59 protein-coding genes and 8 tRNA genes (1 of these 67 cut by a window edge) are annotated in these 56101 nt (G+C 48.3%); 50 read left to right on the top strand and 17 right to left on the bottom strand.

Going from position 1 to position 56101, the window contains the following annotated elements; translation table 11 throughout:
• Nucleotides 1-230, bottom strand: partial view of a universal stress protein gene (locus ACFO5U_RS00795; RefSeq protein WP_377275808.1) — the 5' portion only. The gene continues 190 nt to the left of window position 1, outside the view; the window shows 230 of its 420 coding nt (coding positions 1-230); it begins with the start codon at nt 228-230; its stop codon lies beyond the left edge, outside the window.
• Between the two features lie 167 nt (nt 231-397).
• On the opposite strand from ACFO5U_RS00795, the gene ACFO5U_RS00790 reads away from it, so the two are divergent.
• The 3 genes from ACFO5U_RS00790 to ACFO5U_RS00780 are packed head-to-tail and all read left to right on the top strand — an operon-like array spanning nt 398 to nt 3956.
• Complete coding sequence (locus ACFO5U_RS00790; RefSeq protein WP_377275807.1) at nt 398-769, top strand: ArsR/SmtB family transcription factor; 372 nt, start codon at nt 398-400, stop codon at nt 767-769.
• Entirely contained in the window at nt 720-2816 is a 2097-nt protein-coding gene (locus ACFO5U_RS00785; protein ID WP_377275806.1) for a heavy metal translocating P-type ATPase, read from the top strand. The genes ACFO5U_RS00790 and ACFO5U_RS00785 overlap by 50 nt, the downstream gene beginning before the upstream one ends.
• A gap of 21 nt (nt 2817-2837) precedes the next feature.
• Nucleotides 2838-3956 (top strand): GNAT family N-acetyltransferase, encoded by a 1119-nt coding sequence (locus ACFO5U_RS00780; RefSeq protein WP_377275804.1) that lies wholly within the window; start codon nt 2838-2840, stop codon nt 3954-3956.
• 62 nt (nt 3957-4018) lie between these two features.
• On the opposite strand, the gene ACFO5U_RS00775 is transcribed toward ACFO5U_RS00780, so the two are convergent.
• Nucleotides 4019-4174 carry a lmo0937 family membrane protein gene (locus ACFO5U_RS00775; RefSeq protein ID WP_377275802.1) on the bottom strand — a complete coding sequence of 52 codons (156 nt, stop codon included), beginning with the start codon at nt 4172-4174 and terminating at the stop codon, nt 4019-4021.
• Nucleotides 4175-4405: 231 nt separating this feature from the next.
• On the opposite strand from ACFO5U_RS00775, the gene mntR reads away from it, so the two are divergent.
• The 6 genes from mntR to ACFO5U_RS00745 all read left to right on the top strand — a co-directional run bounded on the left by mntR (nt 4406) and on the right by ACFO5U_RS00745 (nt 9158).
• On the top strand, nt 4406-4837 hold the full coding sequence (mntR, locus tag ACFO5U_RS00770; protein ID WP_377275801.1) for a transcriptional regulator MntR: 432 nt from the start codon (nt 4406-4408) through the stop codon (nt 4835-4837).
• 14 nt (nt 4838-4851) lie between these two features.
• A complete protein-coding gene (locus ACFO5U_RS00765) occupies nt 4852-5712 on the top strand; it encodes a CvfB family protein (protein ID WP_377275800.1) in 861 nt (286 codons plus the stop codon).
• Between the two features lie 53 nt (nt 5713-5765).
• Complete coding sequence (locus tag ACFO5U_RS00760; RefSeq protein WP_377275798.1) at nt 5766-6653, top strand: DUF1002 domain-containing protein; 888 nt, start codon at nt 5766-5768, stop codon at nt 6651-6653.
• 189 nt (nt 6654-6842) lie between these two features.
• A complete protein-coding gene (locus ACFO5U_RS00755) occupies nt 6843-7811 on the top strand; it encodes a ring-cleaving dioxygenase (protein ID WP_377275796.1) in 969 nt (322 codons plus the stop codon).
• A 21-nt stretch (nt 7812-7832) separates the two neighbouring features.
• Nucleotides 7833-8114, top strand: a complete 282-nt coding sequence (locus tag ACFO5U_RS00750) for a GNAT family N-acetyltransferase (protein ID WP_377275794.1) — start codon at nt 7833-7835, stop codon at nt 8112-8114.
• A gap of 495 nt (nt 8115-8609) precedes the next feature.
• Nucleotides 8610-9158, top strand: a complete 549-nt coding sequence (locus ACFO5U_RS00745; RefSeq protein WP_377275792.1) for a DUF4064 domain-containing protein — start codon at nt 8610-8612, stop codon at nt 9156-9158.
• An 89-nt stretch (nt 9159-9247) separates the two neighbouring features.
• Here the strand turns inward: ACFO5U_RS00745 and ACFO5U_RS00740 are convergent, their stop codons facing one another.
• On the bottom strand, nt 9248-9739 hold the full coding sequence (locus ACFO5U_RS00740) for a GNAT family N-acetyltransferase (RefSeq protein ID WP_377275790.1): 492 nt from the start codon (nt 9737-9739) through the stop codon (nt 9248-9250).
• Nucleotides 9740-9833: 94 nt separating this feature from the next.
• Between ACFO5U_RS00740 and ACFO5U_RS00735 the strand changes: the two genes are divergently transcribed.
• Both ACFO5U_RS00735 and ACFO5U_RS00730 read left to right on the top strand, forming a co-directional pair.
• Nucleotides 9834-10298 (top strand): GNAT family N-acetyltransferase, encoded by a 465-nt coding sequence (locus ACFO5U_RS00735; protein WP_377275789.1) that lies wholly within the window; start codon nt 9834-9836, stop codon nt 10296-10298.
• Nucleotides 10299-10361: 63 nt separating this feature from the next.
• On the top strand, nt 10362-10766 hold the full coding sequence (locus tag ACFO5U_RS00730) for a hypothetical protein (RefSeq protein ID WP_377275787.1): 405 nt from the start codon (nt 10362-10364) through the stop codon (nt 10764-10766).
• Nucleotides 10767-10833: 67 nt separating this feature from the next.
• On the opposite strand, the gene ACFO5U_RS00725 is transcribed toward ACFO5U_RS00730, so the two are convergent.
• A complete protein-coding gene (locus ACFO5U_RS00725; RefSeq protein WP_377275785.1) occupies nt 10834-11955 on the bottom strand; it encodes an MFS transporter in 1122 nt (373 codons plus the stop codon).
• A gap of 191 nt (nt 11956-12146) precedes the next feature.
• On the opposite strand from ACFO5U_RS00725, the gene ACFO5U_RS00720 reads away from it, so the two are divergent.
• The 4 genes from ACFO5U_RS00720 to ACFO5U_RS00705 all read left to right on the top strand — a co-directional run bounded on the left by ACFO5U_RS00720 (nt 12147) and on the right by ACFO5U_RS00705 (nt 15370).
• The gene (locus ACFO5U_RS00720) at nt 12147-13040 is read left to right on the top strand and encodes a diacylglycerol/lipid kinase family protein (RefSeq protein ID WP_377275784.1); all 894 of its coding nucleotides are present in this window, start codon (nt 12147-12149) and stop codon (nt 13038-13040) included.
• A gap of 275 nt (nt 13041-13315) precedes the next feature.
• Nucleotides 13316-14101, top strand: a complete 786-nt coding sequence (locus tag ACFO5U_RS00715; RefSeq protein WP_377275782.1) for an AraC family transcriptional regulator — start codon at nt 13316-13318, stop codon at nt 14099-14101.
• Between the two features lie 141 nt (nt 14102-14242).
• Nucleotides 14243-15076, top strand: a complete 834-nt coding sequence (gene yidC / locus ACFO5U_RS00710) for a membrane protein insertase YidC (RefSeq protein ID WP_377275780.1) — start codon at nt 14243-14245, stop codon at nt 15074-15076.
• 48 nt (nt 15077-15124) lie between these two features.
• Nucleotides 15125-15370 (top strand): hypothetical protein, encoded by a 246-nt coding sequence (locus tag ACFO5U_RS00705; protein ID WP_377275778.1) that lies wholly within the window; start codon nt 15125-15127, stop codon nt 15368-15370.
• Nucleotides 15371-15589: 219 nt separating this feature from the next.
• Here the strand turns inward: ACFO5U_RS00705 and ACFO5U_RS00700 are convergent, their stop codons facing one another.
• Nucleotides 15590-16741 (bottom strand): 3-phenylpropionate MFS transporter, encoded by a 1152-nt coding sequence (locus ACFO5U_RS00700; RefSeq protein ID WP_377275777.1) that lies wholly within the window; start codon nt 16739-16741, stop codon nt 15590-15592.
• Between the two features lie 190 nt (nt 16742-16931).
• Between ACFO5U_RS00700 and ACFO5U_RS00695 the strand changes: the two genes are divergently transcribed.
• Nucleotides 16932-17729 (top strand): M15 family metallopeptidase, encoded by a 798-nt coding sequence (locus tag ACFO5U_RS00695; RefSeq protein WP_377275775.1) that lies wholly within the window; start codon nt 16932-16934, stop codon nt 17727-17729.
• 764 nt (nt 17730-18493) lie between these two features.
• Here the strand turns inward: ACFO5U_RS00695 and cls are convergent.
• The 5 genes from cls to ACFO5U_RS00670 all read right to left on the bottom strand — a co-directional run bounded on the left by cls (nt 18494) and on the right by ACFO5U_RS00670 (nt 24100).
• A complete protein-coding gene (cls, locus tag ACFO5U_RS00690; RefSeq protein ID WP_377275773.1) occupies nt 18494-19948 on the bottom strand; it encodes a cardiolipin synthase in 1455 nt (484 codons plus the stop codon).
• Between the two features lie 212 nt (nt 19949-20160).
• Nucleotides 20161-20991 (bottom strand): squalene/phytoene synthase family protein, encoded by an 831-nt coding sequence (locus ACFO5U_RS00685; protein WP_377275771.1) that lies wholly within the window; start codon nt 20989-20991, stop codon nt 20161-20163.
• 167 nt (nt 20992-21158) lie between these two features.
• Entirely contained in the window at nt 21159-21878 is a 720-nt protein-coding gene (locus ACFO5U_RS00680) for an HAD-IIB family hydrolase (protein ID WP_377275770.1), read from the bottom strand.
• On the bottom strand, nt 21820-23085 hold the full coding sequence (locus ACFO5U_RS00675) for a glycosyltransferase (protein ID WP_377275768.1): 1266 nt from the start codon (nt 23083-23085) through the stop codon (nt 21820-21822). The genes ACFO5U_RS00680 and ACFO5U_RS00675 overlap by 59 nt, the downstream gene beginning before the upstream one ends.
• 169 nt (nt 23086-23254) lie before the next feature.
• Nucleotides 23255-24100, bottom strand: a complete 846-nt coding sequence (locus tag ACFO5U_RS00670) for an MBL fold metallo-hydrolase (RefSeq protein ID WP_377275766.1) — start codon at nt 24098-24100, stop codon at nt 23255-23257.
• 166 nt (nt 24101-24266) lie between these two features.
• Between ACFO5U_RS00670 and ACFO5U_RS00665 the strand changes: the two genes are divergently transcribed.
• The gene (locus tag ACFO5U_RS00665; protein ID WP_377275765.1) at nt 24267-25388 is read left to right on the top strand and encodes an NAD(P)/FAD-dependent oxidoreductase; all 1122 of its coding nucleotides are present in this window, start codon (nt 24267-24269) and stop codon (nt 25386-25388) included.
• A 58-nt stretch (nt 25389-25446) separates the two neighbouring features.
• Here ACFO5U_RS00665 and ACFO5U_RS00660 read toward each other — a convergent pair whose 3' ends face one another.
• On the bottom strand, nt 25447-26676 hold the full coding sequence (locus ACFO5U_RS00660) for a helix-turn-helix domain-containing protein (protein ID WP_377275763.1): 1230 nt from the start codon (nt 26674-26676) through the stop codon (nt 25447-25449).
• Between the two features lie 301 nt (nt 26677-26977).
• On the opposite strand from ACFO5U_RS00660, the gene ACFO5U_RS00655 reads away from it, so the two are divergent.
• The 3 genes from ACFO5U_RS00655 to ACFO5U_RS00645 all read left to right on the top strand — a co-directional run bounded on the left by ACFO5U_RS00655 (nt 26978) and on the right by ACFO5U_RS00645 (nt 29652).
• The gene (locus ACFO5U_RS00655) at nt 26978-28267 is read left to right on the top strand and encodes an MFS transporter (RefSeq protein WP_377275761.1); all 1290 of its coding nucleotides are present in this window, start codon (nt 26978-26980) and stop codon (nt 28265-28267) included.
• 124 nt (nt 28268-28391) lie between these two features.
• The gene (locus ACFO5U_RS00650; protein WP_377275759.1) at nt 28392-29246 is read left to right on the top strand and encodes an SDR family oxidoreductase; all 855 of its coding nucleotides are present in this window, start codon (nt 28392-28394) and stop codon (nt 29244-29246) included.
• Nucleotides 29247-29334: 88 nt separating this feature from the next.
• Nucleotides 29335-29652 carry a DUF5658 family protein gene (locus ACFO5U_RS00645; protein ID WP_377275758.1) on the top strand — a complete coding sequence of 106 codons (318 nt, stop codon included), beginning with the start codon at nt 29335-29337 and terminating at the stop codon, nt 29650-29652.
• 42 nt (nt 29653-29694) lie between these two features.
• Here the strand turns inward: ACFO5U_RS00645 and ACFO5U_RS00640 are convergent, their stop codons facing one another.
• The 4 genes from ACFO5U_RS00640 to ACFO5U_RS00625 all read right to left on the bottom strand — a co-directional run bounded on the left by ACFO5U_RS00640 (nt 29695) and on the right by ACFO5U_RS00625 (nt 34065).
• Entirely contained in the window at nt 29695-30915 is a 1221-nt protein-coding gene (locus ACFO5U_RS00640; protein ID WP_465264058.1) for an MFS transporter, read from the bottom strand.
• 100 nt (nt 30916-31015) lie between these two features.
• Nucleotides 31016-33403, bottom strand: coding sequence for a heavy metal translocating P-type ATPase (locus tag ACFO5U_RS00635; RefSeq protein WP_377275754.1), 2388 nt, complete (start codon nt 33401-33403; stop codon nt 31016-31018).
• Nucleotides 33404-33469: 66 nt separating this feature from the next.
• The gene (gene copZ, locus ACFO5U_RS00630) at nt 33470-33691 is read right to left on the bottom strand and encodes a copper chaperone CopZ (protein ID WP_377275752.1); all 222 of its coding nucleotides are present in this window, start codon (nt 33689-33691) and stop codon (nt 33470-33472) included.
• A 50-nt stretch (nt 33692-33741) separates the two neighbouring features.
• Nucleotides 33742-34065 carry a metal-sensing transcriptional repressor gene (locus tag ACFO5U_RS00625; RefSeq protein WP_377275751.1) on the bottom strand — a complete coding sequence of 108 codons (324 nt, stop codon included), beginning with the start codon at nt 34063-34065 and terminating at the stop codon, nt 33742-33744.
• A gap of 284 nt (nt 34066-34349) precedes the next feature.
• Here ACFO5U_RS00625 and ACFO5U_RS00620 point away from each other — a divergent pair, with 284 nt between their 5' ends.
• On the top strand, nt 34350-34493 hold the full coding sequence (locus ACFO5U_RS00620) for an Lmo0850 family protein (protein WP_377275749.1): 144 nt from the start codon (nt 34350-34352) through the stop codon (nt 34491-34493).
• A gap of 42 nt (nt 34494-34535) precedes the next feature.
• On the opposite strand, the gene ACFO5U_RS00615 is transcribed toward ACFO5U_RS00620, so the two are convergent.
• Nucleotides 34536-35720, bottom strand: coding sequence for an FtsW/RodA/SpoVE family cell cycle protein (locus ACFO5U_RS00615; protein ID WP_377275747.1), 1185 nt, complete (start codon nt 35718-35720; stop codon nt 34536-34538).
• A gap of 196 nt (nt 35721-35916) precedes the next feature.
• On the opposite strand from ACFO5U_RS00615, the gene ACFO5U_RS00610 reads away from it, so the two are divergent.
• From ACFO5U_RS00610 to ACFO5U_RS00580, 7 genes are all read left to right on the top strand, one after another.
• Nucleotides 35917-36687 (top strand): hypothetical protein, encoded by a 771-nt coding sequence (locus ACFO5U_RS00610; protein ID WP_377275746.1) that lies wholly within the window; start codon nt 35917-35919, stop codon nt 36685-36687.
• 182 nt (nt 36688-36869) lie between these two features.
• Nucleotides 36870-37940 (top strand): D-alanine--D-alanine ligase, encoded by a 1071-nt coding sequence (locus ACFO5U_RS00605; protein WP_377275744.1) that lies wholly within the window; start codon nt 36870-36872, stop codon nt 37938-37940.
• A 13-nt stretch (nt 37941-37953) separates the two neighbouring features.
• Entirely contained in the window at nt 37954-39312 is a 1359-nt protein-coding gene (locus ACFO5U_RS00600) for a UDP-N-acetylmuramoyl-tripeptide--D-alanyl-D-alanine ligase (protein WP_377275742.1), read from the top strand.
• A complete protein-coding gene (locus tag ACFO5U_RS00595; RefSeq protein ID WP_377275740.1) occupies nt 39309-40004 on the top strand; it encodes an alpha/beta hydrolase in 696 nt (231 codons plus the stop codon). Before ACFO5U_RS00600 ends, ACFO5U_RS00595 begins: the two co-directional genes overlap by 4 nt.
• 339 nt (nt 40005-40343) lie before the next feature.
• Nucleotides 40344-41858 carry a degradosome RNA helicase CshA gene (locus ACFO5U_RS00590; protein WP_377275738.1) on the top strand — a complete coding sequence of 505 codons (1515 nt, stop codon included), beginning with the start codon at nt 40344-40346 and terminating at the stop codon, nt 41856-41858.
• 147 nt (nt 41859-42005) lie between these two features.
• A complete protein-coding gene (locus ACFO5U_RS00585) occupies nt 42006-42485 on the top strand; it encodes a PH domain-containing protein (protein ID WP_377276417.1) in 480 nt (159 codons plus the stop codon).
• Nucleotides 42478-44058: a PH domain-containing protein gene (locus ACFO5U_RS00580; protein ID WP_377275736.1), complete on the top strand. Its 1581-nt coding sequence runs from the start codon at nt 42478-42480 to the stop codon at nt 44056-44058. Before ACFO5U_RS00585 ends, ACFO5U_RS00580 begins: the two co-directional genes overlap by 8 nt.
• 17 nt (nt 44059-44075) lie before the next feature.
• On the opposite strand, the gene ACFO5U_RS00575 is transcribed toward ACFO5U_RS00580, so the two are convergent.
• On the bottom strand, nt 44076-44690 hold the full coding sequence (locus ACFO5U_RS00575) for a rhomboid family intramembrane serine protease (RefSeq protein WP_377275734.1): 615 nt from the start codon (nt 44688-44690) through the stop codon (nt 44076-44078).
• 68 nt (nt 44691-44758) lie between these two features.
• On the opposite strand from ACFO5U_RS00575, the gene acpS reads away from it, so the two are divergent.
• The 22 genes from acpS to ACFO5U_RS00465 all read left to right on the top strand — a co-directional run bounded on the left by acpS (nt 44759) and on the right by ACFO5U_RS00465 (nt 55993).
• A complete protein-coding gene (gene acpS, locus ACFO5U_RS00570; RefSeq protein ID WP_377275733.1) occupies nt 44759-45112 on the top strand; it encodes a holo-ACP synthase in 354 nt (117 codons plus the stop codon).
• Nucleotides 45113-45130: 18 nt separating this feature from the next.
• Nucleotides 45131-46279 (top strand): alanine racemase, encoded by a 1149-nt coding sequence (alr, locus tag ACFO5U_RS00565; protein ID WP_377275731.1) that lies wholly within the window; start codon nt 45131-45133, stop codon nt 46277-46279.
• A gap of 43 nt (nt 46280-46322) precedes the next feature.
• Nucleotides 46323-46607 (top strand): transcriptional regulator, encoded by a 285-nt coding sequence (locus ACFO5U_RS00560; protein WP_377275730.1) that lies wholly within the window; start codon nt 46323-46325, stop codon nt 46605-46607.
• Nucleotides 46608-46611: 4 nt separating this feature from the next.
• A complete protein-coding gene (locus ACFO5U_RS00555) occupies nt 46612-46962 on the top strand; it encodes a type II toxin-antitoxin system PemK/MazF family toxin (protein ID WP_377275728.1) in 351 nt (116 codons plus the stop codon).
• A gap of 180 nt (nt 46963-47142) precedes the next feature.
• Complete coding sequence (locus ACFO5U_RS00550) at nt 47143-47973, top strand: RsbT co-antagonist protein RsbRA (RefSeq protein WP_377275726.1); 831 nt, start codon at nt 47143-47145, stop codon at nt 47971-47973.
• Nucleotides 47970-48332, top strand: coding sequence for an STAS domain-containing protein (locus ACFO5U_RS00545; protein ID WP_058381774.1), 363 nt, complete (start codon nt 47970-47972; stop codon nt 48330-48332). Before ACFO5U_RS00550 ends, ACFO5U_RS00545 begins: the two co-directional genes overlap by 4 nt.
• Nucleotides 48333-48334: 2 nt before the next feature.
• On the top strand, nt 48335-48736 hold the full coding sequence (locus tag ACFO5U_RS00540) for an anti-sigma regulatory factor (RefSeq protein WP_058381773.1): 402 nt from the start codon (nt 48335-48337) through the stop codon (nt 48734-48736).
• Between the two features lie 12 nt (nt 48737-48748).
• Nucleotides 48749-49750 (top strand): PP2C family protein-serine/threonine phosphatase, encoded by a 1002-nt coding sequence (locus tag ACFO5U_RS00535; RefSeq protein ID WP_377275724.1) that lies wholly within the window; start codon nt 48749-48751, stop codon nt 49748-49750.
• A gap of 95 nt (nt 49751-49845) precedes the next feature.
• Nucleotides 49846-50178: an anti-sigma factor antagonist gene (locus ACFO5U_RS00530; protein ID WP_377275722.1), complete on the top strand. Its 333-nt coding sequence runs from the start codon at nt 49846-49848 to the stop codon at nt 50176-50178.
• Nucleotides 50179-50180: 2 nt separating this feature from the next.
• Nucleotides 50181-50651: an anti-sigma B factor RsbW gene (rsbW, locus tag ACFO5U_RS00525; RefSeq protein WP_068460431.1), complete on the top strand. Its 471-nt coding sequence runs from the start codon at nt 50181-50183 to the stop codon at nt 50649-50651.
• Nucleotides 50629-51411: an RNA polymerase sigma factor SigB gene (gene sigB, locus ACFO5U_RS00520; RefSeq protein ID WP_377275720.1), complete on the top strand. Its 783-nt coding sequence runs from the start codon at nt 50629-50631 to the stop codon at nt 51409-51411. Before rsbW ends, sigB begins: the two co-directional genes overlap by 23 nt.
• Entirely contained in the window at nt 51411-52010 is a 600-nt protein-coding gene (locus tag ACFO5U_RS00515; RefSeq protein ID WP_377275718.1) for a PP2C family serine/threonine-protein phosphatase, read from the top strand. Before sigB ends, ACFO5U_RS00515 begins: the two co-directional genes overlap by 1 nt.
• A gap of 101 nt (nt 52011-52111) precedes the next feature.
• A complete protein-coding gene (locus tag ACFO5U_RS00510) occupies nt 52112-54292 on the top strand; it encodes a Tex family protein (RefSeq protein ID WP_377275716.1) in 2181 nt (726 codons plus the stop codon).
• Nucleotide 54293: 1 nt separating this feature from the next.
• Nucleotides 54294-54755, top strand: a complete 462-nt coding sequence (locus ACFO5U_RS00505; protein ID WP_377275714.1) for a SprT family protein — start codon at nt 54294-54296, stop codon at nt 54753-54755.
• 397 nt (nt 54756-55152) lie between these two features.
• A tRNA-Asn gene (locus ACFO5U_RS00500) sits at nt 55153-55227 on the top strand.
• Nucleotides 55228-55234: 7 nt separating this feature from the next.
• A tRNA-Glu gene (locus ACFO5U_RS00495) sits at nt 55235-55309 on the top strand.
• Between the two features lie 69 nt (nt 55310-55378).
• A tRNA-Met gene (locus tag ACFO5U_RS00490) sits at nt 55379-55455 on the top strand.
• Between the two features lie 3 nt (nt 55456-55458).
• Nucleotides 55459-55534: transfer RNA gene (locus ACFO5U_RS00485), tRNA-Asp, on the top strand.
• Nucleotides 55535-55543: 9 nt separating this feature from the next.
• Nucleotides 55544-55618: transfer RNA gene (locus ACFO5U_RS00480), tRNA-Gln, on the top strand.
• A gap of 98 nt (nt 55619-55716) precedes the next feature.
• Nucleotides 55717-55802: transfer RNA gene (locus tag ACFO5U_RS00475), tRNA-Leu, on the top strand.
• A 21-nt stretch (nt 55803-55823) separates the two neighbouring features.
• Nucleotides 55824-55900 (top strand) — tRNA-Arg (locus tag ACFO5U_RS00470).
• A 19-nt stretch (nt 55901-55919) separates the two neighbouring features.
• Nucleotides 55920-55993 (top strand) — tRNA-Gly (locus tag ACFO5U_RS00465).
• Nucleotides 55994-56101: the final 108 nt, after the last annotated feature.

Raw genomic sequence — 56101 nt, 5'->3', positions numbered from 1 at the left:
CCTGCATGGTGGAAAATAGTTTCGAACGGCGTCATATACTCGAGGGCCGCTTCGGCTATTTGCTCGCTTGTGAGCCCCCGATTGCTTTCCTTTTCGGATTTTCCGTAATCGACGGCGCAGACAATGGTCACTTGTGCTTCAGACGTTCCTTTAACCAGTTGAATCGCATGTTGTGCGGCACGTTTTGAATGATCAGAGCCATCCATGGCGACCAATACATTGTGGTACATAATTCGTCTCTCCTGTTCTATGGTGTCGGTGTTTTTCTTAGTATAGCATTTACTGAATTGTGAGCGAATGGCTGCACTTTTCATTCAAATGAACATTTGACTGTTGAGCGAGATAGTCTTATACTGAAGTCAATCAAATGAATGTTTGAATGAAGGGTGTGATCATAGTGAAAGATGTTTGTGAAATTACCAAAGTCCATCCCGAATCTGTCGAACGGGTGCAGCAAAATATGGTCGAGCTCGCTGGCGTGGCAGCCTTATTCAAAGCGCTAGCTGATGAAACGCGTTTGAAAATTGCCTACGCACTGACAATCGAATCCGAAATGTGCGTCTGCGATATCGCAGCGGTCATCGGTTCTTCTACGGCGACGGCTTCCCATCATTTGCGCTATTTGCGAGAGCGGTCATTAGCCAAATCCGAGCGCAAAGGCAAGCAAATCTATTATTCACTATCGGACGACCATGTCCGGCAATTGGTGACGATCGCCAATGAACACGCGAAAGAAGGTGATTCTCTTGAGCAAAACTTATCGTCTTGAAAATCTCTCGTGTACGAGCTGCGCGGCAAAGTTTGAGCAGAACATCCGCAATTTGCCGGAAGCAAAACACGTGGAATTGAATTTTGGTGCGTCTAAATTGCGCATCGACGGCAATGTGTCGATCGAAGAGCTCGAACAAGCCGGCGCGTTCGACCACATCCGTGTATATCCGGAAAAAGAGCGCGTGCCGCATGTGCCGTTTTACAAACGGCGACAGACGGTTGAAACAGCGATTTCGTTCGTCTTTCTCATAGCCGGGATCATCATCTCTTTCCAGCTTGGAGAGACGCATCCGTTGTCGATCGGATTGTTCGGCACATCGATGCTGATCGGCGGCTACCATATGTTTGCAACCGGCTTGAAAAACCTTAGCCGTCTTGAGTTCGATATGAAAACCTTGATGACCATTGCCATCATCGGCGCGGTCATTATCGGCGAATGGCGGGAAGGTGCGGTCGTCGTGTTCTTATTCGCCATCAGCGAAGCGCTGGAATCGTTCTCGATGAACAAAGCGCGGCAATCGATCCGTTCACTGATGGATCTTGCCCCGTCGCGCGCGCTCATCCAACGAGACGGCGAACTGATCGAACTGGAAACCGACGACATCCGCATCGGCGACGTGTTAATCGTCAAGCCTGGACAGAAAATCGCGATGGACGGCAATGTGCTGCGCGGGGAATCTTCCGTCAACCAGGCGGCCATTACCGGTGAATCGCTTCCGACGGCGAAACAGCCTGGCGATGAAGTATTTGCCGGCACGATGAACGAAGAAGGCGCACTCGAAGTGACTGTCACCAAACGTGTGGAGGATACGACCATTGCGAAAATCATTCATCTTGTCGAAGAAGCGCAAGCAGAAAAAGCGCCGTCCCAGCAATTCGTTGACCGCTTTGCGAAATATTACACACCGGCGATTATCGCCACCGCCTTTTTGGTCGCACTCATTCCGGGGTTTGTCACCGGCAACTGGGAGCTATGGGTGTATCAAGGGCTTGCAGTGCTCGTCGTTGGCTGTCCATGCGCACTTGTCGTGTCGACGCCAGTCGCGATCGTGACGGCGATCGGCAATGCGGCAAGGCAAGGAGTGCTCATTAAAGGCGGCATCCATTTGGAAGAAACAGGCCGCATCCAGGCAGTCGCGTTCGATAAAACCGGGACCTTGACGAAAGGTTATCCGGAACTGACAGATGTTCTTCCCGAAGAAGGTTATACGCGAAGCGAAGTCGTCAAACTCGCTGCATCAGTCGAAGCCATGTCCCAGCATCCGCTCGCACGTGCCATTGTGAAGCAAGCAGATGAGCTTTATCCGTCCGAACGTTTCCAGTCTTTGACGGGTAAAGGAGTCCATGCAGATATCGGCGGCACACGCGTGAGGGTCGGTAGTTTGAAATGGGCTGAAGAACACGGATTCCATATACCGGAAGCTGCACTGCGCTTGCAGGAAAACGGGAAATCCGCCATGGCGGTCTTTTCGGGCAAGCATTTATTCGGTGTGCTCGGCGTCGCCGATGCGATACGGGAGGAAAGCCCCGCCATCATCGAAGCATTAAAAGACATCGGTATCCATCAGACCATCATGCTGACAGGGGACCATCCGGCGACAGCGAAAGCGATTGCCGCAGAAATCGGTGTCACGGACATCCGCGCCGGCTTGATGCCAGCAGACAAACTGTCCGCTGTGAAAGAGTTGCAAGCAAAGTATGGGCGCGTTGCGATGGTTGGCGACGGCATCAATGATGCACCGGCGCTAGCAGCGTCCGACATCGGCATTGCGATGGGCGGAGCGGGCACAGATGCAGCTCTGGAAACAGCTGATATCGCCTTGATGGCCGACGATTTGGAAAAACTTCCTTATACTATTCGACTAAGCCGAAAAACTTTGCGTATAATAAAGGAAAATATTATCTTTGCACTGGCACTGAAAATCCTCGCCTTGCTATTGATCATTCCGGGCTGGCTCACTTTATGGATCGCAATCTTTGCGGATATGGGAGCGACGCTATTGGTCATCTTGAATGCATTGCGTTTGGTGAAAGTCCAGAAGTAAGGGGCGTTTGGAGGTTGTGATTTGAAGTTAACCGAGTGGACCATGGAAGAACAAGAGAAATTAATCGAGTTTATGACGACCAATTCATGGCCTTATCATGGACATGAACATCCGGTGCGGGCGTTGATCGAAAAGACGATTGTAGAAGGCGGCTATAAATCAGATCAAGTCAAGACTTTTTGGATTGAAAATGACGAAGGTGAACAAGTAGGGCTCGTGAAGATTTTTGATTTGCAGGATGACATTCCGTTATTCGATTTGCGCATCGCCGATTCCTACCGGGGCCAAGGCTACGGGCCAAAAGCGCTGCGCATCATCGCAGATTTTGTTTTTTCGTTGAAAGAAAAGAAAATCAGGCTTGAAGGCCACACACGCCACGATAATTTTGCGATGCGTAAAGCTTTTGAACGAACTGGCTTCGTCAAAGAAGCACATTTGCGCCAAGCATGGTTTTCCCCGAAACAAAACCGTTATTACGATGCAGTAACTTACGGCATGACGCGGGAAGACTGGGAAGCGGGCGTAACGACGCCGGTCGTATGGGACGATGATGTCAAGGCGCCTGCTGAACCGCCGTTCAACCCGCTGTTGCTGGAGTTTCCGGATTCATTCGAATCGGAGCGCTTATTAATCCGCTCCCCGAAAAAGGAGGATGCTTTGCTTAGCTTTGAAGCAGTGCGCCATTCGCTGGAAGCGCTGCGCCCATGGATGCCTTTTGCACAACGAGAGCCGAACCTTGCTGAGATGACGGCGAATTTGATTGAGGCAGAAGCGGATTTCAAGCTGCGCAAAGATTTGCGTCTTCATTTCTTCGATAAGAAAAGCGGACAATTTATCGGCTCAAGCGGCCTTCACCGCATCGATTGGGAAGTGCGTAAATTTGAAATCGGCTATTGGGTGGATAGCCGCTTCGAAGGCAAAGGTTATGTGACTGAAGCGGTCGAGCGCATCACGCGCTTTGCGTTTGAAGAGCTGGAGGCTAATCGCGTCGAAATCCGCTGCGATCCGGACAATGTCAGGAGCCGAGCGGTAGCCGAACGGCTCGGTTTCGACTTAGAGGGAATTTTGCGCAAAGACAGCGTGTCGAGGCATGACGGAAAAGTGCGCGACACATGCGTCTATGCAAAAATCAGGGCATAAAAAAAACCCCCGTGGGAACAGAAATTTCTGCTCCCCGGGGGTTTTGTTGAGGTGTTTAGTAGCTAAACACCCTTCCTGCCAGTCACCAAGTTCACGATCAATACGATTGCAGCGATAACCAAAAGAATGTGAATAAGTCCGCCTGCTACGTCCATTAAGAATCCGATTACCCAAATCGCAAGAATTACTACTAAAATAATCCAAAGAATACGCGCCATTTATTTCCACCTGCCTTTCATTTTTATATAACTTTTTTCGTGTTATAGCTATACAATACCCGTGCGGAAATAACTTAAACATCTCAAACGCAAATAGAAGGGATTCTTCTGTTTTAAACGTGAAATCGCTCCTTGGTGCAAACCTTTATGATGATGGGGCCTTTGCACTCAGTTGTTTGGGCGCCGCCGATATAGTAAACTGAACATAGTGACGTGAGGGAGGAACGGAATTTGCCTACTCCAAGTATGGAAGATCATATTGAAATTATTTATTCATTAATCGAGCAAAAAGGCTATGCGCGCGTCTCGGATATTGCGGAGGCGCTTTCTGTGCTGCCATCGTCCGTGACGAAGATGGTGCAAAAACTGGATAAGGATGGCTATTTGATCTATGAACGCTATCGTGGCTTGATCTTGACGCCAAAAGGGCAGAAGCTCGGAAAGCGGCTCTTGCAGCGCCACGATCTGCTGGAACAGTTTTTGCGGCTGATCGGTGTTGAGGAAAGCAAAATATATGAAGACGTTGAAGGCATTGAGCACCATTTGAGCTGGAATTCGATTGATCGCATAGCGGATCTTGTCCAGTTATTGGAAGAAGATCCGGAAGTCGCAAAAAAACTACAGCTCTTAAGCAAAGAACAAAAAAACAACGAGACGACATAAAGGAGGTTTGCAATATGGCTTTGCATCCAGGATTAAAAGCAACATTGCGCATTAAGGACCGGTCAACATCACAGTGGATTTTGACAGACGGCTCCGGTGACGAAGTAATGATGAACGCATCGGAAATCGCAGAAGGGCAAGAAATCGGCGAAGAAATTGAAGTCTTTCTATACCGCAATCGACAAGGCGGCATTTCTGCGACACCGATGATCCCGCATATTTTGCCGAGTGAATACGGCTGGGCAAAAGTATTGAAGATCTCACCGCGTGAGGGAGCTGTTGTCGATATCGGCACGACGCGTGAAGTGTTCGTGTTGCCGGCCGACTTGCCGCAAGTGCAGGAGCTATGGCCGAAGCAAGGCGACCATATTTTCATGACTTTGCGGACAGATCGCTACGGTGATTTATACGGGCGTTTAGCAACGGAAGAAACAGTATTGGAGTTGTGCACGCCAGCTCCGGCAGAAGTATATAACAAAGATTTGAAAGCACGGGCATACCGCTTGTTACCTGTCGGCACATTTATGCTCACAGTGCCGGAGGGCTACCGCGTATTTGTTCATGAAACAGAACGCGAAGCAGAGCCACGCTTGGGAGAAGAAAAGTCTGTGCGCATCATCGACGTGAAAGACGATGGCACGCTGAACGGTTCTTTGTTGCCGCGCAAGCAAGAACGCCTAGCAGACGATTCAGAAGAAATCCTCCGCTATTTGGAAAACGCAGGCGGTCAAATGCCATTTACGGACAAGTCGACGCCGGATGAAATCATGGAAATGTTCGGCATGAGCAAAGCAGCATTCAAGCGTGCTCTTGGCCGGCTTTACAAAGCACGGCGTATTGTTCAAGAAGACGGCTGGACGAAATTGATCGGCTAAGGAACCTTTCTGCTCCCAATAGCGTACTAATTTGGAGAAAGGGGCTAAACAACATGAAAAAAGCAATGACACTTGCCGCATTGGCGATGGCTTTCATACTGGCTTTTGCCGGTACGGTATCCGCTAATGTCGGGATAAATGAAAAATTCGGTGTACCGATCGTCGTATATGGCGGCAATTTATCGGCAGAGGAAAAAGCGCAAGTCGCTGAAAGCCTCGACGTGGCTAGTGAAGCCGAAGTGGAAGAAATCGAAGTGACGGGGCAAGATTTGGTCAAATACATTACCGATGGCGACTCCCGGGCGCGCATGTTTTCTTCAGCTAAGATCACCCGCACGGAAGCCGGTGAAGGGCTGGTCATCGAAATTGCCACGCCTGACAACATTACACAAGTGACGACTGATATGTATGCCAATGCCATGCTGACGGCTGGTATCGAAAATGCGACAGTGGAAGTAGCTGCACCGCGTGCTGTGACCGGCCACTCGGCATTGGTTGGTATCTATAAAGCATACGAAGTGAACGGGGAGGAACTCGACCCGGAACGGACAGATGTGGCGAATGATGAGTTGTCTGTCGCAACGGAATTATCCGAAAACGGCGTTGATGACCAGAAAGTCAGTGAGTTACTGACGGAAATCAAAAAGCAGATTGCTGAGCAAAATCCGGCATCACGCGAAGATGTTGAGCAGATTGTCGAAGAGCAATTAGATCGTCTGCAAATTGAATTGAGCCCGGAAGATCGCCAATTGCTGGTCGATTTAATGGACCGCATCCGCCAGCTTGATATCGATTTTTCGAAATGGTCGACTGAACTGGAAGACTTGAGCAAGACGATCGAAGACAGAATCGGCACAATCGTCAACGACGAAGGCTTCTGGGAAAGCGTCAAACAGTTTTTCCGCGATATCGCCAATACCGTCCGTGGCTGGTTCAATTAACACAAATCAAATCACATTAAACAAAAGACTGCCCCGATAGCCATGAATACGGCATCAGGAGCAGTCTTTTGTTTTGGCCGCTCGGGCGTGGGCGGTGGCTAAAAACAGCTGTCTTGCAGAAATAGCAGGAGAAATGCTAAACTAAGAACAACAATCTCGAATTCGAGATAAAAAGAAAGGGTGTTCTTCATGCAAGTAGCAGGCATTCATCACGTTTCTGCGATTACCGCCAATGCAGACAAAAACCATGATTTCTTTACACGCATTCTGGGCATGCGCCTCGTCAAGAAAAGCGTCAATCAAGACAATCCATCGTCTTACCATTTATTTTACGCCGATGCAGTCGGCACTCCTGGAACGGATATGACCTATTTCGATATTCCGATGGCTGGGCGCACATACCCTGGTGTGACGTCCATCAGCAATACCGGCTTCCGCATCCCATCAATTGAGGCGCTGGACTATTGGCTCGAGCGCTTCCGTGAATTCAATGTGCCTCATGGTGAAATAACCGAACGCTTTGGCCGTGAAACAGTGGAATTTCAGGATTTTGAAGGATCCCGCCTTATGCTGGTCGTCGATGACGGAACAGGCATCGGCTACGGTGTGCCATGGACGAAAGCAAGCGTGCCGGAAGAGTTTGCTATTCGCGGTCTTGGGCCGGTCCGCCTGACGGTACGAAAAGCACCACGTACAGCGCAAGTGTTGACGGAGATTCTGGGCTTTAGCCAAATCGGAACATACGCGCCGGAAGTGGAAGGCCAGCCGGAAATTTCGGTGTTCTCAACAGGAGAAGGCGGGCCAGGCGGCGAAATACACTTAGAGGAACGCGCAGACCTGCCGCCGGAACGACCAGGACGAGGCAGTGTGCACCATGTAGCTTTTCGGGTGAAGACTTTCGAAGAATATGATAAGTGGAACGAATATTTACGTTCCAATGGCTTCCAGACTTCAGGCGAAGTCGATCGCTATTATTTCAAAGCGATTTATTTCCGTGAGCCGAACGGCATCTTATTCGAGTTGTCGACAGACGGGCCTGGATTTGCGACGGACGAAGCGAGTGATGCGCTCGGCGAGAAAGTGGCTTTGCCGCCATTTCTTGAGCCAAGACGTTCCGAGATTGAAGCGTCGCTTCGGCCATTGGAAATCAATCAGTGAAACAAAGGAGGAATTAGCCCAATGGAATTGAAATTTACAGAACTCGGCCATGACGAATTCGCTTTTCGCGAGGCAAATGGAGATCAAGTGAAAGCGGAAATTACGTGGACACAAATGGCTGATTTGATGGTCATGGAGTATACATTTGTCGAAGAATCCCTTCGCCATCAAGGACTTGCGAAAAAGCTGGTGGATCATGCGGCCGCTTATGCGCGCGAACATCAATACAAAATGCAGCCGGTCTGCTCTTATGTAGCTGATGCATTTGACCGCTACGACGAATACAATGACGTCAAAGCCTGAAAATAGATGCTTTATACTGAAGTGAGCTTTAGCTGCTTCATCAAGCCCCAAGTTAAACTAACAAAAAAAGCAATCCGTTTCCGCCTTTGGGAATGGATTGCTTTTCTATTCATTGATGAATGCGTGGCTCATAGGTTTGCTCCTTCTTACAGGCTAGTCATGAAAAACACGACGGCCGTTAAGATCGATGCACCGCCTACTCCGTACATGAAATCCGCTTGGTTAAAAATTAGTTTATTTTCCATTTTTTAGAACCCCTTTTAAATTATGTATTTGACTTGCTGATACTATTAAAATACCCAGGCATCAAAAGATTAAACAATTTTTAATAAGTTTTAATAATTTTTTTACGGGAATTAGTATAAAGCGAAACTAAATCGATGGAAAAGCGTAAGATGAAAGATGCACTCATTATGAAAATCAGGAGTGTTTCGATGCACTTTCATATCTTCCGGATATGACATGGGGCATTGCAACCGGAATAGGAGGATTTATATGAACCAAACACCAGATTATCGAGGCGCCATCAGCCGGACAGGGGAAAAGGTGCTGGGCATTATCGGTACGATCTTTAATGTGATCGGCATTATCCTGGCGATTGTCCTCATCACCAGCTTGAGCGGGTTCGAAGGAAGCGAAATGCATAACCAGATGCAGGAGGAGATGCGCAATGATCCGAATTTGACGAATCCACAAGATGCTGAAATGGCTGTCGATGCATTGAATGCGTTTGTGGCAGGGTTTGATGTGGTCGGTTGGGTATTAATCGTTTTGCTGGCTATCAGCACCGTTTTCGCCATTTTGGCTATGGCTAAACTGAAGTCAGTCGACTCCGCCAGCACAGCCGGTATTTTCTTTATTCTGGCCGGTGTCTTTGCGGGGATTCTATCGTTGACCTCAATTCTCTTCTACATCGCAGCGATCATGTGCTTCGTGCGCAAACCGCCGATGGGTCAAGACGACTTGATGGGACGAAACGAACCAATGACCAGACGAGATGAAACAGTAACGCGTGAAGAAGATACACCATACCGTCCGCTATAATCCCAAAAACCCCCGCAAGCCAATTTGGCTTGCGGGGGTTTTGGTTTGTATAAAATAGCCTTAGTCCGGCTGTTAACACGCTAAGCAACTCACCCGGCAGCGTTCGCTAAATGGTATACGTATTTAGCGGTTTGAAGAGGATGGCCTTCGAACAGCTCTTCAAATTCTTCTAGCAGCTCAAAACCATTGGCCTCATAAAAATTGCGGCCTTTACGGTTTTCGCTTTCGACGTAAACGAATAGTTGAAGACCGCCTTTCAAGCGTGACAATCCATCAACCAGCAGTTTTTTGCCGTAGCCTGAGCGCTGGTGCTCCGGTTTCATATACATGGCAATCAATTCGGCATCGCCGTCTTCGTCCACTTTCGTGAAATTGGCGAAGCCGATCGCTTGGCCATCTTGCTCGGCTAGCAGCAGAAGCGTCCGCTCCATGCGCATTTCGAGCATAGGCGTCGAATAAGATTGCTCCAAAAACTTTTGTTGTATGGGAGATGGAATGATCCCTTCGTACGTATCATTCCAGCTGATGTGAGCGATTTCCCGTACAGATTCGATATCTGCCGGTGTACCTGTGCGAATCATGCGATCACCTCTGGAATTATTTTTGCTATCATATCAAACCCTAGCCTGAATAGCCATTGATGTGGAATAATGAAATTACAGGAGGCGATAGAGTATGGCATGGAATAGTTATCGATTTGATGAATTCACAGCACAAGAATTATACAATATATTAAAGCTGCGTGTCGAAGTATTTGTTGTGGAACAAAATTGTGCGTACCCAGAACTTGATGGCCTGGATGCACAATCTACCCACATCGTCTATCAAGAACAAGGCGAGGTGTTGGCCTATGCACGTCTAGTGCCGGCTGGTGAGAAATACGAGCTGCCGTCGATTGGGCGTGTCATCGTGCGAAAAGAAGCGCGGGGCCGCGGGTTGGCAAAAGAATTGCTGGAGCGCAGCATCCGCCACATACATGAACAATGGCAAGAACCTGAAATTCAATTGCAAGGCCAGGAATATTTAAAGGGATTTTATGCCTCTTTTGGCTTCGAAGCGATTTCAGAAGTTTACGACGAAGACGGCATTCCGCATATCGATATGAAGCGCTCCGTCAAACGCACTGCGGATGAATCATGATTAGCTTTTATAAAATTAGGGTAAACTAAACCATAACGATAAATGTAAAAGGAGTGCTGCATAATGGCGAAGAAAAAAGGTGGCGGCAGAGGCCTGCTTTTGGCAGGACTGGCAGCCGGTGCATACGCATATTTCAAAAAACCGGAAAATCGCGAGAAAGCAACTGTTGCATTTAATGACGTGAAAGCGAAGGTGAATGAGTATATGGAATCACAAAACTTAGAACCGAACAAAAACAAAGAAGACCAAAAAGCTCAAGGATTGGACAAGACGGATCTGCAGGAAGAGAAAATGACTGCAGAAGGCGGTACGCAAGCGACGGTTCAATACTATAATGAAAAAGAGCAAGAAGAAAAGAATAATGAAAACGATGATGTCAAATTGTCTTCAAATGATGACAGCGAAGAAAAGGCTGAAAACACAAAATCCATTTCTTCAGAACCGCGCTTGAATACAGATAATCTTTGATATAAAAAAGGCCGTCCCGCATGCCGGGACGGCCTTTTTTATATCAGCCATAAGGTATAACGATCAGTCACCGCTTGCGGATCAATCCATTGGCCAAAGCGATAAAGCCCAGCAGCAAGCCGGTAAATAGGAACCCTTCATCCGCATTAAATGCAAGTGCACCTGTCACGCCTGACCCAGCGACGACACCGAGTGAGAAAAAGGCGTAGAAATAGCCGTAAGCGCGGCCGCGGGAAATGAGCGTTGTCGAGTCGATCAACAAAGAATTGATGGAAGGAAACAACAAGGCAAAGCCGAAGCCATATGTACACAGCGTCGCATATAGCAAAGCTTCTGTCGAAACATTCGCCAGCGCCAGCATAGAGGCGCCCATGATGGAGAAGCCGATAATCAAGGTCACAAGCGGTTGGATAGCATCAAATAGCCGGTTAATCGGCAGCAAAAATACGAGGATCGCCGATAAGCCAAAAGCGCTCAGCAACAAACCGCTCAACTGTGTGGGATAGCCCAGCGCTTCAACTTTCAGCGGTAGCATATAGGCGAGTACGCCTTGTGAAAACATTAGGAAGAACGCACCGGAAAATGACCTCACTAGCCCCATGTTCCAGTTGAACGCATCGCGCTGTTCGGCTAGTTTTTCCGCTTTTTGAAATTGGTGGCTACGCAGAAAAAAGAATGCGGAAATGGCGATAATGCCGATCAAGCTGCCGGTTAGCAACATGGTTTCCGGAACACTTCCGCGGCTCGTGTAAATGGCTCCGTAGGCTGGCCCGATGATGGCAGCAAGGCCGACGAAAGCCCCAGAGATTGCTGCGCTTTTTCCGCGGCGGCTATGGTCGGTGCGGTTTGCCAAATAGGTAAACGCTGCCGGAACTGTCAGACCGGCAGCGAAACCGTGGACAAAACGGATGGCTAGCAGGCTATACGGCCCTTCTGCAAGCCCATACATGAATAACGCCGCACTGGTGGCGGTGAGTCCAGTAAGCAAAATGGCAAACGGCCCTTTGCGATCTGAAAAGATACCGGATAAGATATTGCCAAATGTATTCGACAAAGAATACATGCCGACAGTGAGTCCTGCTAGAAACGGACCAGCACCGAGTGAGACGGCGAACGGGCTGATGATCGGCAATTGGGCGAACAAGTCAAAAAAAGCGAAGAATATAATGACATAAATAAATAAGCGCAACGGGTTCCCCACTTCCTGTGAATGAATATATTTAATTGGCCATTCAGTTTGGCATAATGGCATTTGCCGAGAGTGTGCGTGTTTCGTGATACTTTTTTCGGCTTCGTAAAAAAAACAGCCTGTTGGATTACAAATGCTATGATTTAGGGTATTGAAGCATATAAACTCATTATAGCACCGGAGGGAAAAAGATGAAAAAAGCGATGTTCATATGGAACCCTTCCTCAGGGAAGGAACAGGCTGCTGATTATAAGGATTTGGCAGAAGAAACTTTAGTGGAGATGGGATATGAGCCCGATGTGCGTGAAACGACAGGCCCGGGCGATGCCACCGATTTTGCCGATGAAGCGTGCGAGAAGCAGTATGATCTAGTCGTTGCGATGGGCGGGGACGGCACGATTAACGAAGCCTTATCTGGCCTTGCGGAAAAATCGCACGAGCCTTTGTTTGGATTGGTGCCACTCGGGACGGTCAATGATTTCGCGCGTGCGCTTGGCATTTCGCTTAAGCCGGACGAGGCGATAGAAGGCTTGAAGACAGGACGCGAAAAGCGCGTCGATATCGGCAAAGTCGGCGATCATTACTTCATGAACATTCTAGCGATCGGCGACATCGCCGAATCGACTTACGAAGTAGAACCTGAGCAAAAAACTAAATTGGGGGCTTTTGCTTATTTCGTCGAAGGCGTCAAAGCGGCAGCTTCCGATGAAGTCACCGAATTTGTTATCGAGCATGACCATGGCACTTGGCAAGGAGAAGCAAAACTTGTTCTCGTGGCATTGACCAACTCGGTCGGCGGCTTTGAAAAGCTTGCGCCTGAAGCTTTGACTGATGATGGCTTGCTGCATTTATATATTGTCGAGAACTCCGCACTTCCTGCATACGTAAGGATGGCGGCAGCACTAGTCCGTGGGAAGTTGGAGAAAGATCCGGCAGTGGAAGCTATTCAAACGACGCATGTTTCAATCCGGACAAGCGAACCTTTGTCGTGCAATATTGATGGAGATGAAGGAAGCAAGACACCGTTCGATATTGATATCCTGCCGCGCCATATTCGTGCCATTGTCCCGGGTGAGCCCGAATAAAAGCAATAGCTTGCAAGAGGCCGTCCGGGTGTGGCGGCTTTTTTGTTATTTTTTGTAAAAATATTGGAAAATGAAACTTTTCCGTCGCTGAATCGTTATGTTAGGTGTATAATTGGTTTTATATGTTACTGATGTCATATGTTTGGAAAAATAATTAGAGCAATTTGCATAAAAACTTGTAAAATTATCTGTAAAACGCTATTATTATTATTTATTCAGGAGTTATTATAAAGAATAGATTCAATAAATTTTTTGCATAGAAAGCCGGGGAGAAGATGAATATACTTGAAACACCATCCATTCAGGAAACAATTTCCAGAATCTTCATGAACGAAACCGAAAAAGTCACTCAACTCGATGGGCTTGAACGGTTTTTTGAAGTGGAAACGCAATTGATGCACGAAATCCATAACTTGGAGAAAGATCGCGCAAAAGAAACTTTGCGCGAATTGATCGACATGCTGGCTCTTCATGCAGGAAAAGACATAATCCGTACTGTACGCAATTATTACATCATCCTGTCTTCCGTCATGGCACGGAAATTGTATGAAATGCGTGTGCCGCCGAAAAAAGCGTTTGCCTTCAATGCAGCATGTGTTGAACTGGTCGACAAGCATATGAATGATTCCGAATTCATGTATGTAGCGGACGAGTTGATTGAGTTTTTCACATCCATCATTTCAGAACGCAAACAGCCGTCATTCGGCCACCAAACCGTCAACAAAGTCGTTATCTTCATCAACGACGAAGTCGAACGGGATCTGTCAGTGGAAGAAATCGCCAAACACTTCAATATTTCCACGAGCCATCTTTCGCGTATTTTCCGTGAACATGCCGGCATCACGTTAGTGGAATACTTGAATGTCCGCCGCGTCGAAGAGTCCCAGTATTATTTGCGCCATTCAAACAAAGGGATTTCGGAAATCTCCAAACAATTCCACTTCTGCAACCAAAGTTATTTCACGCGCATATTCAAGAAATATACCTCGGTGACGCCGAAGCAATTCCGTGATAGCCAGCACATTCCATATTTCCGCTACACATTGCCGAATGCAAAATAAAGGAGAAGCAATTCTCCTTTTTCTTATGCCTAATTCTTGTCACAAAAATGAAAAAAGCTGCAAGTCCTGGGACCGTGCATTGAATTTTTTCGGCCATATCGTTATACTTCTTAGTAGTCCAAAAAGGTGAAGGTGACAAACGTGAAAAAGAAAATTACATTATTGCTCATGCTTGCTGCGACAATCGCATTCTTGAGCGGCTGTGCAGCTGTTGAAAACAAAGAAGGGTTTTTCTACACCATCTTTGTAGCGCCATTTGATTTCTCGCTCGATTATTTGGGCAACCTCTTCGGCGGGAGCTACGGGATGGCGATTGTCGTCATTACCATCATTATCCGCCTCGTCTTGATGCCGTTTATGCTGCGTACATATAAACGCCAGCAAGGAATGAAAGTGAAGATGGATAAGATGCGCCCTGAGATGGAAGACATCCAGAAGCGCTTGAAAGAAACGAAAGACAAAGAAGAGCAAATGAAACTCCAACAAGAAATGATGGGGCTATATAAAAAGCACGACGTCAATCCGCTCAACATGGGCTGTTTGCCAGTTGTTATCCAAATGCCGATCATCATGGGCTTGTACTTTGCGATTCTCTATTCGCCAGACGTCCGGTCACATGAATTCCTTTGGTTCAGCCTCGGTTCGCCTGATGTGGCAATGACATTGATTGCCGGTGCGGTTTACTTCTTCCAGGCGAAAGTATCGATGTGGACAATGCCGGAACAGCAGCAAAAGCAGATGAAATTTTTCATCTACTTGTCGCCGATCATGATCATGTTTATCTCGTTCACATCCATGGCCGCTTTGCCGGTTTACTGGGCAGTCGGCGGTATCCTATTGATCATCCAAACGTTCATCGGCCGGAAATTCTACTCGGAACATCCCGAACTTGCCCTTGAAGCAGTAGAAGGCAAAGATCCAGTGGAAGAAAAAGAAACTGTCGACGAGAAAGAATCAACCGACGAAAAAAAATAACCTCGAGGGCCGGCACAACTGCCGGCCTCTTTTTTAGGAGAGATGTTGATGAGTGTGAAAATTATCCAAGGCGTGTTGATTTTATTTTTAAGCATTATCGCCATCGCCTTTTTGTTTATGGGCAGAATGGAAATCGCGGTATTGTTCATGACGCTATTATTCGTTTTGACCAATACGTTCCGCTATAAGCAAATGAAAGAGCGCGGCATGGACCGCGAGGCGAAATGGATGAAAGCAATGGCGATCATCTTTGCTATTTTATTCTTTGTCGTTCTCGGCACTATTTTCATCTAAAGAAAAAAACAGCACGGGCTAATTAGCCTGTGCTGTTTCTATATGATGGTGTTTATCTTTTTTGCGTTCTTCGAGCAGAAAGTCCAACTGACTCATGAGGGTCAGGATGTCGCGCTCTGATATTTGTTTCAAAATCCCCAGCTCCCTTTCACAGTTATACTAAGTGATTCGTCGCAGTTGGCCAGGGAATGGGGGTCGAAACATTATTTTTAAATATTATTAATAACCGAAGCGTTTGCGTGTCAATAAAACGAGCACCACAGCGGGAAAAGATGATGCAGCCATGCCGAGAAATGCATAGCCAGGATTGATTTCGTATAAATAACCGCCGACAAACGTCAACAGCGCAACGCTCAAACTCATGCCGAGCGCTGCATACATGCCTTGGGCGGCTGGAATATGCACAGGGTCGAGCTTTTTGAAAATATAACGGATAAAGGCGAAATGCGCCACGCCGAACGACAACGCATGAAGTGTCTGGGCCAATATAAATACCCAAACAGATGGAAACAGGAAAATCAAAATCCAACGCACAGTCGATCCGATTCCTGCCAGTAAAAACATCGAAGACACTGACCATTTGTCGAAAAGTGTATCGGCTTTTACGAAAAAGACAATCTCGAAAATAACGGCGACATTCAAAATAAGCCCGATATAAAAACTATTGACGCCGATATCTTGAAGGTAAATAAAGCCATAATTATAATAGGCGGCATGTGCTCCTTGGAGCAAGATGGAAACGAGGAGAATCGTCAGAAACCCTTTGGATTTCAACAGCTCCATCGTTGTACTTGGCCCATCGGATTGTCTCGGAGCGGGCTTCGACTGAAGCGGGACCGGCGAGGCAAGCGATTGGGTGACGGCCATGAACAATAGCCCTAGAAGCATAACCCACAAAATCGCGTTTTCCTGCCACACCGCAGTCGCCGCACCGACGATCAATAACGCTACTGTATAGCCGAGAGAGCCATAGGAACGGCTTTTGCCGTAGTGGATGCGGTCCGTCTGCATCAACACCGTTGCCCCGCTTTCCATGGCCGGCAGCAAGTTCGGATAAACAAAACTAAAAGCGAATGTAATGATGAATAGCAAGGTATAGGAGTTTGCCGGAATGTAAAACGCCATCATGACAAACGATAAAATCGCCAAGATCTGCATCAAGCGCCCGAGTGAAAACAGGCGGGTCAAGAGCGGGAAGAAAAATAAGGTCGACAGTGAACGAGCGATCATGCCTGCCCCCATAATGATGCTAGCAGCCGAGACGCTGAGCCCTTTTTCATTTGTCAGCCAACCGGTCCAGTAAGGCAAAAAGACGCCCCATGTAAAGAAAAACGCAAAAAAGTTCAGTGACAGCCATTTTTGATTGTTCATAAATCGGTCTCCACTCTTTTCAGAAAGTCTCATTAAAGTATACCGAAATATTTTCGTGCCAGGGGAATTTCCACAAAGAAAATGATAGAATGGAAAAGGAAATCATAGGAAAGTTGGCAAGCCAATGAAACCGCGAAAAAACAAAATCGAATTCAATCGTAAATTTTATATAAAATGGATGGTGATCGCAATGACAGCAATATGGGCAGCAATTGCCGCAGTGTGGCTTTCCATGCACAACTGGGATACAGGAGAAAGCATGAAAGCATTAGCGCGGGCATTTACCGAACAACCGGAAGAAACCGAACAAACGGCACCACAGGAACAGGAGGAACCCGCAGTGAGCGAAGAACCGGCAGAACAGCCTGAAGCAGAGCCTGAAGAAGAAGCTAAAGAAGAGGTCGAGGAAGAAGCTCCGGCACCGAAAGACGCAACGGTTTACCCGGACATCGATCGATTGCCGGCAGAACCGACGATCATCAATGGCATCTTGCTCGCAAACAAGCAGCATCCGCTGCCTGAAACCTACGCACCTGGCGAGGATGCTGATACGCGTGCGGCCTATGAACAAATGGCCGAAGCGGCAGCTGCTGAAGGCTTGCAATTGGTTGCATTCAGCACATACCGCGGCTTTGCAAGACAAAAAGAATTGTATGAAGGCTATGTGGCAAAAGACGGCCAACAAGCAGCGGACCGCTATAGTGCACGCCCTGGCTACTCGGAGCATCAAACAGGGATGGCTTTTGATATCGGCGAAGCAGGGCAGGAGCAGCACTGGGCATCCGCATCGTTCGGAGGTACGGCGGGCGGTAAATGGGTAAAAGAAAATGCCCATAACTACGGCTTTATCCTGCGCTATCCAGAAGGCAAAGAACATATTACCGGCTATATGCACGAATCCTGGCATTTCCGCTATGTCGGCAAAAAAGCCGCCACCGCGATCTACAACCAAAACATTACGCTGGAAGAATATTTGGGCGTTCAATAAAAAAAATCACACCAATAAGCTTTGTGATTACAGCCGGCCATTTCCTTTAAGGGAAGCGGCCGTTTTTTATATGGACTGGCCTTTTACTCATCGCGTCGAGCGGTTGGGGAATCGCTTTCCTAGAATAAAGTCGGATTGAAATGAGCTAGGATTGGCGTGCGGAGATGTGTTGTTTCTTTTCGGTGCATCACATATGGAGTCGCCGCCTTGCTTTGGGATGGCCTCTTGCAGCAAGCCAGAAAGTACGCCCGTCTTACTGCATCGGCTCACCCGTTGGCGCTATGCGGCTTTTTGATTTCTTTGATGGTGGCCTGTTAAGTTTGAGCTTTCTTTGTAGAGAGCGTCCGCTGGGTGGGGCATCGCATCCCTGGAATATCGTGGATGCCACGATCTAGAAATAGTGATCCGATAAATTATGCTTCTTCACATGCTAACTCCAGTGAACAGCAAAATTCTTCATCCGTCTAAAACTAGAGACGGAGTGGAAGGGGACTGACGCCAGTGGGACCGCGGGGGCTGGCGAGACAAACGTGCCGCGCTTTTGGCACGTTGGCTCAACACCCGCTCCACGGCAAGCAGACCCTGCCACGCAGTCGAAAAGCAGAAGCTTTTCCACTCACTTCTTTTCTCTCCTGCCGCATCAGCTGCATGACCCGCATCTTGCAGCGATAGCCATCCCAGGATGAAAACTCAGCCTACACATAGATTTCAATCCGTTGGCAAAAAACGCTCTTCCCCAAAAGGGAAGAGCGTTTACCTCTCAATCAAAGAATCGGTGCCAGTAGACGGGCAATGGATTCCTTCGTCTTGATCATGCGTGTTCTCGCCATGTACATCTCATAGGTCAGCTCTGTCGACAGTTCCATATCCTGTTTGAACAAATCTGCAAGCTCGATCGATACTTGTTCATCATAAATAAAAGCATTCACTTCAAAATTTAACTTGAAGCTGCGAACATCGATATTCGCTGTGCCGACTGTAGATGCTTCGTCATCGACCACAATCATCTTGGTATGTAAAAATCCGTTGTCATAGATGAAAATGCGCGCCCCGGCACGCAGCATCTGTCCGACATATGAAAACGTCGCCCAGTAAACGAACGGATGATCCGGCTTGTTCGGAATCATGATGCGCACATCGATGCCGGATAGTGCTGCGATGCGGATGGCGTCGTAAAAGCTGGCATCCGGAATGAAATAGGGCGTTTGGATATAAATATATTCGCGCGCCACATGAATCAGTTTTAAATAACCGTCTTTAATCTGTTCCCATTCTTCATCCGGCCCGCTCGAGACAATTTGCATCGACGTCGTGCCGGTTTCCGGTTGTTGCGGAAAATAGACTTCATCGTATTCAATATCGTGGCGTGTAGATGCCTGGTTCCAATCCAGGATAAAGCGCGTCTGGAGCGGATACAGCGCAGGGCCTTCCAAGCGCAGGTGCGTATCGCGCCAGTAGCCGAAGCGGCGGTTGAGGCCGAGATACTCCTCACCGACATTAAATCCTCCGATATAACCGACTTTCCCGTCGATGACGACAATTTTCCGGTGATTCCGGTAGTTCAAGCGTGGATTGATGAGCGGAAGCTTGGAAGGAAAGAAGGTTTCCACTTCGCCTCCCGCCGCTATGAACTCTTTAAAATGGCGTTTGCTTAAACTGCGAGACCCCATATCATCATATAATAGCCTCACTTTGACGCCTTCTTTTACTTTGGCCATTAAAGCGTCCATGATGCGGTTGCCGAGCTGGTCGAGCCTGAAAATATAATACTGGATGTGGATATGGTTTTGTGCCTGTTCGATGTCGAGTATCAAGGCATCGAACTTTTCGCGTCCATCGTTATAGATTTTGACATGATTGTTTTGTGTCAACAAAGCGCCATTATTGCGCAGGTGCAAATAAATCAAATTGCTGTAATCCTTTGTGCTGATGTCGCGGAAGCTGAACGTGCCATCGTGGATTTCGTTCATTTGATGGGCGATCAAGCTTTCGATACCGATACGCTTACGGCCTTCCCATTTGAACAGCTTTTTTTTGCGCAGCTTGCGTCCGAGCAACAAATAAACAAAGAACCCGGCAATCGGGATGAAAAATAGCACCAATAACCACGCCCAAGTGGAAGAAGCATCACGGCGTTCTAAAAACACCAGCGCCGCTGCAAGAAAAATATTGATGATAAAGATTGCAGCGGTCAAGACACTAAATATGGTAACGGTCATTACACTACTTCCTCTCTAGAGTGAACTCTGTTGCTTCTAGTATAGACTAGTTTAGCGTTTGAAAGAAAGTGGCAAGAGAAATGGGTGAGGTTTACTTTGAATCAAAATTATTGAAATTTTTTTCTCGTATTTTTGGCCAAACAAAAACTGCCTCCATTATTAGACATGCATCTAATAAATAGGTGGCAGTTTGGTATAGTATGCGATTGTTCTTAGCTCAATCGTTCTTCTTCTTTCAGCTGCTCGACAATGCCTTCGACTTCTTGTCGGCTCATTTTTTCCTTGCCGGATTTAAGCGCTTTTAAGGTGCTGTGGGCGAGAGCGAGTGGTACTTTGCAGAACATGAGGATGCGTTTGTTTTTAATAGATTTCACGTACAAGTCGGCTTGGGCCAAGTTTTCTTTGGCATATGTGAACATGTCATCGCGCGTCCAGCCATCCGGAACGAATGTGACGCCTCGCTCATAATCCTCATCGTAGTTGCGCAGCATATTGACAGCCTGCAAGCCGCGGCCAAAGCCGATCGCGAGTTCCGTATCGGTTTCGGTGCCGTCATGCCATCTCCATAGATCGGAAAGCATCACGCCGACAAGTCCCGCAACGTAGTACGTGTAATCATCCAAATCTTCACGCGTATGGATGACCCAGTCTCTTTCGACCCATTTTGCCATGCCGCCTGCCATGATGGCGGTCGATTCGAGCACTTTTCCTTGGATTTCTTCCGGGCACACTTCGATCCAGTCCGGAAGGCGCATCGTCACTGCCGGTAAATCTTCTGCGTATGGCGCGACAAGCGCTTGGTAAGCCTCTTTATCGACCGAAGTTTCGAGCATATGCTGAATAGAGCGGAGGAGGGATGCTTTCACTTCAGCGGGGAGCTCGGGATGGTCTTCGATTTCATCAATTGCACGCATGCATAAATAGGCAGAGCCGACAGTTTTCTTTAAGGCAGGTTCTAAAAAGCTGATCGGAATGAAAAATGTCCGGCTTGTTTGTTTAAGCATTGCGAGGGATTCTTTTTGCAGATTGGCGACTTTGCTCATCTTCAGTCCTCCTTTTCACGGATTTTGAACTGCGTTATGTATGGACCAGATCCATTTGGTTCGTAAAATGTCTTCCTTCTAAATATAAACGAAATTGCCGGAAAAACAAATGATTACCTGTTTGGGCAATAGAAAACCCTTTGGAAGAAAGTGATTCTCCAAAGGGTTCAGTCTGCGTGGAAGTAAGTCCATGCCTCATAAATCCCGCCCGCACAGTGGCGGTTGGCACGGTAAATGAGCGGGTGTTGCCCATGCTGTTGAAGCTCAGGCTGTGCATTGCCGACGATTACGGAAGGGAAACCAAGCGTCAGCATTTCCAAATCATTCCCGGAGTCACCGGCAACTAATAATTTAGCATCTGCAATGTCATATCGTTCGAGCAAGTATTGAAGCGCTTGGCCTTTTCCGCTTTGCGGAGGCAAGATATCCAAGTCTTTCCCGCCGCTAAAGATCAGCTTGTGGGGGACTTCTCGTTCTTGCAGCAAGCGGCGGAATTGTTCCACGGCTTGCGGATCGCTCACGTGATACGAACGCCGGCTGTCGACCGGCAAATCCTGTTCACGAATACCGGCAATGCCTTTTGCAATCTCTTCAACTTGCGCTGGCATCCAGTCCTGCATCAATCGTGCTTCCCAGTGTTCATCTTTTTGAAAGGCGGATCCCATGTAGATTTCGGTGCCGACATCGGTGATGAGCGCTTTTGGAATGGGCAGCTGTTCATCATGTATCAACGTCCGTGCAGAAGCAAGGTGCCGGCCGGTGATGTAAATCAAACCGACTTCATAAGGCTGTTCCGCGTAGAAATCCAACAGTTCCCGAAGTCCGGCCTTATCCCCGACTAAGGTTCCGTCTAAATCGGTTGCCAGCAAGTGTGTTGCTCCGTTCACGGATAATCACCTCATACAATGTATTTATTCTTTTCGAGATGCTGTGCCAATTGAAATCTTTGCGTGCTATGCGCACCGCTTGGCGGCTCAGGCGTTCAACCAACAACGCATTGACGGAAAGTACTTCCATCGCAATCGCCAAGTCGATTTCATTTTGGGATTCAATCAGCAATCCGCTGACGCCATCTTCGACCACATTCTTCAACCCGCCGACTTTTGAAGCGATGACGGGACTGCCGCAAGCTTGGGCTTCTGCGGCGACCATTCCGAAAGATTCATAGAAACTCGGAACGATCGTTGCTGTGGCAGAGTTGAACAAGAGCGCCAGTTGTTCCTGGTTTTGAGGTCCGACAAAGCGGACATATTGTTCGATGCCTTTGACTGCTTTGCGCAGTTCTGGATCTTTTGGCAAACCGCTTTCACGGTCAATAGCGTCCGGTTCTCCGCCAGCGATGACCAGTGCTGGAGTGTAACGGTCGCCGCTTTTTTCTGCCAGGAGCTTAAAGGCTTTTAATAAAGTGAAGATGCCTTTTGTCGCTTCCAAGCGTCCGGCAAAAACGAAGAGGGGATCCTCGTAACCGAACTTTTTGCGAATATGGTGGCGGCTGCCGCGGACGCGAAACGCCTCGTCGACTCCAATGGGGATCACTGAGATGGGAGAAGAGCCAGGAACATTTTCCTTGATCACTTGTTTTTCGGTATTGGTTGTCGCTAAAATATGGTCGCTATGCGAGAGGACCGTTTCCTCCGCTTTTTCGCGGCGTGCATCGTGCGTACCGGTCGCTTCTTCTTTCGCCCATCCAAGCGAGTGGGATGTATGGATATATGGAAGCTCAAATTCTTCTTTAAGTTTTTTCCCGATTAACCCTGAAAGCCAGTAATGGGTGTGGACAATATCATATGTGGAAAGCGGCAGCAGCTGCTTCATTTCTTCATAGAACTCAGGAAGCATGGTAAACATTTCATTTTTTGAAACGAACCCTTTAAAGCCGGCTTCGATACGAATGACACGGCAGCGCTCGCCGAAAGCTTCGATCTGTGGGGCACTTGCGTCGCACCAATGGGTGACAACATCCACTTGCCATCCTCTTGCTTCAAGAGCGAGTGCCAATTGTTTGACGTAATTGTTTTGACCGCCGGATTGTTTGCCGCCTAGCTTAGCCAATGGATCGCCATGATCCGATACAAAAAGCACTTTTTTATTCATTGTCGTTCATCTCCGTTCATATTTTACTCGCCGAAATGAGCTGGGAGCACGTTCTTTGTATACCCAATTTCAGGAAAAAAGAAACACGATTTCAGAAAATTTTTATTGCTTTATATGAAGAAAGAGAAAAGCATGAAAAAAGAGCGCTGCCGGGCGCTCTTTTCATCGTTTATTTCGTATGCACAAATTTCCCGTGTGACGGGACCGCGGCCTCAGGAAAATGCGTGGCCAAATCTACCAAGCCTTCTGCCAGCTCAGACCCTTTCATCGGCTTGCCGTGGCCAGTGGCAGCAACGGACGGTTCTAAGTCCGCCAATTTGCAGACAGACTCCCATGCTGCGCGCCAGTCGGTCGTCAAATAGACCGGAGGGCCATGGATGTGTTTTTTCTGCCGGATCACTTTGTAGAGCGAATCTTGCTTGACTGTCGTAAATGCATCTCCTGCAATCAGCACACGTCCGAGTTCCTTGAAGAACGACACATGGCCTTTCGTATGGCCCGGCGTATGGAGCCAGCGCCATTCCGGCAACCCTGGAACGCTGCCGTCTGCTGGCAGCTCCACGAGATGTTCAGAGATATTGATGGCCTGTACCGGAAAAGTTTTGGATATTTTCGCGACGATGCCGCCTTCGACGCTGGCATCCGGTTCAGGATAGTTTTCCATACCGGTCAAATAAGGGAATTCTGCTTTATGGGCATAGACTGGAACCGGATGTTTTTCCAAAATGTCGATAATCGCGCCGACATGGTCAAAATGGCCGTGCGTTAAAAATATTGATTGCAGTTGATGATTCTGGCCAAAACGCTTTTCGGCAGCTTTGAGGATTTTTTCCGCTGAGCGGGGCATGCCCGCATCGACCAACACCCAGTTCGGGCTGACGGCAGGGTTGCCGATGAGAAAAACATTGGAAATCTGTGTCGTGTAGCAGTACGTATCCGGGGCAATTTCCATCCCTGATCCGCTGCGGATGGAAGTCATCGGCATGAGTGCATCTGTTTCTGTGCTGCGTTCCATAAAATTCAATTCCTCCTTATTGGATAAACTGGATTTTCTTCTATCCTTGCTTTACCCGAAATTCCGTTTTCCAATCAAGCCCAGTTCGACTCAAACGGGATTTGAGTCTCTGGCTATGCTTCGGTAGAATAGAAACCAGATCATCAAGAAAGCCAGGTGCAGTAACATGAAATCGATTATCATCATCGGCTCCGGCATTGTCGGAGCCGCGACAGCATACAACGCCGCGAAAGCAGGGAGCCAAGTTACGTTGATCGACCGTGCTGACCAGGGGCAAGCGACAGGGGCAGCGGCCGGCATTGTCTGTCCGTGGATTTCCCAACGGCGCAATCAAGCATGGTACAAGCTCGCATCAAGCGGGGCGGCTTATTACCCAGTATTGATCAAAGAACTTGAAGCGCTCGGCGAACGGCAGAGCGGCTATAAGCAAGTCGGCATTGTCAGCATCCATGAAGAGTCGAAGCTCGACAAAATGGAACAAAAAGCACGCGAGCGGCAAGCGGGATCTCCCGAGATGGGTGATATCGAACGTCTCACGGCACAGCAAACAAAACAACGATTTCCATACGCCGGGGATCGTTATGGCTCGCTGTACGTGAGTGGCGCGGCGCGTGTTGACGGCGCATCGGTGCGCGATGCACTCATCCGCTCTGCCGAACGTTTCGGCGCCACTGTCCTCTCCGGAGATGCCCAGCTACTGATTGAAGGCGGGCAGGCAATCGGCGTGCAAGTGGGCGGCGAGCAATTATTTGCCCAAGCGATCGTTTCTGCTGGCGGGGCATGGGCAGCAGATTTGTTCAAACCGCTTGGCCTGGAATTGAAAGTCGTTCCGCAAAAAGCACAGATTTTGCATTTGCAGTCGAGCGACGCGGGAACAGGGGACTGGCCGGTGGCGATGGTGCCATTTGGGCAGTATATCGTCCCGTTTGAAGACGGCCGCATCGTCGCAGGGGCAACCCACGAAAATGATGCCGGTTTTGATGACAAGCTAACAGCTGGAGGCATTTTTCATATACTAGAAAAAACTTTGGACGTGGCACCGGGTCTGGCGGCTGCCGAATTCAAGGGCGCTGCCACCGGGTTCCGTCCGGCGACATTGAGTGCGCTGCCGTTTATCGGACAAGTGCCGGGGCAGGCGCAGCTTTTCGCCGCCAACGCACTCGGCTCATCCGGTTTGACGGCAGGGCCGTATCTTGGCATGCAGCTCGCGAAGCTTGCTATGGGGGAAGAGGCCGATATTGATATCAGCTTGTACAAAATCGAAGAGGCATTCAATGGCTTAACATAAAGAAAAGCGTCAGGAGAAATCGTTTCTCCTGACGCTTTTTTGGATTCGATTAACTTAGTTACTCAGTACTGCCGACGATTTTCCGGTACGTCTTCATAATAAACTCCTTATAAGGAAGATCGGGCATCGGTTCGATCAATTGTTTCGCTTTTTGCGCGTAAGCTTTCGCCTGTTCGTGATCGCCTAGCTGTTCGTAGATGAGCGCCATATACGCTTCTTTTTCGTAATGCATCGACAAATCATACGGGTGATGCATAAAGCGGTTCATGCGATGCTGCTTAAAGCAGTCAAGCGCTTGCTCGTAGCGCCCCATGCCGTATAAGGCTTTACCTTTTTCGAGATAGTAATACTCACTTTTCGGGGAATCTCCCCAGCATTTCTCGATTAGGTGATCTGCTTTTTCGTACTTATGGCCGAATGAATTCAAGTAGTGGATTTCTATGGTATCGGCAAACCCCTCAATCTCCTCATCTTCCGAGAACGCTGCAAACAGCCGGAGCTTGCTGATATAATAATCTTTCCGCTCCATATCGCCCGACAGTAAGGCTTCAAACCCGGCAAGCCGGTACAAGGCATTAATTTGATAGAAAATCTGCTGGTCTTTGGAATAGGCAATCGCTTCTTCCATCAAACGACGTGCGTTTTCTTTGTCGCCTGTTGCCGAGTAGAGAATCGACTCGTAATAGTCAAAGTCCAATTTCTTTAATGGATCCAAACTGCCTGATTGCTCTTCGATCGTTTTGCGGGACGCTTGCAGCATCGATAGCGCCTCGCTGTATCGGTGTTCGTTAAACTTCATCAATGCCCGGAACATATGGAGGTCGGCGATATGGTTGATCAAATGCAACTGCTCGTATATCGCCTGGGCCCGGTCAAAAGCCGCTTCCCAGTCGAAGCGCTTCGTATGATAGCTGCAGCGGCTATAAATCTCGAGCAAGCGCGCCGATTCATAACGGAACGGCAGCTTGTCGACATAAGGATGGATTTGCTCCGCGATGTTTTGATAAGCAGCGAGCATTTCTTCATCCGTGCCGGAAACATGCTTGCGCTTTTCTTCCACTGCATCCAGCAGCGAGCGAAGTTCCGCCGTCGGAATTTCCTCCAGCAATTCATTGCGTTCAATCCCGAGACGCTCCGCAATATAAGAGAGGCTCTCCATTGATGGATTCGCTTTATTGTTTTCGATCAGACTGAGCATGCCCTTCGACAGTTCATCCCCTGCCAACGCTTGCAAAGTCAACCCTTGCTGTTTACGCAATTGCTTGATGCGTTCTCCCAAAGTTGCCATAACGTCACCTGCTTTTTATGTTTATGTTGAATTTGTAAGTTTTACTGAGACGCTTCGTCGCAATAATTGCGTTGCCTATGAATGACTCTAGCATTTCGCGCCGAATCCTGGAAGTAGAGAAATCTTTAACTTAATTTAATTACTAGTAAAAAAGGCAATTGTATTGGGGCACTTCCGACTTTAAATAATAAAACGGAAAATTTGTTTAATTATATTAAACTTTCGCTTGAAATGCGAATAAAAGCGTGATATATTTTGTTTAATTAAATTAAACTTATTTCGGGAAAGGGAGCGGGAGAACATGAACGAAGCAGCTAAACTGAGACAGGCGACGTATCATTTGTACACTTTTACCGTCAGTAAATTGATTGCTACTTTCGGCAGTTCGGTGTATGCATTCGGAATCAGTCTTTATGTCTTGGCATTGACAGGGTCAGCAGCCAGTTTCGCCATCAATTTGATCTGCAGCATTTTGCCGCGCACATTGCTCGCACCGTTTGCGGGCTATGTCGCAGATAACTATCCGAAAAAAGCGGTCGTCTTGTTGTCGCAGTCGGCAAGTATTCTTTCAGTCGGCGGCTTGCTCCTCTACAGCATGTCGAACGGCTTGTCCCTGACCGCCATCTATATCGCTACTGCGCTCGTGTCAGCAAGTTCCATGTTCACCGGCATCGCCTTTTCTTCTTCCATCGCCAATTTGATCGACTCGGATCGCATTCAAAAAGCGATGAGCTACAACCAATCAGCGCTGGCGCTTGCAACGATCGGTGGGCCGGTCGTCGGGGGCATGCTGTTCGGATTCGTATCGATGAACATGTTCCTGCTCATCCAGGTGCTGGCATACGTGCTTGCCGTCTTGCTTGAAGCGACGATGAATTTCCGGCTTTATACAAAACGTACAGAAATAGCTGATTCAAAAGCGAATCAAAGCGTCTGGCAAGGCATGAAAGAAGGGGCCATGTATTTGCGGAAAAACCGCGTCATCACAGTCATCGTCACAACCGCCATCGGTTTGAATTTCTTCTTTTCGGCATTGATGATCGGCTTGCCGTTTGTCGCGATCCAGCAATTGAATGTACAAGCGGTGCATTTCGGTTTTATTGAAGCAATGATCGCAGTGGGCATGCTGTTGGCCTCTATTTACTTCTCGGTTCGCAAAGAAGTCAAATTCCCGCTCCAGTTTTCCAAACGCGCCATTCTAGTCATGTCGTTATTGCTTGCCGGTGTATCGCTGCCTTTGGTCGCTGGTTTGTCCTATTGGGGCAATGTCATCTATTTGCTCGTATTGATGCTGGCGTTCGGTGTTTCGAATGTCTTTGTCAATACACCGATCGGAGTCATGATGCAAAAAGATGTGGAGGAGGAATACCGCGGCCGCGTGTTCGGCATTTTGGAATCGATGGCGATGGCGATGATGCCGCTCGGCTATCTATTGTTCGGCTTGCTTTATGATTTGGTTCCTGCCGAGTATGTAATATGGGCGTGCAGTTTGTGCTTGCTCGCATTGACCGCCTATAATATGCGCCCGGCCATCATTCGGGAAGCCTATCCGCAACTGGCGGAAAAACCGCTCGAAAAAGTTTTATCTTAAATCAAGCCAGCCTTCTCTAGTGAATAGGGACGGCTGGCTTTTTGTATGGACAATCCATGTTTTAGGAAAAGCCGTAAGGGGAAAACGGTGGATACATGAAAAAATGGAAAAGGTGGAGATTTCGATGAAAGACAAAGTGGAGAAAGTGCCGGCGCAGCATCAAGACCGCCAGCCCGGCTTTGAAAACGAAATGGAGCCGCGTCCGGATTTCCAAGGCAATCTAGCAGGCGCGGCCCACCGCTTGCCGGGCAAAGTGGCACTCGTTACAGGAGGCGACAGTGGCATCGGGCGTGCAGTAGCTGTGGCATTCGCCAAAGAAGGGGCCGATGTGGTCATTTCCTATCTTGATGAGCATGAAGATGCCGAGGAAACGAAGCAGCTGGTGGAAAGGGAAGGCCGCAAATGCCTGCTCGCCGCAGGAGATATCGGCGATGAAGCATTTTGCAAACAGTTGATCGATCAAACGATCAATGAATTCGGCAAGCTTGATGTGTTGGTTAATAACGCGGCGGAGCAGCATGTTCAACAGTCGCTGAAAGACATCACGGCAGAACAGTTGGAGAAAACTTTCAGAACGAATGTTTTCAGTATGTTCCACTTGACCAAGGCAGCGCTCGACCACTTGAAGCGTGGGGCATCGATCATCAACACGACGTCGATCACCGCGTTCAAGGGCGAACCGAGCTTGATTGATTATTCCTCGACCAAAGGCGCGATTCTCGCATTTACCCGAGCTTTATCCGGATCGCTCGCAAAAGAAGGCATCCGTGTCAATGGCGTAGCGCCGGGACCGATTTGGACGCCGCTCATTCCGGCTTCGTTCGCGGCAGAAGATGTTGAAGGGTTCGGCACCGGCACACCGCTCGGACGTCCGGGGCAGCCTGATGAACTGGCACCGGGCTATGTATACTTAGCTTCCGACGATTCCTCATACGTAACTGGCCAAGTGCTGCACATCAACGGAGGTACACCATATTAAGCTTTTTGGACATTTAATCAGTCTTGCTGATTAAATGTTTTTTTTTGACAAAAGAAATAAAAATCGACAGAAAATTGAGGTGGGAAAGATGGCTGTTCAACCGAAAACGCCGTTAAAGAAACCGATTTGGACATTGATCGTTTTGAACTTAACCGACGGATTCTTGACTTATTGGGGATTGGTGGCAGGTGCCATCGAAGAGGCGAACCCTTTGCTCAGCTCATTTGCCCCTCTGACGATTTTCCTGATTAAACTGCTGTTATCCGCCTGCCTCGCTGGTTTTCTCTTTACGCCTCTCGTGCATTTGCAATCCCGCTTTTGGCGCTACTTTCTCTTAAGCGTCAATGTATTGTATTTCGGCATACTCGCATTGCACATCACGTGGTTGACACTTGTTTATCTATAAGAAGACAAAATCCCCCGCTAGCAAATGCTAGCGAGGGATTGTTCATGCGGGAGTCTGTTGAGCTGTTTGATCGCGCAACGATTTTTGTGAAGCTTTGAACAGGACGATTAAAATGATGCTCAACAGGGCGAGTGCGCCGGACAAATAATAGATGGCGCCCGACTGCATCGTCAGCAGCCATGTGAAGAACAGCGGCCCGATGATGCGCCCTAAGTTATCCATCGAATACGTCATACCGGCTGCGGTTCCGTATTTGCCGCCAGCTTCTTTGGACGATAGCGACACGAGCGCGGTTCTTGCCAAGGCGTTTCCGGCAGTAAAGATGCTGAGCGCTACCCCTGCAAAAATCAGGCTCGTCGTAAACGGCAATAACACCAAACCGATGGCAGTGACGATCTGGGCACCGATGATCCACTGTGTTTCGGTACCATTTTTGATGCGCCTTACAACGCCGCCTTGGATGGCCGCATCGACAAAACCTGAGGCCATGAACAAATAGCCGAGCTGCAAGGGAGTGATTTGAATCTGGTCGATTTGGAATAATTGGAATGTCGACTCAAGTCCTGCAAGCAGGAACGTCACCATGAAAGAAAACAGGAATAGGTAACGGATGCGGTATTGCCAAAGCATGCTGGCGCCTTTAGGCAACAGTTTCCGTTTGACGGCCTCGCCTTTTCGCTCGGGCTCTTTCAAGACGAGGGAAGTATAGACCATCAGCAGTACCACTAATACGGCAGACGCAGTAAACGGCAGCGATAGTGAAATGGCGCCGAGCAAGCCGCCGATCGCCGGCCCGAAAATAAAGCCGAGACCAATCGACATGCCGAGCAGTCCCATGTATTTATTGCGTTCTTCATCGGTCGTGATATCCGCAACATACCCCGTCACAGCAGTATATAGCGCTCCGGAAAACAGTCCGCCGATGATGCGGGACATATAGAGCAGCGCGAGGTTATCGAGAAACAGCGAGAATAGGAAAAAGCTCGCCGCAAATCCCGCGAGCCCCACCAAAATCAATTTTTTGCGGCCGGTGCGGTCGGATAACTTGCCCCACAGCGGAGCTGTGAAAAAAGAAGACAGGGCGTATATGGTGATCAATCCGCCAACGTGGATATTGGAGTAGCCTTGCTGGACAATTACTTCCGGAAGGATCGGGATAATAAGGCCGAAACCAAGATAAACGAAAAATTGGACGGACATGAGCAATAGAATGGTTTTTTTCATAAAGGAATTCCTGCTTTCTGGAAAGACTAATGATTTCATTTTACTCTTGTTTCGCCCGCAGAACAACGGCAGCCGAAAAAGTCGGGCAATGAAAAAAGCTCCCTGTGCCAAACGGCGGCTGGGAGCTTGTGGAATTTCCTTATTTATTCAATTTGACGCGCTGTAAACGGAGCGCATTCAAGACAACCGAAACGGAACTGAACGCCATTGCAGCACCCGCAAGCCAAGGGGCAAGAAAGCCGGCTGCGGCGATCGGGATGCCGAGTGAATTATAAGCGAGTGCCCAAAATAGGTTCTGCTTAATATTGCGGACGGTCAACCGGCTCATGCGAACCGCATCCGCGACGCGCATCAAATCGCCTTGCATCAAGGTGATATCCGCGGCTTCCATGGCAATGGCTGTGCCAGTGCCCATTGCCATGCCGATATCCGCTGTTGCCAGCGCTGGAGCATCGTTCAAGCCGTCGCCTGCCATGGCGACTTTGCGGCCTTGCTCTTGCAGTGCGCGGACATGTCCGGCTTTTTCTGCCGGCAAGACGCCCGCGACTACTTCGTCAATTCCGACTTGCCGTGCAATTGCATCAGCGGTGCGTTGTTGGTCTCCAGTCAGCATGACCACGCGGAGCCCCATGCGTTTCATTTCTTCGACCGCGGCTTTTGCGGAGCCTTTAATGGTATCCGCTACCGCGACAAGGCCGGCGTAGTTTCCATCGATGGCGATAAACATCGCCGTCTTGCCGTCGCTTTCCAATTGCTCGGCGGCCTGTTCATCGACGGTGATGCCTTCGAGCAATCGGCGGTTACCGACTAAAACGGCCTGTCCGTCGACTGTCGCTTGAATGCCGTGTCCCGGCACCGCTTTGAAATGGCTCACTGGCAATAAGGCATCGCCAAAGTCTGCAATTGCTTGGGCGACAGGGTGTTCGGATTCACGTTCGGCACTGGCGGCAAGCTGTTTGACCCGCTCAGCATCCATGCCTGCTGCGGCAACAAAATCAGTGACGACAGGCTGTCCATTGGTAATGGTGCCGGTTTTATCCAGCACGATCGTGTCGATATGTTTGGTCGTTTCCAGCGATTCTGCCGTTTTGAACAATACACCTTGTTCAGCGGCACGACCGGAACCGGCCATGATCGATGTCGGCGTAGCGAGTCCGAGAGCGCAAGGGCAGGCGATGACGAGAACGGCTATTGTGCTCGTCAAGGCAGCCGCGAAATTGCCTGTGTCGACCACGAAATACCATACGATAAATGTGATGGTCGCAATAACGACCACGATCGGGACAAAGATTCCAGAAATTTTATCCGCCAGCCGCTGGATCGGCGCTTTTGAGCCTTGCGCTTGTTCGACAACACGGATGATGTTCGATAATACTGTATCTTTGCCGATTTTGTCAGCGCGCACTTTCAAGGAACCGTTGGCGTTGACGGTCGCGGCATAAACGGCATCACCCGCTGTTTTATCGACGGGCAAGCTTTCACCGGTCAGCATCGACTCGTCGACAGCTGAACTGCCGGAGACAACAGCCGCATCGACAGGGATAGAGGCGCCGGGTTTGATTAACAGCACGTCGCCTTCTCTAACCTCTGCGATCGGCACGCTGACAAATTCCTCGCCGCGTTCGATGAGCGCATGCTGAGGCTGCAATTTCATCAATTTCTTGATGGCATCGGACGATCGGCCCTTCGCCCGCGCTTCAAACACTTTCCCGAGAACGATTAAAGTAATCAACACAGCGCTTGTCTCGAAGTACAAGCCCATATGATGGCCCATGCCCAAATTGTCGAGAACTAGATAGACGCTATAGAAATAGGCAGCCGATGTGCCGAGTGCCACAAGTACATCCATATTGGCGCTTTTGTTTTTCAGTGCGAAATAGGCGCCTTTATAGAACGTAGCGCCGATCCAGAATTGAACCGGTGTGGCAAGCGCCCACTGGACGAACGGGTTCATAAAAATATCCGGAACGTACATCCACGAAGTGAATGTGAAATGGCTGAACATTGTCCATAAAAGAGGGAACGACAAGGCAGCGGAAATCCAGAACTGGCGGGTCTTTTTCTTAATTTCCTGCTGTTTGTAATCGGTCGCTTCTTGCTGGTCCTGGTCGAGTATGGCGTCATAGCCGAGCGATTGGATTTTCTGGACGAAAGCTCCAGGTGTTAAAGTACCAGGTGTATAAATGACATGGCCGCTTTCGAGCGCTAAGTTGATCGTTGCATGTTCGACGCCATCCATGCGGTTCAGCGCTTTTTCAATGCGTGCAGAACAGTTCGCGCAAGTCATGCCTTGAATCGAAAAATCGATTTCTTCCTGCTGAATGCCATAGCCGAGCTGTTCGACTTTTTGATGCAGGTCGTTCAAGTCCGCTTGTTGGTCATCGAAGCTGACGGATGCTTTTTCCGTTGCAAAATTGACGGTTGCCTGAGACACGCCAGGAAGCTTCTGCAAGCCTTTTTCCACACGGGTCGCACAAGCTGCGCAAGTCATGCCGGTAATCGGCAATTCCGTTTGTTTAGTTGACATCTTTTATCCCACCTTCATACCTTATAGGGGTATATTGTATTGAAAAAAATAACTGCGTTTCCGCAGTTATTCGCTTAATGCCGCGACTTCGTATCCTTGGTCTTCGATTGCCGAGGCGATTTGTGCCACGTCGACGTTAGCGCTGTCGTATGTTACGTCAACTGCATTTTGCTCAAGTGACACATCGACTTTTTCTACTCCTGCAAGTGCACCGACGCTGTCTTCTACCGCTTTGACGCAATGTTGGCAGCTCATGCCGCTCACTTCTAAATGTACGAGTTCTTTCATGAATAATTCCTCCTCATGGATAGGAGCAAAAATGCTCCTGTATTTAAAAATTATTTCCGCATCAGCTTTTGGAAAGTGATCAGCAGTTCATCGAGCACTTCTTCGTCGCCTTCTGCAAGGCGGTCTTTCACGCAACCTTTTAAATGCCCATCGAGCAGCACTTTTGTGACGCTGTTCAGAGCAGATTGTGTAGCAGCCAATTGGGTGATGATGTCATCGCAATAAACATCCCGGTCGACCATGCCTTTAATGCCGCGGACTTGCCCTTCAATCCGGTTCAAGCGGTTGGTCAAATCCCGTTTCACCGAAAGGGGATGGTGGCTTTTTCTGCAAGCATCATCAGAGACGGGCATTTCTTCAATTAGTTCACTCATCCAAAACCCCTCCATTTTTTCGATTGGCGATAATATATATGTTGCGTTCTAAACTGGTGCTTTTCATTGATTTACACCTTCACTATACCTTAAGGGGGTATGTGTTTCAAGTAATTAACTCAAACTTTGCATTTGTCATCAAATTGATACGTTTAAAACCTTGAAATGATGGTATTATATACATAGCTAAGGAAAAGTCAACTTTTTCGAATGAACCGATGAACAAATAGCGATATCTGCATAACTCCACAAGCAATAATTCCTACCTAAAGAGGTGATCATGGATGATAAAAAATGGAGAAATCCGCAACGTGGTATCCAAATTGGCAAAACTGGGCGTGCAAGCAACCATTACGCAATCTCGTGTTGAGCTGAGCAAAACTTTGTCTTTGCCGCAGCCTCCCCAAGTGCAATCCCATTCTTCATAAAAAAACTCCGACGCGATGCGCCGGAGTTTTTTGTTTATGCTTTTATGAATTTTGGCGTGAACGGTCGAACATATAATTTTTGTGGTGGAAACGCATACTGAACACAACGCCGAGTGCAAGCATATTGCCGATCAAGGAACTGCCCCCGTAGCTGATGAACGGCAGCGGAATGCCGGTGATCGGCAACAATTGGATGGTCATGCCGATGTTTTGGAACACGTGGAATGTAATCATCGCGATAATGCCGGCACACACATAAGTGCTGAATGTATCTTTGAACTGCAGCGTGATTTTCGTCAAGTGGTAAATAAGCATGAAGAATAGAATGATGACAGCACTGGCCCCGATAAACCCGAAATCTTCCGAGATGACCGTAAAGATGAAATCGGTATGGTTTTCCGGTACATACACTTGGCGGCCTTGATAGCCTTTGCCGAATACTTCCCCGGACCCGATCGCATTCAAAGCAGCGATCAAGTTATAACCGCCTGATTCTGCATAGGAGTATGGATCGAGCCAGGTATAGATGCGTTCGAACATATATGGTTTTAATCCGAAGCGGCCCAAAAGATCCTGCATATTGAGCGTCATCCACAACAAAGTGACGCCCACGAGCGCCACGCCCCCAAAACTTGGCACAATGATTTTCCATGAAATGCCGGAGACCACAACGATGGCCAAAGTGATCGCGATAAAGACGAGCGCGGTTCCAAGGTCTGGCTGAAGGAGGATAAAGCCGAGCGGCAAGGCAAGCAAAACAGCAATTTTACCGAGCAGCAGCAAATCGCTTTTCATGGTGCTCAATAAATTCGTCTCGTGATGGGAAGAAATCATTTTCGCCAACGCTAGAATATAGAAAGTTTTCATGAATTCAGCAGGTTGGATATTGACGAATGGCGTATGGAACCACGCCTTCGCCCCGTTGATCGGCTGAGCGATCTGGCCTGGGCCGTCCGGAGCCACCATGAGCATAAGTAGCAGCAGGAGGCCGAAGCCGTATAAATAATACGCCATCTTTTTATATTGATCCGTATCAAAATACATCAATACGGCGATCATCCCTGCAGAGACGATATAAAACAGCGCCTGGCGCGGAACAAAGTTGGTCAAGTACTGCCCGGACGTCTGGGCAGACGAAATGGCGACCAAGCTGACGATGAAAAAGAGAAATATAATAAATGTGAGCGACCAATCAAAACGATCGGAAAAACCCTTGTTAGTTTGCATATCAGTTCACCTATTTTTCGTAATCTATAACGCCCATCATTATACATCATTTACACGACTCATGCGCATGATAAAAAGAATGTTCGAATGGTTGCGTAAGCAGTGCAAAAGTAATGACGAATCGGAAACAGGAATGTTTCCTAAAGGGCGCGCAAGCCGTATAATAAACAAGGAAGATTGAAATGGAGTGGGGCGCATGGACAAAAAACCGTTGAAGACGGATTTTTACATACAGCATCTTTATGTATACGTAAGTGAATCAGAGCGGATGGCCCTGTTTAGCGGCCTTAGCTTTGCGCATTTTCTAGAAGCCATTGAGAAGCCGGAGAATTTACTGCTATTAAAGCATCCTTACGAGGAGGCTTCTTTCAATATGCATACCCATCTGGACTTCGCCACGCGAGAGGAATATGGGCAATTAAAGCGCGCAAGATCCAACCGCACGGGCGAATTTTGCTGGGTCGATTTTCGCAGCGAAAAGCAGCTCAATTCGCTGACGGCACAAGAACAAGCCGAACTGCTTTACTTGGGCCATAAAAAAGAGCCGGTGAAAAGTCCTTTCTTCACATCGCTGCAAAACGAATACGCGTATTTGGCCGGGGAAGAAAAAGAGTTGACGAAAATCTATTTCCGCCGCATGGAAAAGCTCGGCGAGTTGATTGCCCATCATTTCACGCACATCATCCGCAAAGAAGCGAATGGGCAGAACTTTTTCCGCCGCCGGATGAAGGACTTGATTCCGGAACTGCCGAAAGAACAATTCCATAAGCTGCGCCGGGATATGAGTGAAGGGGTGCTGCTGTCGCTAGCCGATCCGGAAAAAACAAAAAACACGATCGAACTGCATGTGCGAACTGTCGGCGAAATCGACTTCATGGATGAGTTTTGGGACGATCTCGACGAAACGATGAGAAGGCCGTTGTCTGGCCGGATCATCTATGACCGAAAATTAAAGGGATGGAAATAATGCCTAGTCTGCTCTAGGCATTATTTTTTATTTGCCGATATGTAGGGGCTTTACTTGCGAGTCAAGTGGCGAGGATTTGCAACTGCCGTCCAGTTGGAAATGAGTTGCATTGACAAAAGATTTTTCGCACGGCGGGGTTCGTGATAAACTAATCAATATGTAAAATGAAATGAGGGTCTGGAATGAAGAAAAGAATTGGGCTTTTATACGGCGGCAAATCCGCTGAGCATGAAGTATCGCTAACGACAGCCAGCGCATTCTCCAAAGCGCTTGATTTTGATAAGTACGAAGTCTACCCCATCTACATAACGCAAGAAGGCGAATGGCGCAAAGGAACTCCGCTCGAAGGGCCGGTTTCTTCTATTGAAGAACTGCAATTGCCTGGTGAGCAAGAGCGCAAAAATGACATCTCCGGTTTTTTGGCCGAATCGGAAAACGCTGGGCTTGACGTCGTCATCCCGCTTTTGCACGGCCCGAATGGAGAAGATGGCACGGTGCAAGGCTTGCTTGAAGTCATGAATTTGCCGTATGTCGGAAACGGCGTTTTGGCGTCTTCTGCGGGCATGGACAAAGTGGTCATGAAGCAATTATTCGAACAAGCCGGGTTGACACAGACTCCGTATGTTTATTTCCTGCGGCGCGACTGGAAAGACAGCCAGGATTTCTGGGCCGATAAAGTGGAAGCGGAACTTGCGTGGCCGGTTTTCGTAAAACCTGCGAACCTTGGCTCAAGTGTCGGGATCAGCAAGGCGGAAACCCGCGAGGAACTCGTTTCGGCAGTCGAAGAAGCATTGAAATTCGATCGTAAAATCGTCATCGAACAAGGTGTTGTCGGCCGTGAAATCGAAGTCGGCGTTCTCGGAAACGATGAGCCCGAATGCTCGGTAGCGGGCGAAATCAAGCCGTTGAAGGCATTCTATGATTACCAAGCGAAATACAAAGACGGCAATACCGCGATGATCATTCCGGCTGAACTCCCGGAAAAGGTCTATGCGCAATTGGTCGATGAAGCAAAAAAAGCATTCAAGATTCTTGACTGTTCAGGACTGGTGAGAGCCGACTTTTTCGTCACAGAGGATCACCGCATCATCATCAACGAAGTCAATACATTGCCGGGCTTTACGCCATACAGCATGTTCCCGTTATTGTGGCAGCATACAGGCTTAGAGTATTCGGAACTTATTGAAAAACTGATCGCACTGGCCATTGAACGTTACGAAGAAAAACAATTATTGCAATTCAAAATGGATTGAGTGGGGAGAACCTATGAAGAAAACGATTGAACAAATAGCCGAGTGGCTGGACATCAAAACAACGGTAAAAGGGGTGGAAGTGACGGGCGTATCGATTAATACGCGCACACTCAAGCCGGGCGATTTGTTCATTCCTTTCCGCGGCGAAAACACCAATGGCCACAAATATGTGCGTTATGCAATTGAAGCGGGAGCTGCCGCTTCGCTATGGCAAAACGATGAGCCGGACCCGCCGTCCGATTTGCCGCTGCTATTTGTCGATGATTGTGAAAAGGCGCTCCAGGAAATGGCGCGTGCTTACCGCAGCGAGTTAAAAGCGACAGTCATCGGCATTACTGGATCCAATGGCAAGACCTCTACAAAAGATTTGGTGGCGAGCGTGCTGAAGCCATATTACAAAGTGCAGAAAACGCAAGGGAATTTCAACAATGAACTAGGTCTTCCGTTGACGATTTTGTCTTTGGATGAAGATACGAAATATGCGGTGCTGGAAATGGGCATGAGCGGATTTGGCCAAATTCAATTTCTATCGGAACTGGCGCGCCCGGATTATGCGATCATCACCAATATCGGCGAAGCGCATATGCAGGACCTCGGTTCGCGTGAAGGCATTGCAGAAGCGAAGTTTGAAATTGTTGCCGGCCTCGAGCCGCACGGCAAACTATTCTATGATGGCGACGAACCGCTGTTATTGCCATTTGTCGAAGATTTCCCGCAAGCTGTATCGTTCGGCTTTGGCCCCGATAACGAGCTTAGTGTGACGGACATTAAAGCGACCGAAGACGGCAGCAGTTTCTTGGTCAATGGCATTATCGACGCCGCTTTTTCGATTCCGGTGCTCGGCGAACATCAAGTGAAAAACACCTTGTCTGCGATTTTGATTGCGCTGGAAGCTGGCCTGACGGAAGAGGAAATTCGCCGTTCGCTGAAAAATGCAGCGCTTACCGATATGCGCATGCAGCTCGTGTCCGCGGCCAATGGAGCGGTTTTCATCAACGATGCGTATAACGCAGCGCCGACATCCGTCAAAGCCGCCTTGAACTTTATCCGTGAAACGACCATGAAAGAAGAAAAATGGGCCGTGCTCGGCGATATGCTGGAACTCGGCGAAGACGAGCAGCGCTTCCACGAAGAACTGAAAAGCTCGATCGGCCCTGAATTGGCAGGCGTCTGCCTGTACGGCCCGCGCATGAAGTGGCTTTACGATCAATTGATTTCTTCCTATGAAGGAAAATTATTGTGGAGTGAAGACGATTACGGCCCAATCATCGACCTGTTAAAGAAAAACATCGGCAAAGATTCGGCGGTACTCGTTAAAGGCTCGCGAGGCATGGCACTCGAAAAAATCATCGAGCCGTTCACGCCGCAATGAAGACTGGGGTCCTTTTGATCCACGGCTTTACCGGCGGGCCGTTCGAAGTGGAACCTTTTGCGGATTATTTAGCCGACCATACCGACTGGATTATCGAAATTCCGACTTTGCCCGGGCACGGCGAAAAGCTGTCTCTTGGCGAGCAAAGCGCGGAAGTTTGGATGATGGAAGCGGAACTCGCGCTCAAGAGACTAAAAACGAAAGTGGACCGCATCATCATTGTCGGGTTTTCGATGGGCGGCTTGATTGCGCTTTATTTATCGATGCGCTATAAGGTCGACCGGCTCGTTTTGTTGAGCGCAGCGGTTAAATACATCAGCCCGGCGCAGATGGGAGAAGAAGTGCGCAACGCCATGCGCGACATAGTGACTGGCCGGATCGATAAAAATGCCGGCTTCCATCTATATGAGTACAAGTTGCGCAATACCCCGTTGCGTTCGGCGGTGGAGTTTCTGCGTGTCGTGAAAACGGTGGAACCGTATTACCACCTAATCGACTTGCCGGTTTTTATCGTCCAGGGCGATAAAGACGGGGTCGTCCCTTCGACAGCTGCCGAACACATCTACGATCGGCTCGGTTCGAGCGAGAAACATTTGTATCACTCAGAGACAGGCCGCCATTTGATCTGTTATAGCGAAGATTCCGCCGCCTGGTTTTTGGAAGCATTGGAATTCATGAGAAACGGACAGTAAACTGATTATTGGGACCTTTGCATATCGATTGCATGTCCGGGTGAATCGTGTTACTCTGTTTAGAGCAATGGATACATTTTTGAGACACTCTTCCTTCGTGAAGAGGTTTTTTTTGAGCATAAACGGTTTGTTCTAATTAATGGGGCCATCAAAAACCCCGCTGTACAGACCGCTCGGCAACGACCGAGCTTTTCCTGTTCACACATCCCCTCTGCTACAACAGCAGAGTATGATTTTCGACGTGAAAGTTCCTACTAAAAAGGCTCGACCTTGTCATAAATTCATCTAAAATGTGTACCATTTGTAAATAAGATGAAGACAAAAGGAGATTGAAAAAATTTGGTTAAATTTACAGAGTTAAACATCAGCGAAACAACATTGAAATCCGTACGACGCATGGGCTTCGAGGAAGCGACACCTATTCAAGAAGGTACAATCCGTCTTGGAATGGAAGGCAAAGACATTATCGGGCAAGCACAAACAGGTACTGGTAAAACAACCGCTTTCGGTATTCCATTGATCGAGAAAATCGACAGCCGTGATGGAAATGTGCAAGGACTAGTCATTGCACCGACACGCGAATTGGCAATCCAAGTTTCTGAAGAACTTTACAACCTAGGTAAAGACAAAAACGTGCGCATCTTGTCCGTATTTGGTGGCCAAGAAATCGGCCGTCAAATCCGCGCTTTGAAAAACCGTCCGCAAATCATCGTCGGCACACCTGGTCGCTTGCTTGACCATATCAACCGCCGCACGTTGAAACTCGAAAACGTCAACACGCTCGTATTGGACGAAGCTGATGAAATGCTGAACATGGGCTTCATCGAAGACATTCAGTCCATCATGTCGAATGTCCCTGAATCCCGTCAGACGCTTCTGTTCTCTGCAACAATGCCGGATCCGATCCGCCGCATCGCAGAAAAATTCATGAAGACACCTGAGATCGTTAAAATCAAGTCGAAAGAAATGACTGTCGAAAACATCGAGCAGTTCTTCGTGAAATCCGTAGAACGCGAAAAATTCGATATCCTTTCACGCTTGATGAACGTTCAACAGCCTGAACTTGCAATCGTCTTCGGACGCACAAAGCGCCGCGTTGATGAATTGGCACACGCTTTGAACCTCCGCGGCTACCTAGCTGAAGGAATTCACGGCGACCTTAGCCAAGCGAAACGCATGTCCGTTTTGAAGCAGTTCAAATCAAACAAAATCGACGTTCTTGTAGCAACTGATGTTGCAGCGCGCGGCCTGGATATTTCGGGCGTTACGCATGTCTACAACTTCGACATTCCACAAGACCCAGAAAGCTATGTTCACCGTATCGGCCGTACTGGCCGCGCAGGTAAAAAAGGCGTCGCGGTTACACTCGTAACACCACGCGAGATGGGCTACTTGTCAATCGTGGAAAGAACTACGAAGAAGAAAATGGAAGCTCTAGTTCCTCCGACTGCTGACGAAGCGGTTATCGGACTTCAGCGTGTTGCGATGGAACAATTGGAAACAATGACCGAGAAAAACAACCTTGGCAGCTACCGTGAACTTGCAACAGAAATGTTGGGCAAGCACGATGCAGTTGATTTGGTTGCAGCAGCACTTAAAACGCTGACGAAAGATCCGGAAGATGCTCCGGTTTCAATTACTGAAGAGCGTCCATTGCCATCACGTGGCGGTGGCGGCTACAAAGGTAAAGGCGGCCGCTCTTCTGGCGGTGGCTATAAAGGCAAAGGCAGCACTGGCGGACGTCCATCCGGCGGTGGCGGCTACAAAGGCAGACGCGATTCATCGTCTACAAGCTCAAGCCGTCCTTCTTCAGGCGGAGGGCGTCCTGGCCGCACTCGTCGCCACGAATCTTAAGAAATAAAACAGCAAGGCGGAGAATTGGCAGTAATTGCCGATTCTCCGCCTTTTTTGTCTTTTGCGAATAAGGTACAATGAAATGAAACGTTCCCTTGTATAGAACGTATAGTTAACTGCAGAGATTTTGTGATTGGAGATGGCATGATGAATCATCAACCGAAAAATCGGATATCCCGGAAAGGGCTGACTGTCTGGCGTTTATACGGCATGATCGAAACGACTGTATTTGCTGTCTTATTGGCCGGCGTTGGTGTGCTTACATATTTCTTCGAATGGCCGAGCTGGATTTATGCTGCAGCGGGCGGCGTGCTTTTATTGTTTGGATTTCTATTTATCTACTTATTCCCAAAAATTCGTTGGGAGCGCTGGCGCTACGAAGTGCGCGAACAGGAAATCGAGTTGCAGCATGGACTCTTTATCGTCAAGCGTACACTCGTTCCGATGGTGCGCGTGCAGCACGTCGATACGGAACAAGGGCCAATTCTCCGCAAATACGATTTGTCTGAAATTTCCATTTCGACAGCAGCAACGACCCATACCATTCCAGCATTGATCACCGCAGAAGCAGATGAACTGCGTTCCCGCATCTCAGTGCTTGCAAGGGTGGCGGAAGACGATGTCTGAAATCCGCTATAAATTACACCCGGTTTCGGCGTTGATTAATTTTCTGAAAGGCTTGAAAGAGTTGATTTTGCCGTTTGTCATCATTTTTGGTGCCAATTTATTCAGGGAAGGCGGCATTTCAGGCATGTTCAGCCAAGGGTGGCAAGGCTTATTGCCGCTGATCATCGGCGGGGTGGTCCTATTGTTCATGCTGATTGCGGGCATTATCAAGTGGAAACGCTTTGTCTATTGGTTTGAAGATGGAGAGCTGCGGATCGAATACGGGCTGTTCGTCAAAAAGAAACGCTATATTCCGTTTGAGCGCATTCAAAGCTTGAACTATACCGAAGGAATCTTCCATCGTCCGTTCGGGCTCGTCAAAGTAAAAGTCGAGACTGCGGGTTCTGGTAAAGTCGGCCAATCCGAAGCCGAGCTCACTGCCATCTACCGCGCCGAGGCGGAACGGATCGAACAGGAGATGAAGCTTGCGAAACGGAGCTACCAGCAGCAGGCTCTTGTAGAAGATGAAGCAACACTTTACGGTCCTGTGCAAGCGGCTAAGCCGGTGGTGCAAGAAGAGGAAGAAAGCAAAACGCGCATTCTCTACCAAATGAGCCTAAAGGAATTATTGATGCTCGCCACCACTTCCGGAGGGATAGGCGTCGTGATTTCCGGCGTCGCTTTATTCCTGTCGCAGTTTGCGGAATTGATCCCGTACGATGCGATTTATGATGAAGTGATGGTCTTTATGCGCTTTGGCTATTTGGTCGTCGCGTTGACGGTGTTTGCCGGTTTGCTGCTCGCCTGGATCATTTCTGTCGCCATGACGCTGATCGCTTATTATCAATTCACCATTCATGCGGATGATGAACGGATTTATATTACGCGCGGGTTGTTGGAGAAGAAAAAAGTGTCGGTTCCGTTTAAACGCGTGCAAGGCATTAAAATGACGCAAAATCCGCTGCGCCAATTATTCGGTTATGTAGCAGTGACGGTGGAAAGTGCAGGAGGGACCTTGGCGGACAAAGATGAAAAAATCCGCCTGTTTCCTTTAGTGAAGCAAAAAGCCATGAAGCCGGTGCTAGAAGAATTATTCCCGGAATTCGATTGGTCGCCGGAACTCGAGCGGCTGCCGAAACGAAGCCGCCCATTCTTTTACCGCTTGTCGATTGCATGGCTGATTCCGGCATTTGCGGCACTCGGATATTTTTTCTATCCATACGGCCTATGGGCGCTCGCCGTCGTGCCGGTCATTATTCTGATGGGCTTGTGGCAGCATCGTTCGGCCGGCTACGCCATTGCAGAGCGCCAGCTGACCGCGCAGTTCCGCGGCGTCAGCCTTCATCGCTATTATATGATGAAAAAACGCATTCAAGTCATCGCCGTGACGCGGACGATTTTCCAGCGCCGGCGTGACGTGGCATCAGTGCACGCGACGATCAAATCCGGCATGCTCGGAGCGACCGCTTTCATACCGCATGTCGGGCGGGAAGCGGCGGAAGACATTTTGGCCTGGTACGAACCATCCGGACAACGCCAGCTTGAAACCGAGGATGGACCAACGAAAAACCCTCAGCCGACTGAAATCGGTTGAGGGTTTTTTCATGTGCGTCAATTGCGCTTCTTGGCGCGCCAGCTGACGATTCGTTTCGGGTGGAAATAGCTGAGCCCGATTAAAAATCCGGTGATCATTCCGGCGATATGTGCCGTAACGTTGATGTTCGGTGCCAAGAACGTCATGACTATACTTATCACAATAATCGGGAGTATAATTTGTTTAAGCTGCGGCAATGCACGGCCTCCGTAATAGACGAGCGCCCCGAAGGCACCGAATACACCGAAGATGGCTCCGCTTGCACCGACGTGTTGATAATCAAGCGGCTGTATGAAAAATGTCGCAACCGATGCGAAAAAGCCGGACAGCATGTAAATCGTAATAAAGCGCATCTTGCCGGTCAAGCGCTCAAGCTCAGGTCCGAATAGGAACAGCGAGAACATATTGAACAGCAAATGCATAAAACCGCCATGCAAGAAAACCGGCGTCACAAAGCGCCACCATTCGCCTTCAGCAATCCAAAAATTCCAGCCGATGCCGTAATAGTAAATATAGTCGCCGAATATTGGAATGAGCGTCAACAAGTGCACCAGGACGTTCAACGCGATCAAAGTTGACACGACCGGGTACAATTTCAAGTATTGCGAAAAACTTTCTCTTCTAATAAACAATAAGGTCACCTCAATTTCATAGCTCCATTATACCCGTTACCCATTTGCGAATGAAAGGAGAAACCTTTATGATAACAGGAATCGGCCTTGATATCGTCGAACTCGGAAGAATCCGCATGCTCGATGAAAAATCACCGAAATTCAGAAAACGCGTACTGACCGAACATGAACTTGATCAATACCTTCTATTGAAAAACAAACGCCAAACCGAATTCCTGGCAGGCCGCTTTGCGGCCAAAGAAGCATTCGCCAAAGCGAAAGGTACCGGTATCGGAGCTGCCTGTGCGTTTCAGGATATGGAAATACGCAAAGATAGCAACGGCAAGCCCAGTATGTATTTCCGTGGCTTGGAATGCGGGCTCGTGTCGATCACACACTCAAAAGAATTTGCCGCTGCGCAAGTTGTTTTGCAAACCGAATGAACAGGATGTGTCTAACCGATGGAAATGTATCGCCCGACAAAAGCAATCATCAATATGGAAGCAATTCGCAACAACCTTAAAGCATTTCAAGAAAAAGCCGGCGATGCCCAAGTGATCGCGGTCGTCAAAGCGGATGGCTATGGCCACGGAGCGCAAGAAGTCGCGCGTTTAGCGATCGAATCTGGTGTCCGCTTGCTTGCAGTGGCCACGCCGGACGAAGCATTGGCGCTGCGCCAAAGCGGCATCAAAAGCGATATTCTCGTGATGGGGGCTGTACCGGCTTCATTTGTAAGCGTTGCGCAACATGAAAATATTATCGTCACCGCCATCTCGCTCGAATGGATCGGCAAGGCACGACAAGCCGCCGCGTCAACACCGCCGCTGCGTGTCCATTTGAAAGTCGATACCGGAATGGGGCGGCTCGGCATCCAGCCGGAAGAAGCGCAAACGGCTGTTGCGGCGTTGGCTTCAGACAACTTTTCGTTCGAAGGGATCTTCACTCATTTTGCCGCAGCTGACGAACAGGACACAAGCCTTTTCGAGCAGCAGACTGAGCGCATGAACCAGGTGTTGAAGCATATACCCGATGGAGTCATGGTCCACGTATCCAATAGTGCCGCAGCATTGATGCATCCAGCTGTTGCATGCGACGCTGTGCGGATCGGCATCTCGCTGTACGGCATCGCACCATCGCCTTTTGTCGGTGCACATTCACCCATCGCGCTTGAGCCGGCGCTGAGCTTGGAGACGGAAATTGTCCATGTGAAGAAAGTGCAGCCGGGGGCGACGATCAGTTACGGCGCTACTTACCGGAGTCCTGGCGAAGAGTGGATTGCGACATTGCCAATCGGTTATGCAGACGGGATGTTGCGCGCTTTGCAAGGGCAGGAAGTGCTGGTGCGCGGCGAGCGTGTGCCGATTGTCGGCCGTATCTGTATGGATCAATGCATGATCCGCCTGAATGAAGAACTGCTGGTCGGCGAAAAAGTTCAATTGATCGGCCAGCAAGGCGAAAATAAAGTATTGATAGATGAATGGGCCGAAAAGATGGGTACAATCCCCTACGAGGTCCCTTGTATTTTGACAAAGCGGGTTCCCCGCATCTATGTGAATGGCACCAATAATGCCCGATCGCCTTTTCAGGCAACTGATTCAATGGTAAGATGAAAAGGGAAATAGACAGAGATCGGGATTTTCGGAGGTGTCGGCTGTGTACGAGAAGTCAAAGACGAAAGAAGTGGTAGTCAAGTTGCCGAAGCAATTTATGTCGGAATTGACTGCCCATTCAGAGGAACGCGTTGAGGAAAACGGAGAATTCATTTACGTTTCGACTCAGCGAGTAACAAAAAATGTCTACGATTCATATCATATTCGGGAAGCGATGATCAAGGGCTACGTGGAAATGTCGCAGATCAATCTGTCGATTGCCTGCGAATGTTCGCACGCTGAGTACGAAGCGGAGCATACGACAGTGCAACTCGTAAGCGGAGGGTGACAACTTGATTGTAAAACGCGGGGATGTTTTTTTCGCAGAACTATCACCGGTCGTCGGGTCTGAGCAAGGCGGGACCCGTCCGGTTCTGGTGATTCAAAACGATATCGGGAACCGATTTAGCCCTACAGTGATCATAGCGGCAATCACCGCCCAGATCCAGAAGGCGAAATTGCCGACGCACGTGGAAATCAATGCCAAGAAATATGGCTTTGAACGTGATTCCGTCATTTTGCTGGAGCAATTGCGGACGATCGATAAATCGCGCTTGACCGATAAAATTACACAGCTGGATGAAAGATTGATGGAAAAGGTCGACGAAGCCTTGGAAATCAGCGTCGGACTTGTAAAATTCTAGCATACATACTCCATAGAAATGCCTCGAGACTACTTTCTCGGGGCATTTTCGCATTGAAAAGCAGATGCTGTCAGAGTCGGTAGCAAAAAAGGTGTGAAATAGTCGGTTTTCCGATACAATGGTAAGACAAGTATGAAATTGTGGCTATTGATGGGGTCACTGGGAGGGTAATACGAAAACATGAACAAGCAGATGGCTACATATATTCAAGACAATATGACCGGAATCATTTCCAAATGGCAGGAGCAAATGAAACGCGAACAAGACGATCGCTCATACCAGGTAATATCGGATGAAGTGATGAATCAGACAAGCCAGGAATTTGCTGGATTGATGTTGTCGAGTTTGCTCGAAAGCCACGAGGCATATGAGAAACGGTTGCAAGATTTTTCCGAGAAAGTGGTCCGCCTCGGCTGGTCCATCACATATGTAACGAAAGCGATCGATTATTTTGCAGAGATCGTTTATGAAGGAATGAAACTACAAGGCATGATTACTCAAGAAAATATGGATGGATTTATCCATGAATTCGCTAATTGGGCAACTCCTATCCGCAACAGCACTCTCGATATTTACTCCAAAACTTGGGAGCGCACCGTGAGTCTGCAAAAAATCGCTTTGCAGGAGCTTTCCGCTTCCCTTATCCCAGTTTTTGATAAAGTTTCAGTCATGCCACTTGTCGGCACGATCGACACGGAGCGTGCAAAGCTGATTATGGAAAATTTGCTAGACGGTGTTGTCAGGCATCGTGCGGAAGTGGTCCTGCTCGACATTACAGGCGTGCCGGTCGTCGATACGATGGTCGCCCATCACATCATCCAAGCGGCAGACGCCGTACGCTTGGTCGGGGCCAAATGCATGCTCGTCGGCATCCGCCCGGAAATCGCGCAAACGATCGTAACGCTCGGCATTAATTTGAACGACTTTACGACAACGAGCACATTGCAGCGCGGCGTAGAACAAGCACTGGCTTGGACAAACCGAAAAATTGTGGAGGTTGAGGAAGCATGAATGTAAGAATCCCAATTCTAAAATTGAAAGATACATTGATCGTTTCGATCCAATGGGAACTGGATGACCAAACAGCATTGCAGTTCCAGGAAGACCTTTTGACGAAGTTGCACGAAACGAGTGCACGCGGGGTCGTTATTGATTTGACGTCCATCGACTTTATTGATTCATTCATTGCCAAGGTGCTCGGAGATGTCATCAGCATGTCCAGCCTGATGGGGGCAAGAGTGGTTATTACCGGTATCCAGCCGGCGGTTGCCATCACTTTGATCGAGCTCGGAATTCGACTTGAAGATGTTATGACGGCACTTGACTTAGAGAACGGCCTGGAGAAACTTCAACTGGAATTGGAGGCTTGAAAATGAGCGACCAGTCCTCAGTGGAAATCTTAACGGAATGGGATATTGTAGCGGCACGGCAGCTTGGGCGAAATGTCGCCAAAGAGCTGGGCTTCGGCACGGTGGACCAAGCGCGTATCACGACGGCCATCAGCGAACTTGCCCGCAATATCTACTTATACGCCGGCCAGGGCAGGATTGAAATCCAGCAGCTGACTGAAAATGGCATGAAGGGAATTCTCATCATTGCTGCAGACAGCGGACCGGGAATCCCGGATGTCCGAAAAGTTATGGAAGACGGATTCACGACGTCGGGCGGACTTGGTGCAGGCTTGCCAGGTGTCAAACGCCTAATGGACGATTTCAAGATTGAAACGATTCAAGGTGAAGGAACAGATATACGGGCTACGAAGTGGCTCCGCTAGGAGGAACGCTAAATGCCTCAACGCATCGAAGCGCAATATCAAGAAATTCTGAACGAATATGTAAAAAAGCAGACGGAACAAAATTTGTATGTCGGCCAAAATTTCAGTAGACAGCTTATTTTGGAGAACATTTCACCAGAAGAAGTCATCAGTATGCACAAAGCAGCCATCCAGGAGCTCTACGGAGAACTCCCGGATGTTGTTTGGCATTCATTTGATTTCCTAATTGAAATGATGATCAATTATGGATTGGCGCTGCAAGAACGCCAAAGTTTGCTGAAGCGACAAGAAGAGCTGAAAGTGGAAATGGATCTTGCTGCGAATGTCCAGGAAACGCTGCTCAAAACGAAACTGCCGTCACTTGAAGGGCTCGAGATAGGCTTATTGTCGATTCCAGCCAGAAAAATGAACGGAGACTATATTTATTTCGTCAGTGATTATGATGGTTACGCTGGTGTGGCCGTTGCCGATGTGATCGGCAAGGGCCTTCCAGCGGCTCTTTGCATGTCCATGATCAAGTTTGGAATGGATAGTTTAAACAGCTCGCACGCCATGCCGAAGGATGTACTCGGCGTCATCAATCGCATCGTGGAAAAAAGTGTTGACGATTCGATGTTTGTGTCGATGTTCTACGCCAATTATGATGCGGGTGAAGCCAAACTTACATACGGATCTGCTGGACATGAACCGGCTATTTTATACCGTGCTGAAACAGGCGAATTCAATGAACTTCAAGCAAAAGGCTTGCTGCTCGGCGTATCACCGGCGGCTGTTTACGAAGAACATTCCGTCACCTTGTCTAAAGGCGATATGGTCATCATGATGACGGACGGCGTGACTGAAGGCCGCAACGAGGAAGGGTTTATCGAGCGCGAAGTCATCTATAAACTGATTGAAAACAAAAAAAGCAAATCGGCACAAGAAATTGTCCAGTATGTTTACGACGAACTCGAACGCATGCAAAATGCTGAACTGCAAGACGACTTCACATTGGTTATTTACAAGAAAGCCTAACTTGATGTTTAGTGGGCGCAAGCAGCGGGTATGAAAACTTAAGAATGGCTTTTTTAGCCACATTGAATCATACAAAAACGGGGTGTCATATAGAGATGAATATTCAAGTTAAATTGACAGAAAATGACAATATATTAAAAGGCAATATTGACGGAGAGATTGACGCGCATACAGCACCGGTATTGCGTGAAAAACTTGAAGCTTACCAAAACCAGGAGGGCCTAAATGCCGAACTGGATCTATCTGGAGTCGATTATATGGATAGCACCGGCCTTGGTGTATTCGTTGCGTTTTATAAATCAGTGAATGCAAAAGGCGGTCATGTCAAGCTTACCGGTCTTTCAAGCCGTTTGAAGCGTCTTTTTGATATTACAGGCTTAGGCGATATCATGGACATTGAAGCAGCCGCCGCGAAGGGTGGGAACTAACTATGCGTCCTTTCGATTATGTAGAGATGCGTGTTCCGGCGAAATCGCAATACGTAGGCGTAGCTCGGTTGACGATCTCCGGGCTTGCAAGCCGTATCGGTTTTTCGTTTGACGATATCGAAGATTTGAAAATTGCTTCAAGTGAAGCAGTGACAAACGCTGTCCAACACGCTTATTCAGAAGGTGAAGAAGGCGAAGTCGTCATTGGCTGTGCCTTGTACGAAGACAAAATTGAGATTATGGTAGCGGACCATGGCCAAAGCTTTGACTTTGAAGAAACGAAAGCAAAAGTTGGCCCATACCATGACCAGGAAGAGGGAGCGTTCCTGCGTGAAGGAGGTCTTGGCTTGTATTTGATTGAAACCTTGATGGATGAAGTGAAAGTTCACCACCAAGAAGGCGTCACTGTCTTCATGACAAAGCATGTTGAAGGAGAGCGGGTGGAAGAGGATGTCGAAACAATCTCATCCTAATCAGCCAACGAAAGAACAGGTTCTGGAATGGATTGAAGCTTATCAGAAAACAGAGGACGAGGAGGCACAAACCAACCTTGTCCTTAATTATCGTCGTCTAGTCGAGTCGATTGCCCGCAAGTATTCCAACGGGAAATCCTATCACGAAGACATTGCGCAAGTAGGCATGCTCGGATTGCTGGGGGCGATTCGCCGCTACGACCCTTCATACGGACGTAGTTTCGAAGCCTTCGCAGTTCCGACGATCATCGGTGAAATCAAGCGATTCTTGCGCGATAAGACGTGGGCGATCCATGTGCCGCGGCGCATCAAAGAGCTTGGGCCGCGCATCAAAGCCACCGTTGAAGTACTGACGACAGAACTTCAGCGTTCTCCGCAAGTATGGGAAATCGCTGAATATTTGGATGTTGACGAAGACGACGTACTAGAAGCGATGGAGATGGGCAAAAGCTATCAAGCGCTTTCTATGGATCACTCACTTGAGGCGGATTCGGACGGTAGTACGGTGACGTTATTTGATGTAGTTGGTCAGGAAGATGACGGATATGAAAAGGCGGATCAGCGCATGCTCGTAGCGGAAGCGATGAGTGTCCTTTCCGATCGGGAAAAACAAATCATCCAATACACCTACATAGAGCAGCTGAGCCAAAAAGAAGCAGGCGATCGTCTAGGGATTTCACAAATGCACGTATCACGTCTCCAACGTAAAGCAATTAAAAAGCTTCAGGAAGCTATTTTAGCTGCTGGCGGGGTTTCGTAGTGGAAGAAATTCGCCATAAAAATGTAGAGGCCTATGTCTACAACGCAGCAAAAAAAGGGAATTATGAATCCGGCGATAGTTATTCAACAGTATTGACGGATGATTACTTTATTTGCTCCGTAGCCGATGGATTGGGGAGTGGTCCTTCAGCGCGTGAGTCGTCTCAGGTCATCCCCAAGATTCTAAAAGAATTTCATCACGAAACGATTGATCAATTGATGAACCGTTTTAATATGCTTATGTTGCAAAAACGCGGAGCGGCAGTCGCTATATTTAAAGTAGATTTTAAAAGAAGAACGCTTGAATACAGCTGTGTCGGCAATATCCGCTTCTATCTGTACCGGAAAGAAACTGATGATGTGATTTATCCGTTGCCGGTAATGGGCTATCTTTCCGGGAGGCCGCAAAAGCTCAAAACGCAGCTTTTCACCTATTTGGAAAATGATTTGTTCTTGATTCATTCGGATGGCGTGGATTTGCGCAACCCGAAAGCGATGATGAAAAGAGCAGGGACGCCCAGGCGGTTGTATGAAGACATTCTTTCATCCATCGAAACTGGCGACGACGCTACACTTATATCAGGAAGCCTTCTCCATTGAGGAGAGGCTTCTTTTTTTACATTCCATGAAAAGTGAATAGCTTATTTCTCCGAGTCCGACATGGCATGTTAAAATAGAACAGTAGAAAGGGAGTGCCCAATATGGAAACAGAGCAATTGCACGCATTAATCGCCAAAGAAGCGGGGGTCAAACCCCATCAGGCCAATCAAGTTATTGAATTACTTGAAAGCGGCAATACGGTGCCATTTATCGCCCGTTACCGAAAAGAAGCAACCGGTTCACTTGATGAAGTTCAGATAAAAGCAATTGAGGATCGATATACATATATCCAAAATTTGGAGCAACGAAAAACAGATGTTATCCGCTCAATCGACGAGCTGGAACAACTGACGCCAGAGCTTGAAAAGAGCATTCGCACAGCAACGGTTTTGCAAAGGGTGGAAGATTTATACCGGCCATACAAGCAAAAGCGCCGTACCAAAGCTACCATCGCTAAAGAAAAAGGCTTGCAGGAACTAGCTGATTGGCTTTTGAACCCAGGAAAAGAGCAGCTCGAAACTATAGCTAAACGCTATATCAGTTCTGAAAAAGGCGTGGAATCGGCTGAAGACGCCATTGCAGGGGCACAGGATATTTTAGCGGAATTATTTGCAGATGATCCGGATATTCGTGAACAAGCACGTCGTTTGACGCGTGATGCCGGCATATTGGAAACTACTGCCAAAAAAGGCCATGAAGACGAAAAGCAAGTATTTCAGATGTATTATGAATACAGCGAAGCCATCAAAAAGATCGTTCCGCACCGTATTCTTGCAATTAACCGCGGCGAAAAGGAAGGCGTCTTGAAAGTGGCGGTTATCCCTCCTGCGGATCGAATCCTTCGTTCGATGAAGAATAAATGGGTAAAAACAGGGAGTCCAGCAGTGAAAGAATTGGAATCGGCCATTGAAGATAGCTATAAGCGTTTGATCCAACCGTCGATTGAACGAGAAATTCGCACGGAACTAAGCGAAAAAGGCGAAATTCAAGCAATCCATATTTTCTCGGAAAATCTTCGCAACTTGCTGTTGCAGCCACCGATGAAAGACAAAATGGTGCTCGGTATCGATCCAGCATACCGCACGGGCTGTAAATTGGCAGTCATCGATGAAACAGGAAAGCTACTCGAAGTGGCTGTGATTTATCCTCACCCGCCTAAATCTGATCAACAAGGCGCAAAAAAGACGTTGCAGCGCATAACGGAAAAATACCCGATTGAGATTATGGCGATTGGAAATGGGACTGCATCGCGTGAAACGGAACAATTCGTAGCCGATTTCTTGTCAGATTCTGCAACCAAGGCATCATATGTCATCGTCAACGAAGCCGGCGCGAGTGTCTATTCGGCTTCGGCCATTGCCCGGGCGGAGTTTCCGAACTTGCAAGTAGAAGAACGAAGCGCTGCTTCAATTGCGCGCCGTCTGCAAGATCCACTTTCAGAACTTGTGAAAATTGATCCGAAAGCAGTGGGGGTCGGTCAGTACCAGCATGATGTGTCCCAGAAGAAACTGGCGGACCAATTGACTTTTGTTGTCGAGACTGCGGTTAACCAAGTGGGCGTGAATGTAAACTCTGCTTCGGCGTCACTACTTCAGTACGTCGCTGGCCTTAGCAAGACCGTTGCCGAAAACATCATTACAATAAGGGATGAAAATGGGCGCTTCACTTCCCGCGTTCAATTGAAAAAAATTCCGCGCCTTGGAGCAAAGACCTATGAGCAGGCAATTGGGTTCTTACGGATTCCTGAAGGCAAGAACCCGCTCGATGCGACCGGCATTCATCCTGAAAGTTATGCGGCTGCTGAAAAAATCCTGAAGACAATCGGAGCGGATAAGAAAATGATTGGCCGCCCGGAAATTGTCGGGAAGCTGGAAGAATTAGATATCGATGCCTTGAGCTTGGAATGGGAAGTCGGAAAAGTGACACTGAAAGATATTGTCGATGCACTGAAGAAACCGTTCCGTGATCCGCGGGATGAATTTCCACAGCCGCTGCTTAAAAGCGACATCTTGAAGATGGAAGACTTGATGCCTGGAATGGAAGTGCAGGGAACAGTGCGCAACGTCGTCGACTTCGGTGCATTCGTCGACATCGGTGTAAAGCAGGACGGGCTCGTCCACATCTCCAAGCTGAAAAAAGGATTCGTCAAACATCCGCTTGATGTAGTTGCAGTCGGTGACATTGTGACCGTGTGGGTCGACCAAGTCGAAAAACAAAAAGGGCGCATTGCATTAACGATGCTTCCTCCGAAACAACAACAGCCAGATCTCCAGGAGAGATGATATGAACAATGACGAACTCACTAAACTGATCTCAGAGATTTCCCGCGACGTCTTCGGTAAGCCATTCCGTCACCAAGGAATATTCAACAAGCGATTGCGAACGACGGGCGGCAGGTATTTACTGCGCTCGCACGATATCGAAATCAATCCTGCTTCCTATAATAAATTTGGGCACGCCGAACTCATCGGGATCATCAAGCATGAACTATGCCATTATCACCTGCACCTCGAAGGAAAAGGGTATAAGCATAGGGACAAAGATTTTCGTGAGTTATTGAAACAGACCGGGTCGCCACGTTTCTGCTCACTGCTGGCTGACAAGCGCAGGAAGAGTTCGAGCTTCTATCTCTATGAGTGTATTTCCTGCAACACCGAGTTTCCACGGAAGATCCGGATGAACACAGCGAAGTATAGATGCGGGCGATGCACAGGAATGCTCCATTTAAAAACAGAAAAAGCATAAAGCAAAGAGTCGCTCTTTCAGCGGCTCTTTTTTGATTTCGTTTTTCGAGCTGAAGAGCGGGAAAGTGTTGCATTCATTATTAACAGAGCAAGTACTGTGGGGCTGAGATCGCTTCAGCTATATAGAAGAAAAAGAAAACACTATGTTCAAAACGATGGATAGGGAGGCGACAGGCAATGCATTGCAAGCTGGTGCCAAGTAACCGGCAAGGAGTTGAGTTATGGATGCTAAGTTGCTGAGAGGCTAGCCAAGTGCTGTAAGATGAAACTTTTCTACGCAAACATTTTAGAGAGAAGAAGCTGTTGTAAATTAAAATATAAAATGATGCACGAAAACTATTGACGATTGCGGTAAGGCTCTTTATAATAGAAAAAGTCGACAAGTACTTAAACATTATTCCGAAGTAGCTCAGTGGTAGAGCACCGCACTGTTAATGCGATGGTCGTAGGTTCGAGTCCTACCTTCGGAGCCATTTATTTGGCCCCTTGGTCAAGCGGTTAAGACACCGCCCTTTCACGGCGGTAACACGGGTTCGAATCCCGTAGGGGTCACCATATATAATGCAAAATACTATTTCTAGTATAATGTTTTATGTGAAACTTCATTGAAAGCTTTAATATTATCGCGGGGTGGAGCAGTTCGGTAGCTCGTTGGGCTCATAACCCAAAGGTCGCAGGTTCAAATCCTGCCCCCGCAACCAAATGGTCCCGTGGTGTAGCGGTTAACATGCCTGCCTGTCACGCAGGAGATCGCCGGTTCGATCCCGGTCGGGACCGCCATTTTCTTAATGGGGTATAGCCAAGCGGTAAGGCAACGGGTTTTGATCCCGTCATGCCCTGGTTCGAATCCAGGTACCCCAGCCATTTTAGGGTAACCGAGATTAAACCTTAAGAACATTATCGTTGACAACGAGTTCTGAATGTCATACAATAGAATTTGTCCCAAAAAATATAAAATACATGCGGTCGTGGCGGAATGGCAGACGCGCTAGGTTGAGGGCCTAGTGGGAGAAATCCCGTGGAAGTTCGACTCTTCTCGGCCGCACCATAACCTTACTTTTAAATGTTTGCGCCCGTAGCTCAATTGGATAGAGTACTTGACTACGAATCAAGCGGTTAGAGGTTCGAGTCCTCTCGGGCGCGCCATTGTTTCTATTATAAATATGCGGGTGTAGTTTAGTGGTAAAACCTCAGCCTTCCAAGCTGATGATGAGGGTTCGATTCCCTTCACCCGCTCCAACTAACTTTTGAACCTTGAAAACTGAACAGCAAAACGTCAACGAAAGACGTCACGAGCGCTTTGGCGCGCGAACGGCTTTTGCGAAGGTCGCCCCCGGGCGATCGGAG

Origin of the sequence: Planococcus dechangensis (assembly GCF_042654465.1) — a bacterium.
Classification (GTDB): Bacteria; Bacillota; Bacilli; order Bacillales_A; family Planococcaceae; genus Planococcus; species Planococcus dechangensis.
This window is presented reverse-complemented; position numbering and strand designations above follow the sequence as displayed.

Bases quoted from the DNA above. Each gene is read 5' to 3' on its own strand.
- ACFO5U_RS00785 (WP_377275806.1), top strand. From the start codon at position 720: ATGAACACGCGAAAGAAGGTGATTCTCTTGAGCAAAACTTATCGTCTT.
- ACFO5U_RS00775 (WP_377275802.1), bottom strand. From the start codon at position 4,174: ATGGCGCGTATTCTTTGGATTATTTTAGTAGTAATTCTTGCGATTTGG.
- ACFO5U_RS00765 (WP_377275800.1), top strand. From the start codon at position 4,852: ATGGCTTTGCATCCAGGATTAAAAGCAACATTGCGCATTAAGGACCGG.
- ACFO5U_RS00760 (WP_377275798.1), top strand. From the start codon at position 5,766: ATGAAAAAAGCAATGACACTTGCCGCATTGGCGATGGCTTTCATACTG.
- ACFO5U_RS00755 (WP_377275796.1), top strand. From the start codon at position 6,843: ATGCAAGTAGCAGGCATTCATCACGTTTCTGCGATTACCGCCAATGCA.
- ACFO5U_RS00750 (WP_377275794.1), top strand. From the start codon at position 7,833: ATGGAATTGAAATTTACAGAACTCGGCCATGACGAATTCGCTTTTCGC.
- ACFO5U_RS00745 (WP_377275792.1), top strand. From the start codon at position 8,610: ATGAACCAAACACCAGATTATCGAGGCGCCATCAGCCGGACAGGGGAA.
- ACFO5U_RS00740 (WP_377275790.1), bottom strand. From the start codon at position 9,739: ATGATTCGCACAGGTACACCGGCAGATATCGAATCTGTACGGGAAATC.
- ACFO5U_RS00735 (WP_377275789.1), top strand. From the start codon at position 9,834: ATGGCATGGAATAGTTATCGATTTGATGAATTCACAGCACAAGAATTA.
- ACFO5U_RS00730 (WP_377275787.1), top strand. From the start codon at position 10,362: ATGGCGAAGAAAAAAGGTGGCGGCAGAGGCCTGCTTTTGGCAGGACTG.
- ACFO5U_RS00720 (WP_377275784.1), top strand. From the start codon at position 12,147: ATGAAAAAAGCGATGTTCATATGGAACCCTTCCTCAGGGAAGGAACAG.
- ACFO5U_RS00715 (WP_377275782.1), top strand. From the start codon at position 13,316: ATGAATATACTTGAAACACCATCCATTCAGGAAACAATTTCCAGAATC.
- ACFO5U_RS00705 (WP_377275778.1), top strand. From the start codon at position 15,125: ATGAGTGTGAAAATTATCCAAGGCGTGTTGATTTTATTTTTAAGCATT.
- ACFO5U_RS00700 (WP_377275777.1), bottom strand. From the start codon at position 16,741: ATGAACAATCAAAAATGGCTGTCACTGAACTTTTTTGCGTTTTTCTTT.
- ACFO5U_RS00695 (WP_377275775.1), top strand. From the start codon at position 16,932: ATGACAGCAATATGGGCAGCAATTGCCGCAGTGTGGCTTTCCATGCAC.
- cls (WP_377275773.1), bottom strand. From the start codon at position 19,948: ATGACCGTTACCATATTTAGTGTCTTGACCGCTGCAATCTTTATCATC.
- ACFO5U_RS00685 (WP_377275771.1), bottom strand. From the start codon at position 20,991: ATGAGCAAAGTCGCCAATCTGCAAAAAGAATCCCTCGCAATGCTTAAA.
- ACFO5U_RS00675 (WP_377275768.1), bottom strand. From the start codon at position 23,085: ATGAATAAAAAAGTGCTTTTTGTATCGGATCATGGCGATCCATTGGCT.
- ACFO5U_RS00670 (WP_377275766.1), bottom strand. From the start codon at position 24,100: ATGGAACGCAGCACAGAAACAGATGCACTCATGCCGATGACTTCCATC.
- ACFO5U_RS00665 (WP_377275765.1), top strand. From the start codon at position 24,267: ATGAAATCGATTATCATCATCGGCTCCGGCATTGTCGGAGCCGCGACA.
- ACFO5U_RS00660 (WP_377275763.1), bottom strand. From the start codon at position 26,676: ATGGCAACTTTGGGAGAACGCATCAAGCAATTGCGTAAACAGCAAGGG.
- ACFO5U_RS00655 (WP_377275761.1), top strand. From the start codon at position 26,978: ATGAACGAAGCAGCTAAACTGAGACAGGCGACGTATCATTTGTACACT.
- ACFO5U_RS00650 (WP_377275759.1), top strand. From the start codon at position 28,392: ATGAAAGACAAAGTGGAGAAAGTGCCGGCGCAGCATCAAGACCGCCAG.
- ACFO5U_RS00645 (WP_377275758.1), top strand. From the start codon at position 29,335: ATGGCTGTTCAACCGAAAACGCCGTTAAAGAAACCGATTTGGACATTG.
- ACFO5U_RS00640 (WP_465264058.1), bottom strand. From the start codon at position 30,915: ATGAAATCATTAGTCTTTCCAGAAAGCAGGAATTCCTTTATGAAAAAA.
- ACFO5U_RS00635 (WP_377275754.1), bottom strand. From the start codon at position 33,403: ATGTCAACTAAACAAACGGAATTGCCGATTACCGGCATGACTTGCGCA.
- copZ (WP_377275752.1), bottom strand. From the start codon at position 33,691: ATGAAAGAACTCGTACATTTAGAAGTGAGCGGCATGAGCTGCCAACAT.
- ACFO5U_RS00625 (WP_377275751.1), bottom strand. From the start codon at position 34,065: ATGAGTGAACTAATTGAAGAAATGCCCGTCTCTGATGATGCTTGCAGA.
- ACFO5U_RS00620 (WP_377275749.1), top strand. From the start codon at position 34,350: ATGATAAAAAATGGAGAAATCCGCAACGTGGTATCCAAATTGGCAAAA.
- ACFO5U_RS00615 (WP_377275747.1), bottom strand. From the start codon at position 35,720: ATGCAAACTAACAAGGGTTTTTCCGATCGTTTTGATTGGTCGCTCACA.
- ACFO5U_RS00610 (WP_377275746.1), top strand. From the start codon at position 35,917: ATGGACAAAAAACCGTTGAAGACGGATTTTTACATACAGCATCTTTAT.
- ACFO5U_RS00605 (WP_377275744.1), top strand. From the start codon at position 36,870: ATGAAGAAAAGAATTGGGCTTTTATACGGCGGCAAATCCGCTGAGCAT.
- ACFO5U_RS00600 (WP_377275742.1), top strand. From the start codon at position 37,954: ATGAAGAAAACGATTGAACAAATAGCCGAGTGGCTGGACATCAAAACA.
- ACFO5U_RS00595 (WP_377275740.1), top strand. From the start codon at position 39,309: ATGAAGACTGGGGTCCTTTTGATCCACGGCTTTACCGGCGGGCCGTTC.
- ACFO5U_RS00585 (WP_377276417.1), top strand. From the start codon at position 42,006: ATGAATCATCAACCGAAAAATCGGATATCCCGGAAAGGGCTGACTGTC.
- ACFO5U_RS00580 (WP_377275736.1), top strand. From the start codon at position 42,478: ATGTCTGAAATCCGCTATAAATTACACCCGGTTTCGGCGTTGATTAAT.
- acpS (WP_377275733.1), top strand. From the start codon at position 44,759: ATGATAACAGGAATCGGCCTTGATATCGTCGAACTCGGAAGAATCCGC.
- alr (WP_377275731.1), top strand. From the start codon at position 45,131: ATGGAAATGTATCGCCCGACAAAAGCAATCATCAATATGGAAGCAATT.
- ACFO5U_RS00550 (WP_377275726.1), top strand. From the start codon at position 47,143: ATGAACAAGCAGATGGCTACATATATTCAAGACAATATGACCGGAATC.
- ACFO5U_RS00545 (WP_058381774.1), top strand. From the start codon at position 47,970: ATGAATGTAAGAATCCCAATTCTAAAATTGAAAGATACATTGATCGTT.
- ACFO5U_RS00540 (WP_058381773.1), top strand. From the start codon at position 48,335: ATGAGCGACCAGTCCTCAGTGGAAATCTTAACGGAATGGGATATTGTA.
- ACFO5U_RS00535 (WP_377275724.1), top strand. From the start codon at position 48,749: ATGCCTCAACGCATCGAAGCGCAATATCAAGAAATTCTGAACGAATAT.
- ACFO5U_RS00530 (WP_377275722.1), top strand. From the start codon at position 49,846: ATGAATATTCAAGTTAAATTGACAGAAAATGACAATATATTAAAAGGC.
- rsbW (WP_068460431.1), top strand. From the start codon at position 50,181: ATGCGTCCTTTCGATTATGTAGAGATGCGTGTTCCGGCGAAATCGCAA.
- sigB (WP_377275720.1), top strand. From the start codon at position 50,629: ATGTCGAAACAATCTCATCCTAATCAGCCAACGAAAGAACAGGTTCTG.
- ACFO5U_RS00510 (WP_377275716.1), top strand. From the start codon at position 52,112: ATGGAAACAGAGCAATTGCACGCATTAATCGCCAAAGAAGCGGGGGTC.
- ACFO5U_RS00505 (WP_377275714.1), top strand. From the start codon at position 54,294: ATGAACAATGACGAACTCACTAAACTGATCTCAGAGATTTCCCGCGAC.